This window comes from Cytobacillus dafuensis, from assembly GCF_007995155.1.
GTDB classification, from domain to species: domain Bacteria; phylum Bacillota; class Bacilli; order Bacillales; family Cytobacillaceae; genus Cytobacillus; species Cytobacillus dafuensis.
Genome location: NZ_CP042593.1, coordinates 57,672 through 115,342, shown reverse-complemented (window position 1 = coordinate 115,342; position 57,671 = coordinate 57,672). Strand labels below are relative to the sequence as shown.

44 protein-coding genes, 10 tRNA genes, 6 rRNA genes and 1 other annotated feature (2 of these 61 cut by a window edge) are annotated in these 57,671 nt (G+C 41.3%); of the genes, 1 reads left to right on the top strand and 59 read right to left on the bottom strand.

Translation table 11 applies throughout. From position 1 onward, the window contains the following. The 45 genes from cysE to spoIIE all read right to left on the bottom strand — a co-directional run. Nucleotides 1–97, bottom strand: partial view of a serine O-acetyltransferase gene (gene cysE / locus FSZ17_RS00585; protein WP_057776517.1) — the 5' portion only. It extends 572 nt beyond the left edge of the window; only the first 97 of its 669 coding nucleotides appear in the window; it begins with the start codon at nt 95–97; the stop codon falls past the left edge of the window. Between the two features lie 172 nt (nt 98–269). Next, nucleotides 270–538, bottom strand: a binding site (T-box leader). Between the two features lie 42 nt (nt 539–580). After that, the gene (gene gltX, locus FSZ17_RS00580; RefSeq protein WP_057776516.1) at nt 581–2,038 is read right to left on the bottom strand and encodes a glutamate--tRNA ligase; all 1,458 of its coding nucleotides are present in this window, start codon (nt 2,036–2,038) and stop codon (nt 581–583) included. 74 nt (nt 2,039–2,112) lie between these two features. Continuing rightward, on the bottom strand, nt 2,113–2,595 hold the full coding sequence (ispF, locus tag FSZ17_RS00575; RefSeq protein WP_057776515.1) for a 2-C-methyl-D-erythritol 2,4-cyclodiphosphate synthase: 483 nt from the start codon (nt 2,593–2,595) through the stop codon (nt 2,113–2,115). A gap of 29 nt (nt 2,596–2,624) precedes the next feature. Next, nucleotides 2,625–3,311 carry a 2-C-methyl-D-erythritol 4-phosphate cytidylyltransferase gene (gene ispD / locus FSZ17_RS00570; protein WP_057776514.1) on the bottom strand — a complete coding sequence of 229 codons (687 nt, stop codon included), beginning with the start codon at nt 3,309–3,311 and terminating at the stop codon, nt 2,625–2,627. A 41-nt stretch (nt 3,312–3,352) separates the two neighbouring features. Beyond that, complete coding sequence (locus tag FSZ17_RS00565; protein ID WP_057776513.1) at nt 3,353–4,435, bottom strand: PIN/TRAM domain-containing protein; 1,083 nt, start codon at nt 4,433–4,435, stop codon at nt 3,353–3,355. Nucleotides 4,436–4,641: 206 nt separating this feature from the next. Then, nucleotides 4,642–5,715 carry a DNA integrity scanning diadenylate cyclase DisA gene (gene disA, locus FSZ17_RS00560; protein ID WP_057776512.1) on the bottom strand — a complete coding sequence of 358 codons (1,074 nt, stop codon included), beginning with the start codon at nt 5,713–5,715 and terminating at the stop codon, nt 4,642–4,644. 3 nt (nt 5,716–5,718) lie between these two features. Further along, the gene (gene radA / locus FSZ17_RS00555; protein WP_057776511.1) at nt 5,719–7,098 is read right to left on the bottom strand and encodes a DNA repair protein RadA; all 1,380 of its coding nucleotides are present in this window, start codon (nt 7,096–7,098) and stop codon (nt 5,719–5,721) included. 107 nt (nt 7,099–7,205) lie between these two features. After that, nucleotides 7,206–9,659 (bottom strand): ATP-dependent protease ATP-binding subunit ClpC, encoded by a 2,454-nt coding sequence (gene clpC / locus FSZ17_RS00550; RefSeq protein WP_057776510.1) that lies wholly within the window; start codon nt 9,657–9,659, stop codon nt 7,206–7,208. Between the two features lie 4 nt (nt 9,660–9,663). Beyond that, the gene (locus FSZ17_RS00545; protein WP_057776509.1) at nt 9,664–10,743 is read right to left on the bottom strand and encodes a protein-arginine kinase McsB; all 1,080 of its coding nucleotides are present in this window, start codon (nt 10,741–10,743) and stop codon (nt 9,664–9,666) included. Between the two features lie 2 nt (nt 10,744–10,745). Further along, nucleotides 10,746–11,291, bottom strand: a complete 546-nt coding sequence (locus tag FSZ17_RS00540; RefSeq protein ID WP_057776508.1) for a protein-arginine kinase activator protein McsA — start codon at nt 11,289–11,291, stop codon at nt 10,746–10,748. A 28-nt stretch (nt 11,292–11,319) separates the two neighbouring features. Then, nucleotides 11,320–11,781: a CtsR family transcriptional regulator gene (locus FSZ17_RS00535; protein WP_057776507.1), complete on the bottom strand. Its 462-nt coding sequence runs from the start codon at nt 11,779–11,781 to the stop codon at nt 11,320–11,322. A 387-nt stretch (nt 11,782–12,168) separates the two neighbouring features. Beyond that, a 5S ribosomal RNA gene (gene rrf / locus FSZ17_RS00530) occupies nt 12,169–12,285 on the bottom strand. 65 nt (nt 12,286–12,350) lie between these two features. Continuing rightward, nucleotides 12,351–15,285, bottom strand: a 23S ribosomal RNA gene (locus FSZ17_RS00525). Between the two features lie 215 nt (nt 15,286–15,500). After that, nucleotides 15,501–17,051: ribosomal RNA gene (locus FSZ17_RS00520) — 16S ribosomal RNA — on the bottom strand. A 169-nt stretch (nt 17,052–17,220) separates the two neighbouring features. Beyond that, nucleotides 17,221–17,296 (bottom strand) — tRNA-Ala (locus tag FSZ17_RS00515). A gap of 11 nt (nt 17,297–17,307) precedes the next feature. Next, nucleotides 17,308–17,384 (bottom strand) — tRNA-Pro (locus FSZ17_RS00510). A 71-nt stretch (nt 17,385–17,455) separates the two neighbouring features. Further along, nucleotides 17,456–17,532 (bottom strand) — tRNA-Arg (locus tag FSZ17_RS00505). A 14-nt stretch (nt 17,533–17,546) separates the two neighbouring features. Then, nucleotides 17,547–17,635 (bottom strand) — tRNA-Leu (locus FSZ17_RS00500). 5 nt (nt 17,636–17,640) lie between these two features. Beyond that, nucleotides 17,641–17,715 (bottom strand) — tRNA-Gly (locus FSZ17_RS00495). A gap of 10 nt (nt 17,716–17,725) precedes the next feature. Further along, nucleotides 17,726–17,810, bottom strand: a tRNA-Leu gene (locus FSZ17_RS00490). A 10-nt stretch (nt 17,811–17,820) separates the two neighbouring features. Next, a tRNA-Lys gene (locus FSZ17_RS00485) sits at nt 17,821–17,896 on the bottom strand. 23 nt (nt 17,897–17,919) lie between these two features. Beyond that, nucleotides 17,920–17,992 (bottom strand) — tRNA-Thr (locus tag FSZ17_RS00480). Between the two features lie 10 nt (nt 17,993–18,002). Further along, nucleotides 18,003–18,078 (bottom strand) — tRNA-Val (locus FSZ17_RS00475). Between the two features lie 7 nt (nt 18,079–18,085). Beyond that, nucleotides 18,086–18,202 (bottom strand): 5S ribosomal RNA (gene rrf, locus FSZ17_RS00470). Nucleotides 18,203–18,269: 67 nt separating this feature from the next. After that, a 23S ribosomal RNA gene (locus FSZ17_RS00465) occupies nt 18,270–21,204 on the bottom strand. Between the two features lie 215 nt (nt 21,205–21,419). Next, a 16S ribosomal RNA gene (locus FSZ17_RS00460) occupies nt 21,420–22,970 on the bottom strand. Together the 16S, 23S and 5S rRNA genes with 9 tRNA genes alongside form the textbook arrangement of a ribosomal RNA operon. A 436-nt stretch (nt 22,971–23,406) precedes the next feature. Further along, nucleotides 23,407–24,906, bottom strand: coding sequence for a lysine--tRNA ligase (gene lysS / locus FSZ17_RS00455; RefSeq protein WP_057776810.1), 1,500 nt, complete (start codon nt 24,904–24,906; stop codon nt 23,407–23,409). A 307-nt stretch (nt 24,907–25,213) separates the two neighbouring features. Continuing rightward, nucleotides 25,214–26,215, bottom strand: coding sequence for a tRNA dihydrouridine synthase DusB (gene dusB / locus FSZ17_RS00450; protein ID WP_057776808.1), 1,002 nt, complete (start codon nt 26,213–26,215; stop codon nt 25,214–25,216). A gap of 98 nt (nt 26,216–26,313) precedes the next feature. Then, complete coding sequence (locus tag FSZ17_RS00445; RefSeq protein WP_057776807.1) at nt 26,314–26,529, bottom strand: helix-turn-helix domain-containing protein; 216 nt, start codon at nt 26,527–26,529, stop codon at nt 26,314–26,316. Then, nucleotides 26,481–27,008, bottom strand: a complete 528-nt coding sequence (gene folK, locus FSZ17_RS00440) for a 2-amino-4-hydroxy-6-hydroxymethyldihydropteridine diphosphokinase (protein WP_057776806.1) — start codon at nt 27,006–27,008, stop codon at nt 26,481–26,483. Before folK ends, FSZ17_RS00445 begins: the two co-directional genes overlap by 49 nt. A 2-nt stretch (nt 27,009–27,010) precedes the next feature. Continuing rightward, complete coding sequence (folB, locus tag FSZ17_RS00435; protein ID WP_057776805.1) at nt 27,011–27,370, bottom strand: dihydroneopterin aldolase; 360 nt, start codon at nt 27,368–27,370, stop codon at nt 27,011–27,013. 5 nt (nt 27,371–27,375) lie between these two features. Then, nucleotides 27,376–28,197 carry a dihydropteroate synthase gene (gene folP / locus FSZ17_RS00430; RefSeq protein ID WP_057776804.1) on the bottom strand — a complete coding sequence of 274 codons (822 nt, stop codon included), beginning with the start codon at nt 28,195–28,197 and terminating at the stop codon, nt 27,376–27,378. A gap of 15 nt (nt 28,198–28,212) precedes the next feature. After that, nucleotides 28,213–29,070 (bottom strand): aminodeoxychorismate lyase, encoded by an 858-nt coding sequence (gene pabC / locus FSZ17_RS00425; RefSeq protein WP_057776803.1) that lies wholly within the window; start codon nt 29,068–29,070, stop codon nt 28,213–28,215. Nucleotides 29,071–29,081: 11 nt separating this feature from the next. Continuing rightward, nucleotides 29,082–29,654, bottom strand: a complete 573-nt coding sequence (gene pabA / locus FSZ17_RS00420) for an aminodeoxychorismate/anthranilate synthase component II (protein WP_057776802.1) — start codon at nt 29,652–29,654, stop codon at nt 29,082–29,084. Continuing rightward, the gene (locus FSZ17_RS00415) at nt 29,651–31,084 is read right to left on the bottom strand and encodes an anthranilate synthase component I family protein (RefSeq protein WP_185150655.1); all 1,434 of its coding nucleotides are present in this window, start codon (nt 31,082–31,084) and stop codon (nt 29,651–29,653) included. The genes pabA and FSZ17_RS00415 overlap by 4 nt, the downstream gene beginning before the upstream one ends. 72 nt (nt 31,085–31,156) lie before the next feature. Beyond that, nucleotides 31,157–32,086 (bottom strand): cysteine synthase A, encoded by a 930-nt coding sequence (cysK, locus tag FSZ17_RS00410; RefSeq protein ID WP_057776800.1) that lies wholly within the window; start codon nt 32,084–32,086, stop codon nt 31,157–31,159. Between the two features lie 258 nt (nt 32,087–32,344). Then, nucleotides 32,345–33,241 carry a peptidyl-prolyl cis-trans isomerase gene (locus tag FSZ17_RS00405; protein ID WP_057776799.1) on the bottom strand — a complete coding sequence of 299 codons (897 nt, stop codon included), beginning with the start codon at nt 33,239–33,241 and terminating at the stop codon, nt 32,345–32,347. A gap of 19 nt (nt 33,242–33,260) precedes the next feature. Continuing rightward, a complete protein-coding gene (hslO, locus tag FSZ17_RS00400) occupies nt 33,261–34,142 on the bottom strand; it encodes an Hsp33 family molecular chaperone HslO (RefSeq protein WP_057776798.1) in 882 nt (293 codons plus the stop codon). 42 nt (nt 34,143–34,184) lie between these two features. Then, nucleotides 34,185–34,961: a type III pantothenate kinase gene (locus FSZ17_RS00395; protein ID WP_057776797.1), complete on the bottom strand. Its 777-nt coding sequence runs from the start codon at nt 34,959–34,961 to the stop codon at nt 34,185–34,187. Nucleotides 34,962–35,328: 367 nt separating this feature from the next. Next, complete coding sequence (gene ftsH, locus FSZ17_RS00390; protein WP_057776796.1) at nt 35,329–37,320, bottom strand: ATP-dependent zinc metalloprotease FtsH; 1,992 nt, start codon at nt 37,318–37,320, stop codon at nt 35,329–35,331. A gap of 145 nt (nt 37,321–37,465) precedes the next feature. Beyond that, nucleotides 37,466–38,011 (bottom strand): hypoxanthine phosphoribosyltransferase, encoded by a 546-nt coding sequence (gene hpt / locus FSZ17_RS00385; RefSeq protein WP_057776795.1) that lies wholly within the window; start codon nt 38,009–38,011, stop codon nt 37,466–37,468. Between the two features lie 48 nt (nt 38,012–38,059). Next, on the bottom strand, nt 38,060–39,463 hold the full coding sequence (gene tilS / locus FSZ17_RS00380) for a tRNA lysidine(34) synthetase TilS (protein ID WP_057776794.1): 1,404 nt from the start codon (nt 39,461–39,463) through the stop codon (nt 38,060–38,062). A gap of 71 nt (nt 39,464–39,534) precedes the next feature. After that, entirely contained in the window at nt 39,535–40,524 is a 990-nt protein-coding gene (locus tag FSZ17_RS00375; RefSeq protein WP_057776793.1) for a serine/threonine protein kinase, read from the bottom strand. Further along, a complete protein-coding gene (locus FSZ17_RS00370; RefSeq protein ID WP_057776792.1) occupies nt 40,493–41,230 on the bottom strand; it encodes a vWA domain-containing protein in 738 nt (245 codons plus the stop codon). Before FSZ17_RS00370 ends, FSZ17_RS00375 begins: the two co-directional genes overlap by 32 nt. Before the next feature lie 138 nt (nt 41,231–41,368). After that, nucleotides 41,369–43,849: a stage II sporulation protein E gene (gene spoIIE / locus FSZ17_RS00365; RefSeq protein WP_057776791.1), complete on the bottom strand. Its 2,481-nt coding sequence runs from the start codon at nt 43,847–43,849 to the stop codon at nt 41,369–41,371. Nucleotides 43,850–44,048: 199 nt separating this feature from the next. On the opposite strand from spoIIE, the gene FSZ17_RS00360 reads away from it, so the two are divergent. Beyond that, a tRNA-Met gene (locus FSZ17_RS00360) sits at nt 44,049–44,122 on the top strand. 212 nt (nt 44,123–44,334) lie between these two features. On the opposite strand, the gene FSZ17_RS00355 is transcribed toward FSZ17_RS00360, so the two are convergent. The 14 genes from FSZ17_RS00355 to glmU all read right to left on the bottom strand — a co-directional run. Then, nucleotides 44,335–44,802: a S1 domain-containing RNA-binding protein gene (locus tag FSZ17_RS00355; protein WP_057776790.1), complete on the bottom strand. Its 468-nt coding sequence runs from the start codon at nt 44,800–44,802 to the stop codon at nt 44,335–44,337. An 82-nt stretch (nt 44,803–44,884) separates the two neighbouring features. After that, nucleotides 44,885–45,301 carry a septum formation initiator family protein gene (locus FSZ17_RS00350; RefSeq protein ID WP_057776789.1) on the bottom strand — a complete coding sequence of 139 codons (417 nt, stop codon included), beginning with the start codon at nt 45,299–45,301 and terminating at the stop codon, nt 44,885–44,887. A gap of 14 nt (nt 45,302–45,315) precedes the next feature. Continuing rightward, entirely contained in the window at nt 45,316–45,948 is a 633-nt protein-coding gene (gene yabQ / locus FSZ17_RS00345; RefSeq protein ID WP_057776788.1) for a spore cortex biosynthesis protein YabQ, read from the bottom strand. Continuing rightward, on the bottom strand, nt 45,945–46,247 hold the full coding sequence (gene yabP, locus FSZ17_RS00340) for a sporulation protein YabP (protein WP_057776787.1): 303 nt from the start codon (nt 46,245–46,247) through the stop codon (nt 45,945–45,947). The genes yabQ and yabP overlap by 4 nt, the downstream gene beginning before the upstream one ends. A 95-nt stretch (nt 46,248–46,342) precedes the next feature. After that, entirely contained in the window at nt 46,343–46,609 is a 267-nt protein-coding gene (locus tag FSZ17_RS00335) for an RNA-binding S4 domain-containing protein (RefSeq protein WP_057776786.1), read from the bottom strand. Beyond that, the gene (yabN, locus tag FSZ17_RS00330) at nt 46,596–48,074 is read right to left on the bottom strand and encodes a bifunctional methyltransferase/pyrophosphohydrolase YabN (RefSeq protein WP_057776785.1); all 1,479 of its coding nucleotides are present in this window, start codon (nt 48,072–48,074) and stop codon (nt 46,596–46,598) included. Before yabN ends, FSZ17_RS00335 begins: the two co-directional genes overlap by 14 nt. 8 nt (nt 48,075–48,082) lie before the next feature. Further along, nucleotides 48,083–49,690 (bottom strand): putative polysaccharide biosynthesis protein, encoded by a 1,608-nt coding sequence (locus tag FSZ17_RS00325; RefSeq protein ID WP_057776784.1) that lies wholly within the window; start codon nt 49,688–49,690, stop codon nt 48,083–48,085. Between the two features lie 145 nt (nt 49,691–49,835). Continuing rightward, nucleotides 49,836–50,372: a stage V sporulation protein T gene (gene spoVT / locus FSZ17_RS00320; RefSeq protein ID WP_057776783.1), complete on the bottom strand. Its 537-nt coding sequence runs from the start codon at nt 50,370–50,372 to the stop codon at nt 49,836–49,838. A 429-nt stretch (nt 50,373–50,801) separates the two neighbouring features. Then, the gene (mfd, locus tag FSZ17_RS00315) at nt 50,802–54,335 is read right to left on the bottom strand and encodes a transcription-repair coupling factor (RefSeq protein WP_057776782.1); all 3,534 of its coding nucleotides are present in this window, start codon (nt 54,333–54,335) and stop codon (nt 50,802–50,804) included. 104 nt (nt 54,336–54,439) lie between these two features. Then, nucleotides 54,440–54,670, bottom strand: coding sequence for an anti-sigma-F factor Fin (locus tag FSZ17_RS00310; RefSeq protein ID WP_057776781.1), 231 nt, complete (start codon nt 54,668–54,670; stop codon nt 54,440–54,442). A gap of 120 nt (nt 54,671–54,790) precedes the next feature. Next, entirely contained in the window at nt 54,791–55,351 is a 561-nt protein-coding gene (pth, locus tag FSZ17_RS00305; protein ID WP_057776780.1) for an aminoacyl-tRNA hydrolase, read from the bottom strand. Nucleotides 55,352–55,662: 311 nt separating this feature from the next. Then, nucleotides 55,663–56,298 (bottom strand): 50S ribosomal protein L25/general stress protein Ctc, encoded by a 636-nt coding sequence (locus FSZ17_RS00300; protein WP_057776779.1) that lies wholly within the window; start codon nt 56,296–56,298, stop codon nt 55,663–55,665. Between the two features lie 87 nt (nt 56,299–56,385). Further along, nucleotides 56,386–57,342: a ribose-phosphate diphosphokinase gene (locus tag FSZ17_RS00295; protein WP_057776778.1), complete on the bottom strand. Its 957-nt coding sequence runs from the start codon at nt 57,340–57,342 to the stop codon at nt 56,386–56,388. Between the two features lie 17 nt (nt 57,343–57,359). Further along, on the bottom strand, nt 57,360–57,671 hold the 3' end of the coding sequence (glmU, locus tag FSZ17_RS00290; protein WP_057776777.1) for a bifunctional UDP-N-acetylglucosamine diphosphorylase/glucosamine-1-phosphate N-acetyltransferase GlmU. 1,062 nt of this gene lie beyond the right edge of the window; 312 of the gene's 1,374 nt are visible here — the last part of the coding sequence; its start codon lies beyond the right edge, outside the window; it ends in the stop codon at nt 57,360–57,362.

Here is a 57,671-nt window from a genome sequence, read left to right as displayed (position 1 = left end):
GCAAGCCTGAATAAGTTAATATTACTTCTAAATAACTTCTTGCAGCAGGATCCTGTTCAAACACGACCTCTATATCTTCTTTAAGCCTTTTAAACATTATTCCATCCCCTCCTTTCAAATTGAATATTCAATGGTTCTTTTTACTAAAAAATTTCTACGTTCGATAATGAAGTTATGCTTTTCTTGTAGCAAAATTAGTTTTTTTAAATAGTATTTTCCGGGAAATTATTATTTCCTAACAAAATAAAAAAGCGCCCCTGTCAATAATAGACAGAGACGCTTGGCACGCGGTTCCACTCTGTTTAGACTCAAAGAGAGTCTCAACTTTTACTTGTTAACGGATTAGTTCCGCTCATTTTTACTAGAAAAGGATCAGGCAATTAGCACTATGCGTACAAAATTGTTTCCTTTCTCCATTCGTTCGAAACGAGGCTCAGAGGGGCACTTCAGAACAATGAGAGGCCTAAACCACTTTCAGCCGGTGATGGTTCTCTCTAAAAAGCTTCATGCTCTTACTTTTCCTCTTCTACACTTTCAATTATGGAATTACTTATTACTATATTACATTTTCAGCAATATGTTAACCCAAAATACTCATTAAGCGATTTTTTACTTTTTCCTTTCCAAAAAGCTCAATCGCTTGTGGAAGGTCTGGGCCATGAGTTTGTCCTGTTATCGCTACACGTATTGGCATAAAGAGCTTCTTCCCTTTATGGCCAGTTGCCTTTTGCACAGCTTTCATAGCTGCCTTAATCTCATCCGCTTTAAACTCGTTCAAGCTATCAATTTCATGTAAAAAGGCCGATAGCACTTCTGGAACTTGCTCTTCCTCAATAACAGCTTTCGCCTCTTCATCCATAGTTGTTTTTTCACTAAAGAATATATCTGATAGCTCTACGATTTCAGCACCATAGCTCATTTTTTCTTGATATAGAGCAATGAGGCTTGTTACCCATTGGGCTTCCATTTCAGACATATTTTCGTTAACTCGGCCAGCCTTAACAAGGTGAGGCAGAGAGATCTTCACAAGCTTATCAATATCAAGCTTCTTCAAGTACTGATTATTCATCCAAGTTAGCTTTTGCTTATCAAAAAGAGCTGGCGATTTCGATAAACGATTCGCATCGAAAATGTTTATAAATTCATCCTTCGAGAAAATTTCTTCCTCTCCCGACGGGGACCAGCCTAAAAGGGCAATAAAGTTGAAAAGGGCTTCAGGCAAATAGCCAAGTTCTTCATATTGCTCAATAAATTGAATAATCGACTCATCACGCTTACTTAATTTCTTGCGGCTTTCATTCACAATTAATGTCATATGCCCGAAAATAGGAGCCTTCCAGCCCAATGCATCATAAATCATTAATTGTTTTGGTGTATTAGAGATGTGGTCATCTCCTCTTAATACATGGGAAATTTGCATTAAATAATCATCAATGGTCACGGCAAAATTATAGGTTGGTGTACCATCCTTTTTAACAATCACGTGATCGCCAATCCCATCTGATTCAAAGGAAACATTTCCTTTCACCATATCATCAAATGTAAATACTTTGCCTTTTGGAACCATAAAACGAATGCTCGGCTGTCTTCCTTCAGCTTCAAGCTTTGCTCGTTCTTCCGGTGATAGATGGCGACACTTGCCGGAATAAGCTGGTGTTTCTCCTTTAGCTGTTTGAGCTTCACGTTCAGCCTCTAGCTCTTCTTCCGTACAATAGCATTTGTATGCATGGCCTTTTTCAAGGAGCTCATGATAATATTTTTCATAAATGTCATTTCGTTCTGACTGGCGGTAAGGGCCGAAGCCACCATCCTTATCAACACTTTCGTCCCAATCAATACCAAGCCATGTTAAATACTTTAGCTGGCTTTCCTCTCCGCCTTCAATATTACGCTTTTTATCTGTGTCTTCAATACGGATTATAAATTTCCCGCCTTGACTTCTAGCAAATAAATAGTTGAATAATGCTGTACGTGCATTACCGATATGTAAATGTCCAGTTGGACTAGGGGCGTAGCGTACACGAATATCGTTTGACATGACCTGTTTCCTCCTCGAAATTCTTCTCTATTCATTTTATCACCGTGAATCTTTGCTTTAAAGTGGAACTTCCGTCATTGGTCCTTTTTCTTCAATAAAACAGCCACTTGAGAAGCAATCCCTTCTCCTCTGCCAGTAAAACCAAGTTTCTCTGTTGTGGTCGCTTTTACATTAATGTTTTCTATATTTGTTTCTAAAATGCTGGCGATTCTTTCTCTCATTTGCCCAATATATGGAGCCATTTTTGGTTTTTGAGCAATAATGGTGCAATCAGCATTTACAAGCTCATACCCTTTGTCTTTTACAAGCTGCCAGACATGCTCTAATAACTTTGCAGAATCCGCATCTTTAAATTCCGGGTCTGTATCTGGAAAATGCCTGCCGATATCTCCCTCACCGATCGCACCTAGACATGAGTCCGCAACTGTATGTAATAATACATCCGCATCGGAGTGGCCTAACAAGCCTTTTTCATACGGAATTTCTATCCCGCCAATGATTAACGGACGCCCTTCGGTTAATTGATGCACATCAAAGCCTTGTCCAATTCGAAACATCGTATAATCCCCTTTATAAAAAAATAATATTATTGCTCTACCCTTTTACGAATAATGGCTTCAGCAAAATATAAGTCCTCTGGAGTTGTTAGCTTGATATTGTCATAGCTCCCTTCTACAATGACAACATCCTTCCCAAGACGCTCGACTAAACTAGCATCATCGGTCCCGAGAAAATCATCCTCCTCCGCTTTTCGATAAGCCTCAAAAAGAATAGAAAAACGAAAAGCCTGTGGGGTTTGAACCGCCCACAAGCTGGTACGCTCGACCGTTTCAGCAACAAACTTTCCGGTAGCTTTTTTTACCGTATCTTTTACAGGTACTGCTAATATAGCAGCCCCGCTCGTCTTTGCAGCTTCGATCAGTGAACGAAGAAGATTCTTATCAATAAACGGCCTTGCAGCATCATGAACAAGGACAATACCTTCCTGTCTCACTTGTTTTAATGCATTGTAAATACTATGCTGCCTTTCCTTTCCACCCGGAACGAAAGAAGTCACCTTTGTGATTTGATGTCTATCAAGGAGTGACTTCATCTCATCTTCATCTTGAGGATTGACTGCTAGAATAATCCCTTCACAGTCTTCATCCAATTCGAAAACTCTTAATGTATGAATAATAATAGGCAATTGATTAAGCTCTAATAATATTTTATTCTTTCCCGCGCCCATTCTTTTTCCCTGGCCTGCTGCAGGAATAATGACTCGATAAGCCATTCGAAACAAACCCCTATTCTTAAAAGTGAGTTGAACCCTTATTATAAAGCTTTTTCGAGCAGCTTAGGTTTTGCAAAGATCATTCGTCCAGCGGATGTTTGCAGAACACTTGTTACGAGAACATCGATATACTTTCCAATATAATCGCGGCCATCCTCTACAACAATCATCGTGCCGTCATCCAAATAAGCAATTCCCTGATTTTGTTCCTTACCATCCTTAATAACCTGTACCTTCATTTCTTCCCCAGGAAGAACGACCGGTTTAACAGCATTGGCAAGATCATTAATATTTAAAACAGATACGCCCTGAAATTCACAAACTTTATTTAAGTTAAAATCATTCGTTACGACTACGCCATTGGTGACTTTCGCAAGCTTCACCAGCTTACTATCCACTTCCTGAATCTCTTCAAAGTCACCTTCATAGATTTCTACTTTGATTGAAAGCTCCTTCTGAATCCGGTTCAAAATATCTAATCCTCTTCGTCCTCTGTTTCGCTTTAACACATCTGAAGAATCCGCAATATGCTGTAATTCTTCCAGAACAAACTGAGGAATTACGATCGTTCCTTCAAGAAATCCAGTTTGGCAAATATCCGCAATCCTGCCATCAATAATGACACTTGTGTCCAATAGTTTCAATACATTTTTGGGAGTTGTTTCTGGCTCTTCTTCCGTATTCTTTTTCTTTTTGTTTGCAAATAATGTAAGAAGTTCATCCCGCTTCTTAAAGCCTACTTGAAATCCTAAATAACCAAATAATAGCGTTAGCACAATTGGAGCTACTGTATTTAAAACTGGAACTTCAATCGCATTTAAAGCATAGCCAATTAAAAATGCAATTAATAACCCGAAAACTAAGCCTACGCTACCAAAAATAATATCGGTAATAGGAGCCTTTACGAGAGATTCCTCTACCCATTTAATAAAATTTACAACATGATCAACCGCCCAAAAAGAAATAAGATAAAAAATAATTGCACCTAGAATGGCGGCCATATAAGGATTATTTATTAGAGAAATGCTTTCTAACGATACTAGTGCAAATAAATAAGGAATTAAAAATATCCCAAGCGTTATCCCAATGATCAGGAAGCATGCTTGAACAATACGTTTTAACATTCCCTCACCTCCTTTTAATCATTATTAACAAATTCCACAAATTGAAACATGAAGAACAACATTTTTCTATCATAAAAATTATCTTTAAATATAGAAACCGAAAAATTTTTACTACAATCTAAGGGTAGCACCATTGGTAATCAAGTGTCAAATATAACAAACAAACGAATATTTTATCATAATGACATATATAGTTCAATGGTCACTTACAGCTGCCGATCTGCTAAAAGCTGTTTTTTTATCAGTTTTAGGCCATCCTTTATTTTCCTTGCCCGCACTTCTCCAATTCCTTCTACATCATCCAGTTCCTCGACTGAAGCTACCAAAATAGCCGGCAGCTCCTCGAACCGTGCTATTAAATTTTCAATAATAATCATGGGCAATCTCGGAATTTTGGATAGCATCCGATATCCTCTTGGACATTTATATTCATCTGTATGCACATATCCATTGTATCCTAAAAGCTTTAATATCACGGTATCTTCCAGCATCTTTCCGACAGACATTTCTTGTAATTTTTCAAACATGTCACCTGGGCTTATGTTTTTTGTATGAGCATAATCCTTAATGATTAGCTCCACTTCTTTTTCAATATCTTGTAATAGCTCATTCATTTGCAGACGGATAAGCCTTCCTTCTATACCTAGTTCATTTAAATAGGATAGCAGCTCATTTTTTATTCTTAGGACCATCTCCACACTATGAAACACATTTAAAATATCACAATAGGTGACTAGCTCCTCGAATTCCAAAACACTTAAGTTTGAAATATCTTCCCCTAAGACAACTTTATACTTTTCAAGCGTCTGCAAGGCTACATTCGCTTTTGTCAAAATAACAGCAATATCTTTAAGAACATAACGAAAATGACCTTTATACAAGGTGATTACATTACGCCTTTGGGAAATCGCAACGACAAGCTCTCCCGTTTGCCTGGCGACCCGCTCGGCAGTTCTATGACGCATGCCCGTTTCTGTTGACGGAATACCGGGATCTGGAGCCAATTGAGCATTCGCAATCAAAATTTTATTCCCTTCTTGATTTAACACGATGGCTCCATCCATTTTGGCTAACTCATATAAATAGCTTGGTGAGAAAGGGGCATTAATTTGAAAGCCCCCATCAACGATATGGGTAATTTTATCCTTGCTTCCAAGAACAATCAAACCCCCTGTATTCGCTCGAAGCACATTATCGATTCCTTCTCGAATAGGCGTACCAGGAGCCATAAATTGAAGGATGTCACTCATCGTTTTTTCACCAAGCTTTTTATTTTCCATTCTTCACCCTCCTAATGTCACTTTTAATGCCTCACTAACAGAACCTACTCCAATCAGCTCAATTCCTTTTGGCCCAGTCCAGCCCCCAAGGTTATTTGCCGGTAAAATAACCCTTTCAAAACCTAGTTTTGCTGCTTCCTGAACACGCTGCTCTATTCTTGATACCCTTCTAACCTCTCCAGTTAAACCTACTTCCCCGATAATACAGTCTGTCGGTCTCGTCGGTTTGTCGCGAAAGCTTGAAGCAATGCTGACTGCAATAGCTAAATCAATCGCTGGCTCATCTAACTTTACTCCCCCAGCTACCTTTAAATAAGCATCCTGGTTTTGCAAAAGCATCCCCACTCGCTTTTCAAGCACCGCCATTAAAAGTGGAACACGATTATGATCAATTCCGGTAGCCATTCTTCTCGGATTTCCGAAGCTTGTCGGTGATATTAAGGCTTGAATTTCCACAAGAACCGGGCGAGTCCCTTCCATAGAGGCTACAACTGTTGATCCTGCTGCTCCCTGTGAGCGTTCCTCAAGGAAAATTTCTGAAGGGTTCTCTACTTCTTCTAAACCAAACTCCTTCATTTCAAAAATTCCCATCTCGTTTGTCGATCCAAATCGATTTTTTACCGCACGCAAAATTCGGTATGTATGATGCCGCTCTCCCTCGAAGTATAGAACTGTATCAACCATATGCTCTAATAATCTTGGACCAGCAATGGAACCTTCCTTTGTAACATGCCCGACAATAAAAATAGCAATTCCTTTTGTTTTTCCAATTCTCATTAATTCTGCTGTACATTCTCTTACTTGAGAAACGCTTCCTGGAGCCGAGGTTACCTCTGGGTGAAAAATCGTCTGAATGGAGTCAATAATGACGAAGCTCGGATTGACGCTGTCGATTGTCCGACTTATCTCCTCTAGACTCGTTTCCGAATAAACCAATAAATTCTCAGATGAAACGCCTAGTCGATCAGCACGCAGTTTCGTCTGCCTAAGTGATTCTTCACCAGATATATATAAAACGGAATGATTTTTATTAGCCAATTGGGATGAAACCTGCAATAGCAATGTTGATTTTCCTATCCCTGGGTCACCACCAATCAGTACTAAGGACCCCTTGACCACCCCTCCTCCAAGAACACGGTTTAGTTCATTCATGTCGGTATAGATGCGAGGTTCACTCACTGTCTCAACCGTCGTAATAGGTGTAGCTTTTGAGAGAATAGTCGCTCCTTGTGAATGAGCAAATGCACCCCTTCTTGTTGTTGCTGATTTTTCCACCTCCTCAACCATTTTATTCCACTCACCGCAACCAGGACATTTCCCCATCCACTTTGGAGACTCATACCCACATTCCTGACACATAAATTTTGTTTTCCTTTTGGCCATAACCGGTTCTTCCTCTTCTATTTTTTTATTGGGGTAAAAATTACAAAGAAGGCACACGTTTCTTCACGTGTACCCCCTTGCATCGTACTTGAGCATCCTTGATTTGATTATGATTTCTGCAAAGTCGCTGCCGCTTTCCCTTTTGCTGTTTCGACAACAAACTCTCCATCACGAACATCAACGACAACCTTTTGGCCATTTAAAACGGTTCCTTTTAACAATTCTTCAGATAAACGGTCCTCAATATGCTTTTGAATAGCTCTGCGAATTGGTCTAGCACCGTATTCAGGATCATAGCCTTCAACTGCAATTTTTTCCTTCGCCGCTTCTGTCAACTCAAGGTTAATATCTTGTTCTTTTAATCGTTTTGTTAATTGATCAGACATTAGCGTCACAATTTCCGCAAGATGCTTCTTCTCTAATGCATGGAAAACGATAATTTCATCAATACGGTTAAGGAATTCAGGACGGAATGATTTTTTCAGCTCCTCCATTACCTTTCCTTTCATATCCTTATAATCCTGTTCTCCATCCTGGATGTTAAAACCAACGTATTTATTTCGTTTTAAGGCTTCTGCCCCTACGTTGGATGTCATGATTAAAACAGTGTTGCGAAAATCTACCGTTCTTCCCTTTGAATCCGTTAAGCGTCCATCTTCTAGCACTTGTAAAAGAATGTTAAAGACATCTGGATGCGCTTTTTCGATTTCGTCTAAAAGGACGACAGAATAAGGCTTTCTGCGCACCTTTTCCGTTAGTTGTCCGCCTTCTTCATACCCAACATAGCCTGGAGGTGAGCCTACTAGTCTTGATGTTGAATGCTTCTCCATATACTCGGACATATCAATTCGAATCATGGCATCCTCATCACCGAACATCGCTTCAGCTAATGCACGGGCAAGCTCTGTTTTTCCTACTCCTGTTGGACCAAGGAAGACAAATGATCCGATTGGCCGTTTTGGATCCTTTAATCCCGCGCGAGCACGGCGAACTGCTTTCGAAATCGCCTTAACTGCTTCTTCCTGCCCAATGACTCTTGAGTGCAAGATTTCTTCTAAGTTTAGAAGCTTTTGCGTTTCAGTTTGAGCTAATTTTGAAACTGGAATTCCAGTCCAGCTTGATACAACACTTGCAATATCATCAACGGTTACTTCACTGTTTTCTTTTCCTTGCTTTTCTTTCCATGTTTTCTTTGTCTCTTCCAGCTGTTCACGAAGCCGCTGTTCCGTATCTCTTAAAGAGGCAGCTTTTTCGAACTCTTGGCTTTGTACCGCAGCATCTTTTTCTTTTCGTACATCTTCTAGCTTTAATTCTAATTCCTTCAAATTTGGAGGTGTTGTATATGAACGAAGTCTTACTTTAGATCCTGCCTCATCAATTAAATCAATTGCTTTATCTGGAAGAAAACGATCAGAAATATAACGATCAGACAATTTTACAGCTGCATCAATCGCTTCGTCTGTAATCGTTACACGGTGATGTGCCTCATAGCGATCACGAAGCCCTTGCAATATTTGTACAGACTCTTCGGCTGTTGGCTCATCGACTGTAATCGGTTGAAAACGTCTTTCTAATGCTGCATCTTTTTCAATATATTTTCGATATTCATCAAGAGTCGTAGCCCCAATGCACTGCAGTTCTCCACGGGCAAGGGAAGGTTTTAAAATATTTGAAGCATCAATCGCGCCTTCAGCTCCACCAGCCCCAATTAAAGTATGAAGCTCATCAATGAATAAAATGATGTTTCCTGCTTGCCTAATTTCATCCATTACTTTCTTTAGGCGGTCCTCAAATTCTCCACGATATTTGGTTCCAGCTACAACCGTTCCCATATCAAGAGTCATTACTCTTTTATCACGGAGAGTCTCAGGAACTTCATTATTAATAATTTGCTGGGCTAATCCTTCTGCTATCGCCGTCTTACCAACCCCGGGCTCCCCAATTAATACGGGATTATTCTTTGTTCGGCGACTTAAAACTTCAATAACACGCTGAATTTCCTTACTTCTCCCGATAACAGGGTCAAGACTTCCTTCCCGAGCAATCGCCGTTAAGTCTCTTGCCAATCCATCTAACGTAGGCGTATTCGCATTTGCAGAGGAACCTCCCTGATGACCGCCTGATTCATTGCTTCCTAATAGCTGTAAAACTTGTTGACGAGCTTTATTTAGGCTAACCCCTAAATTATTAAGTACCCTAGCAGCAACACCCTCTCCTTCGCGAATGAGACCGAGAAGAATATGCTCTGTTCCCACATAAGAATGACCTAACTTTCGCGCTTCATCCATCGACAGTTCGATTACTTTTTTGGCTCTAGGGGTGTAATGAATTGTCTGTGATGCATCCTGTCCCTTACCAATTAGGTTTTCTACTTCCTTTTGTATTTTCTCTGAACCTAGACCCAGTGCATATAAAGCCTTTGCTGCAATTCCTTCTCCTTCACGTACAAGGCCAAGCAAAATATGCTCTGTTCCAATATTATTATGACCTAGACGAATAGCCTCTTCCTGGGCTAAAGCTAATACCTTTTGCGCTCTCTCAGTAAATCGACCGAACATCATGTTCTCATCCTCCAATCTCTTCGTTTTCCATTTTTATTCTTTCTCTTATTAATGACGCTCGCCGAATATCCCGTTCATGAGGTCTTAGTGGTCCCCCTGCATACTGTTGTAAAAATCCAGGCTGCGTCAGGATCATTAATTCATTTAAAATATTCTTGGAAATGTTTTTTAGATACTGCATATCAATCCCAAGCCGAACATCTGATAAACATCTAGCTGCTTCTTTCGATTCAATAATTCGGCAGTTTGATAATATCCCATAAGAGCGGAAGACTCTGTCTTCTAATTGTATGTTAGAAGTTTTAGCTAATGCTTCCCGGGCTGATCTTTCCTGAGAAATAAGTTGACTTACAACACTCTTTAGATCCTCTACAATATCCTTTTCTGACTTTCCAAGAGTGATTTGATTTGATACTTGAAAGATGTTTCCTAATGCTTCGCTGCCTTCACCATAAATTCCTCTAACAACTAAGCCAAGTTGATTAATAGCTGGAATGATCCGGTTCATTTGTTGAGTTAAAACAAGGCCTGGTAAATGTACCATTACAGAAGCCCTTAACCCTGTACCAACATTTGTCGGACAGCTTGTTAGGTAGCCAACCTTTTCATCAAAGGCATAGTCAATTTCTACTTCAAGCCAATCATCAATTTCATTTGCGATATTTAAAGCCTCAGACAATTGGAAGCCTGGAAATAAACACTGGATTCTAATATGGTCCTCTTCATTAATCATAATGCTTAATTCTTCATTTTCGGAAAGAACGCAAGCACCATGTGAGGAATTCTCTGCAAGATGCGGACTGATTAAATGCTTTTCCATTAGAACCCTTTTTTGGAGAGGCTGAAGCTCATCCATCAGTAATAACTCTAAATTTCCAAGCGTAGAAAATGATTTTTCCTCTACCTTTTTCTTTATCATATGAATGACTGACTTGGCTTCGTCATTCGTAAATAGTGTAGGAAACTTGTATTGTTTTATATTCCGGGCTAACCGAATTCTTGAACTTAATATTATATCTGAATCAGGGCCCTCAGCACTCATCCAGGAGCTGACAGCTTGATTAATGAAGCGTTCTAGCGACAAGCTTACTCTCCCCCCTCAACCTTCGCATTTAATTTGCTTTCAAGTAAGCGAATTTCGTCTCTAATTTCTGCAGCTCTTTCAAATTCCTCTTTCACGATGGACTCTTTAAGCTTTTGCTTCAATTCCTCAATATTTTTTCTTAAGTGGATACTTCCGCCAATCCTAGCTGGTATTTTTCCATTATGGACTGAATTCCCACTATGCAGTCTTTTTAAAATTGGTTTAAGCTGTTCTTCAAATGCTTGGTAACAATGAGCACAGCCAAATCTTCCTACCTTAATGAATTGTTGGAAGGTCATTGAGCATTGATCACATTGTAAAATTTCTTCCTGCTGGAATGGATCTTGCTCCGTCTTTTGAAAGGTGGGTTCAATATTCAGCAATCCCGCTAACAAATTATTAATTGAAAAACCCGGTGCACCGAGCATGAACATATCGCCTTTTTCTTGGGCACATTTATCACATAAATGATATTCTGCCTTCTCTCCATTCAATATTTTCGTAAAATGAAGCGCTGCCGGCCTTTGATTACATTCTTGGCAAATCATGTTTTCATCCTCTCCAGCTTCCGTTTTTCTATTTATATTTTAAAGTCGTTAACATGGCCTTTAACATTCTTGCACGCAGCTCATCTCTATATGGAAGATCAATATATAGGACCGAACGATCGATAACGCTTAGCATTATTTTCGCTTCCCTTTTTGTAATGATCTCCTCTTCGACAAGTCTTATAATTACATCCTCTGCACTACTCTGAGCTATGCGACTTTGTATTAAAGTTAATAATTGATCAATTAAATGAGCGTGGTCATATGATTGCACTTTCATAATTCTTATATATCCGCCGCCACCACGTTTACTTTCTACAACATACCCTTTTTCTATTGTAAATCTTGTATTAATTACGTAGTTTATCTGGGACGGGACACATTGAAATTTATCTGCAATTTCACTCCTTTTAATTTCAACAATTTCTCGCTCACTCATTTCTAAAACTCTTTTCAAATAATCTTCTATAATATCTGAGATATTTCTCAATATTCCTCCCCCTCAATCTGACTTTGACTATATTTGACTTAAATTATACATAACTACGCTTTCTCGTGCAATGAACAGGTACTAATAATTTTTCCATATTTTTTTATTCCCAAACATGTGAATTAATTTTTACGTTGTCCGAGTTCACAAATAAACAAAAAAGAGTATCCAGTGGATACTCTTTTAATTTACCTAGCGACGTCCTACTCTAGCAAGGGGACAGCCCCTAAATACCATGGCGTAGAATCTTAACTTCCGTGTTCAGCCTCGGCTTTGAATAAGCGGCGGGGGTTACTTTCTAAATTTCTTCTCATTTTTATACAAATTTTCAAATGTTCTTCGAACATAAATAAAAAAGAACAGCCTCATTTAGCTGTTCTTCATTTTGCTTGGCGACGTCCTACTCTCACAAGGGGACAGCCCCTAACTACCATTGGCGCTGAGAAGCTTAACTTCCGTGTTCGGGATGGGAACGGGTGTGACCTTCTCGCTATCGCCACCAAACTGTGAAATTGAGGTTTTGTTCCCTCAAAACTAGATAATGTTGAAGAAGAATTCGAGTAATCAATTTGGTTAAGTCCTCGACCGATTAGTATTTGTCAGCTCCACGTGTCACCACGCTTCCACCTCAAACCTATCAACCTGATCATCTTTCAGGGGTCTTACTAGCTTGACGCTATGGGAAATCTCATCTCGAGGGGGGCTTCATGCTTAGATGCTTTCAGCACTTATCCCTTCCGCACATAGCTACCCAGCGATGCTCTTGGCAGAACAACTGGTACACCAGCGGTGCGTCCATCCCGGTCCTCTCGTACTAAGGACAGCTCCTCTCAAATTTCCTGCGCCCACGACGGATAGGGACCGAACTGTCTCACGACGTTCTGAACCCAGCTCGCGTACCGCTTTAATGGGCGAACAGCCCAACCCTTGGGACCGACTACAGCCCCAGGATGCGATGAGCCGACATCGAGGTGCCAAACCTCCCCGTCGATGTGGACTCTTGGGGGAGATAAGCCTGTTATCCCCGGGGTAGCTTTTATCCGTTGAGCGATGGCCCTTCCATGCGGAACCACCGGATCACTAAGCCCGACTTTCGTCCCTGCTCGACTTGTAGGTCTCGCAGTCAAGCTCCCTTATGCCTTTACACTCTTCGAATGATTTCCAACCATTCTGAGGGAACCTTTGGGCGCCTCCGTTACTTTTTAGGAGGCGACCGCCCCAGTCAAACTGCCCACCTGACACTGTCTCCCACCCCGATCAGGGGTGCGGGTTAGAATTTCAATACAGCCAGGGTAGTATCCCACCGATGCCTCCACCGAAGCTAGCGCTCCGGCTTCCAAGGCTCCTACCTATCCTGTACAAGCTGTACCGAAATTCAATATCAGGCTACAGTAAAGCTCCACGGGGTCTTTCCGTCCTGTCGCGGGTAACCTGCATCTTCACAGGTACTATAATTTCACCGAGTCTCTCGTTGAGACAGTGCCCAGATCGTTACGCCTTTCGTGCGGGTCGGAACTTACCCGACAAGGAATTTCGCTACCTTAGGACCGTTATAGTTACGGCCGCCGTTTACTGGGGCTTCAATTCAGAGCTTCGCTTGCGCTAACCCCTCCTCTTAACCTTCCAGCACCGGGCAGGCGTCAGCCCCTATACTTCGCCTTACGGCTTCGCAGAGACCTGTGTTTTTGCTAAACAGTCGCCTGGGCCTATTCACTGCGGCTCATCCGGGCTATTCACCCAAATGAGCACCCCTTCTCCCGAAGTTACGGGGTGATTTTGCCGAGTTCCTTAACGAGAGTTCTCTCGCTCACCTTAGGATTCTCTCCTCGCCTACCTGTGTCGGTTTGCGGTACGGGCACCTTTTCCCTCGCTAGAGGCTTTTCTTGGCAGTGTGGATTCAGGAACTTCGGTACTTTATTTCCCTCGCCGTCACAGCTCAGCCTTTATGCAAGCGGGATTTGCCTCGCTTGCAGCCTAACTGCTTGGACGCGCTATTCCAGCAGCGCGCTTACCCTATCCTCCTGCGTCCCCCCATTGCTCAAACGGTAAAGAGGTGGTACAGGAATATCAACCTGTTGTCCATCGCCTACGCTTTTCAGCCTCGGCTTAGGTCCCGACTAACCCTGAGCGGACGAGCCTTCCTCAGGAAACCTTAGGCATTCGGTGGATGGGATTCTCACCCATCTTTCGCTACTCATACCGGCATTCTCACTTCTAAGCGCTCCACCAGTCCTTACGGTCTAGCTTCAACGCCCTTAGAACGCTCTCCTACCACTGACATCGTAGATGTCAATCCACAGCTTCGGTGATACGTTTAGCCCCGGTACATTTTCGGCGCAGAGTCACTCGACCAGTGAGCTATTACGCACTCTTTAAATGGTGGCTGCTTCTAAGCCAACATCCTGGTTGTCTAAGCAACTCCACATCCTTTTCCACTTAACGTATACTTTGGGACCTTAGCTGGTGGTCTGGGCTGTTTCCCTCTTGACTACGGATCTTATCACTCGCAGTCTGACTCCCATGGATAAGTCTTTGGCATTCGGAGTTTGTCTGAATTCGGTAACCCGATGAGGGCCCCTAGTCCAAACAGTGCTCTACCTCCAAGACTCTTACTACATGAGGCTAGCCCTAAAGCTATTTCGGAGAGAACCAGCTATCTCCAAGTTCGATTGGAATTTCTCCGCTACCCACACCTCATCCCCGCACTTTTCAACGTGCGTGGGTTCGGTCCTCCATCCAGTGTTACCTGGACTTCAACCTGGACATGGGTAGGTCACCTGGTTTCGGGTCTACGACCACATACTCATTCGCCCTATTCAGACTCGCTTTCGCTGCGGCTCCGTCTCTTCAACTTAACCTCGCATGTAATCGTAACTCGCCGGTTCATTCTACAAAAGGCACGCCATCACCCGTTAATGGGCTCTGACTACTTGTAGGCACACGGTTTCAGGATCTCTTTCACTCCCCTTCCGGGGTGCTTTTCACCTTTCCCTCACGGTACTGGTTCACTATCGGTCACTAGGGAGTATTTAGCCTTGGGAGATGGTCCTCCCTGCTTCCGACGGGATTTCACGTGTCCCGCCGTACTCAGGATCCACTCTGGAGGGAACGAAGTTTCAACTACAGGGCTTTTACCTTCTATGGCCGGCCTTTCCAGACCTGTTCATTTACCTCGTTCCTTTGTAACTCCGTGTAGAGTGTCCTACAACCCCAAGAGGCAAGCCTCTTGGTTTGGGCTAATCCCGTTTCGCTCGCCGCTACTCAGGGAATCGCGTTTGCTTTCTCTTCCTCCGGGTACTTAGATGTTTCAGTTCCCCGGGTCTGCCTTCAATACCCTATGTATTCAGGTAAAGATCCTATCCCATTACGGATAGGGGGTTCCCCCATTCGGAAATCTCCGGATCAAAGCTTACTTACAGCTCCCCGAAGCATATCGGTGTTAGTCCCGTCCTTCATCGGCTCCTAGTGCCTAGGCATTCACCGTGCGCCCTTTCTAACTTAACCTACTTCGGTCAACGATTAACGTTGTCCTCATGGTTTGTACTCTTACTCAATGAATAAATAAGAGAGAAAACTAAAATGGCGATTACTCGGTTATTCTTCTTCATTTCATTATCTAGTTTTCAAAGAACAAAAGTTTTGAGAGATTATTCTCTCAAAACTGAACGAACAAGAAACGTCTTATTTAAGAAGTATGAAATACTTCTATATATCCTTAGAAAGGAGGTGATCCAGCCGCACCTTCCGATACGGCTACCTTGTTACGACTTCACCCCAATCATCTGTCCCACCTTAGGCGGCTGGCTCCTTACGGTTACCCCACCGACTTCGGGTGTTACAAACTCTCGTGGTGTGACGGGCGGTGTGTACAAGGCCCGGGAACGTATTCACCGCGGCATGCTGATCCGCGATTACTAGCGATTCCGGCTTCATGCAGGCGAGTTGCAGCCTGCAATCCGAACTGAGAATGGTTTTATGGGATTCGCTTAACCTCGCGGTCTCGCAGCCCTTTGTACCATCCATTGTAGCACGTGTGTAGCCCAGGTCATAAGGGGCATGATGATTTGACGTCATCCCCACCTTCCTCCGGTTTGTCACCGGCAGTCACCTTAGAGTGCCCAACTGAATGCTGGCAACTAAGATCAAGGGTTGCGCTCGTTGCGGGACTTAACCCAACATCTCACGACACGAGCTGACGACAACCATGCACCACCTGTCACTCTGTCCCCCGAAGGGGAACGCCCTATCTCTAGGGTTGGCAGAGGATGTCAAGACCTGGTAAGGTTCTTCGCGTTGCTTCGAATTAAACCACATGCTCCACCGCTTGTGCGGGCCCCCGTCAATTCCTTTGAGTTTCAGCCTTGCGGCCGTACTCCCCAGGCGGAGTGCTTAATGCGTTAGCTGCAGCACTAAGGGGCGGAAACCCCCTAACACTTAGCACTCATCGTTTACGGCGTGGACTACCAGGGTATCTAATCCTGTTCGCTCCCCACGCTTTCGCGCCTCAGTGTCAGTTACAGACCAGAAAGTCGCCTTCGCCACTGGTGTTCCTCCACATCTCTACGCATTTCACCGCTACACGTGGAATTCCACTTTCCTCTTCTGCACTCAAGTTCCCCAGTTTCCAATGACCCTCCACGGTTGAGCCGTGGGCTTTCACATCAGACTTAAGGAACCACCTGCGCGCGCTTTACGCCCAATAATTCCGGACAACGCTTGCCACCTACGTATTACCGCGGCTGCTGGCACGTAGTTAGCCGTGGCTTTCTGGTTAGGTACCGTCAAGGTACCGCCCTATTCGAACGGTACTTGTTCTTCCCTAACAACAGAGTTTTACGATCCGAAAACCTTCATCACTCACGCGGCGTTGCTCCGTCAGACTTTCGTCCATTGCGGAAGATTCCCTACTGCTGCCTCCCGTAGGAGTCTGGGCCGTGTCTCAGTCCCAGTGTGGCCGATCACCCTCTCAGGTCGGCTACGCATCGTTGCCTTGGTGAGCCGTTACCTCACCAACTAGCTAATGCGCCGCGGGCCCATCTGTAAGTGATAGCCGAAGCCATCTTTCAGCTTTCCTACATGTGTAGAAAAGAATTATCCGGTATTAGCTCCGGTTTCCCGAAGTTATCCCAGTCTTACAGGCAGGTTGCCCACGTGTTACTCACCCGTCCGCCGCTAACTTGCGAGAGCAAGCTCTCACAAGTCCGCTCGACTTGCATGTATTAGGCACGCCGCCAGCGTTCGTCCTGAGCCAGGATCAAACTCTCCAATAAAGAGTAAGATTAGCTCTTAAAAATGTCTTATAAAAAGACTTAGAAAACGTTGACGTTTTTGTTCGTTCAGTTTTCAAAGAACAACTTCAAATGTTTTGTCGTTTTAGACGACTTTTTAATAATACCAGATTCACTAAGTTGAGTCAACAACTTTTTCAAAAACTTTTTATGGTGGAGCCTAGCGGGATCGAACCGCTGACCTCCTGCGTGCAAGGCAGGCGCTCTCCCAGCTGAGCTAAGGCCCCGTATTTTAAAATGGTCGGGAAGACAGGATTCGAACCTGCGACCCCTTGGTCCCAAACCAAGTGCTCTACCAAGCTGAGCTACTTCCCGTATTGTTAAAAGCCAACTATGAAGTACAGCATAAAATTATTTATTCAGGGTCTAATTTCTGAATATTATTATGGCGCGCCCGAAAGGAGTCGAACCCATAACCTTCTGATCCGTAGTCAGACGCTCTATCCAATTGAGCTACGGGCGCATATATAATAATAATGGTGCCGAGGACCGGAATCGAACCGGTACGGTAGTCACCTACCGCAGGATTTTAAGTCCTGTGCGTCTGCCAGTTCCGCCACCCCGGCACTTTTGGAGCGGAAGACGGGATTCGAACCCGCGACCCCCACCTTGGCAAGGTGGTGTTCTACCACTGAACTACTTCCGCATATTATAAATGGTGCGGGTGAAGGGAGTCGAACCCCCACGCCTTGCGGCGCCAGATCCTAAGTCTGGTGCGTCTGCCAATTCCGCCACACCCGCATTATTTAAATGGTGAGCCATGAAGGACTCGAACCTTCGACCCTCTGATTAAAAGTCAGATGCTCTACCGACTGAGCTAATGGCTCGTAATAAAATGATTGCTCAAGAGTGCCGGCCAGAGGACTTGAACCCCCAACCTACTGATTACAAGTCAGTTGCTCTACCAATTGAGCTAGGCCGGCATTATAAATATGGTGGAGGATGACGGGATCGAACCGCCGACCCCCTGCTTGTAAGGCAGGTGCTCTCCCAGCTGAGCTAATCCTCCATAATATGCCTAGCGACGTCCTACTCTCACAAGGGGACAGCCCCTAACTACCATCGGCGCTGAGAAGCTTAACTTCCGTGTTCGGGATGGGAACGGGTGTGACCTTCTCGCTATCGCCACTAGACTGTATGAAATTGAGGTTTTGTTCCCTCAAAACTAGATAATGTTGAAGAAGAATTCGAGTAATCAATTTGGTTAAGTCCTCGACCGATTAGTATTTGTCAGCTCCACGTGTCACCACGCTTCCACCTCAAACCTATCAACCTGATCATCTTTCAGGGGTCTTACTAGCTTGACGCTATGGGAAATCTCATCTCGAGGGGGGCTTCATGCTTAGATGCTTTCAGCACTTATCCCTTCCGCACATAGCTACCCAGCGATGCTCTTGGCAGAACAACTGGTACACCAGCGGTGCGTCCATCCCGGTCCTCTCGTACTAAGGACAGCTCCTCTCAAATTTCCTGCGCCCACGACGGATAGGGACCGAACTGTCTCACGACGTTCTGAACCCAGCTCGCGTACCGCTTTAATGGGCGAACAGCCCAACCCTTGGGACCGACTACAGCCCCAGGATGCGATGAGCCGACATCGAGGTGCCAAACCTCCCCGTCGATGTGGACTCTTGGGGGAGATAAGCCTGTTATCCCCGGGGTAGCTTTTATCCGTTGAGCGATGGCCCTTCCATGCGGAACCACCGGATCACTAAGCCCGACTTTCGTCCCTGCTCGACTTGTAGGTCTCGCAGTCAAGCTCCCTTATGCCTTTACACTCTTCGAATGATTTCCAACCATTCTGAGGGAACCTTTGGGCGCCTCCGTTACTTTTTAGGAGGCGACCGCCCCAGTCAAACTGCCCACCTGACACTGTCTCCCACCCCGATCAGGGGTGCGGGTTAGAATTTCAATACAGCCAGGGTAGTATCCCACCGATGCCTCCACCGAAGCTAGCGCTCCGGCTTCCAAGGCTCCTACCTATCCTGTACAAGCTGTACCGAAATTCAATATCAGGCTACAGTAAAGCTCCACGGGGTCTTTCCGTCCTGTCGCGGGTAACCTGCATCTTCACAGGTACTATAATTTCACCGAGTCTCTCGTTGAGACAGTGCCCAGATCGTTACGCCTTTCGTGCGGGTCGGAACTTACCCGACAAGGAATTTCGCTACCTTAGGACCGTTATAGTTACGGCCGCCGTTTACTGGGGCTTCAATTCAGAGCTTCGCTTGCGCTAACCCCTCCTCTTAACCTTCCAGCACCGGGCAGGCGTCAGCCCCTATACTTCGCCTTACGGCTTCGCAGAGACCTGTGTTTTTGCTAAACAGTCGCCTGGGCCTATTCACTGCGGCTCATCCGGGCTATTCACCCAAATGAGCACCCCTTCTCCCGAAGTTACGGGGTGATTTTGCCGAGTTCCTTAACGAGAGTTCTCTCGCTCACCTTAGGATTCTCTCCTCGCCTACCTGTGTCGGTTTGCGGTACGGGCACCTTTTCCCTCGCTAGAGGCTTTTCTTGGCAGTGTGGATTCAGGAACTTCGGTACTTTATTTCCCTCGCCGTCACAGCTCAGCCTTTATGCAAGCGGGATTTGCCTCGCTTGCAGCCTAACTGCTTGGACGCGCTATTCCAGCAGCGCGCTTACCCTATCCTCCTGCGTCCCCCCATTGCTCAAACGGTAAAGAGGTGGTACAGGAATATCAACCTGTTGTCCATCGCCTACGCTTTTCAGCCTCGGCTTAGGTCCCGACTAACCCTGAGCGGACGAGCCTTCCTCAGGAAACCTTAGGCATTCGGTGGATGGGATTCTCACCCATCTTTCGCTACTCATACCGGCATTCTCACTTCTAAGCGCTCCACCAGTCCTTACGGTCTAGCTTCAACGCCCTTAGAACGCTCTCCTACCACTGACATCGTAGATGTCAATCCACAGCTTCGGTGATACGTTTAGCCCCGGTACATTTTCGGCGCAGAGTCACTCGACCAGTGAGCTATTACGCACTCTTTAAATGGTGGCTGCTTCTAAGCCAACATCCTGGTTGTCTAAGCAACTCCACATCCTTTTCCACTTAACGTATACTTTGGGACCTTAGCTGGTGGTCTGGGCTGTTTCCCTCTTGACTACGGATCTTATCACTCGCAGTCTGACTCCCATGGATAAGTCTTTGGCATTCGGAGTTTGTCTGAATTCGGTAACCCGATGAGGGCCCCTAGTCCAAACAGTGCTCTACCTCCAAGACTCTTACTACATGAGGCTAGCCCTAAAGCTATTTCGGAGAGAACCAGCTATCTCCAAGTTCGATTGGAATTTCTCCGCTACCCACACCTCATCCCCGCACTTTTCAACGTGCGTGGGTTCGGTCCTCCATCCAGTGTTACCTGGACTTCAACCTGGACATGGGTAGGTCACCTGGTTTCGGGTCTACGACCACATACTCATTCGCCCTATTCAGACTCGCTTTCGCTGCGGCTCCGTCTCTTCAACTTAACCTCGCATGTAATCGTAACTCGCCGGTTCATTCTACAAAAGGCACGCCATCACCCGTTAATGGGCTCTGACTACTTGTAGGCACACGGTTTCAGGATCTCTTTCACTCCCCTTCCGGGGTGCTTTTCACCTTTCCCTCACGGTACTGGTTCACTATCGGTCACTAGGGAGTATTTAGCCTTGGGAGATGGTCCTCCCTGCTTCCGACGGGATTTCACGTGTCCCGCCGTACTCAGGATCCACTCTGGAGGGAACGAAGTTTCAACTACAGGGCTTTTACCTTCTATGGCCGGCCTTTCCAGACCTGTTCATTTACCTCGTTCCTTTGTAACTCCGTGTAGAGTGTCCTACAACCCCAAGAGGCAAGCCTCTTGGTTTGGGCTAATCCCGTTTCGCTCGCCGCTACTCAGGGAATCGCGTTTGCTTTCTCTTCCTCCGGGTACTTAGATGTTTCAGTTCCCCGGGTCTGCCTTCAATACCCTATGTATTCAGGTAAAGATCCTATCCCATTACGGATAGGGGGTTCCCCCATTCGGAAATCTCCGGATCAAAGCTTACTTACAGCTCCCCGAAGCATATCGGTGTTAGTCCCGTCCTTCATCGGCTCCTAGTGCCTAGGCATTCACCGTGCGCCCTTTCTAACTTAACCTACTTCGGTCAACGATTAACGTTGTCCTCATGGTTTGTACTCTTACTCAATGAATAAATAAGAGAGAAAACTAAAATGGCGATTACTCGGTTATTCTTCTTCATTTCATTATCTAGTTTTCAAAGAACAAAAGTTTTGAGAGATTATTCTCTCAAAACTGAACGAACAAGAAACGTCTTATTTAAGAAGTATGAAATACTTCTATATATCCTTAGAAAGGAGGTGATCCAGCCGCACCTTCCGATACGGCTACCTTGTTACGACTTCACCCCAATCATCTGTCCCACCTTAGGCGGCTGGCTCCTTACGGTTACCCCACCGACTTCGGGTGTTACAAACTCTCGTGGTGTGACGGGCGGTGTGTACAAGGCCCGGGAACGTATTCACCGCGGCATGCTGATCCGCGATTACTAGCGATTCCGGCTTCATGCAGGCGAGTTGCAGCCTGCAATCCGAACTGAGAATGGTTTTATGGGATTCGCTTAACCTCGCGGTCTCGCAGCCCTTTGTACCATCCATTGTAGCACGTGTGTAGCCCAGGTCATAAGGGGCATGATGATTTGACGTCATCCCCACCTTCCTCCGGTTTGTCACCGGCAGTCACCTTAGAGTGCCCAACTGAATGCTGGCAACTAAGATCAAGGGTTGCGCTCGTTGCGGGACTTAACCCAACATCTCACGACACGAGCTGACGACAACCATGCACCACCTGTCACTCTGTCCCCCGAAGGGGAACGCCCTATCTCTAGGGTTGGCAGAGGATGTCAAGACCTGGTAAGGTTCTTCGCGTTGCTTCGAATTAAACCACATGCTCCACCGCTTGTGCGGGCCCCCGTCAATTCCTTTGAGTTTCAGCCTTGCGGCCGTACTCCCCAGGCGGAGTGCTTAATGCGTTAGCTGCAGCACTAAGGGGCGGAAACCCCCTAACACTTAGCACTCATCGTTTACGGCGTGGACTACCAGGGTATCTAATCCTGTTCGCTCCCCACGCTTTCGCGCCTCAGTGTCAGTTACAGACCAGAAAGTCGCCTTCGCCACTGGTGTTCCTCCACATCTCTACGCATTTCACCGCTACACGTGGAATTCCACTTTCCTCTTCTGCACTCAAGTTCCCCAGTTTCCAATGACCCTCCACGGTTGAGCCGTGGGCTTTCACATCAGACTTAAGGAACCACCTGCGCGCGCTTTACGCCCAATAATTCCGGACAACGCTTGCCACCTACGTATTACCGCGGCTGCTGGCACGTAGTTAGCCGTGGCTTTCTGGTTAGGTACCGTCAAGGTACCGCCCTATTCGAACGGTACTTGTTCTTCCCTAACAACAGAGTTTTACGATCCGAAAACCTTCATCACTCACGCGGCGTTGCTCCGTCAGACTTTCGTCCATTGCGGAAGATTCCCTACTGCTGCCTCCCGTAGGAGTCTGGGCCGTGTCTCAGTCCCAGTGTGGCCGATCACCCTCTCAGGTCGGCTACGCATCGTTGCCTTGGTGAGCCGTTACCTCACCAACTAGCTAATGCGCCGCGGGCCCATCTGTAAGTGATAGCCGAAGCCATCTTTCAGCTTTCCTACATGTGTAGGAAAGAATTATCCGGTATTAGCTCCGGTTTCCCGAAGTTATCCCAGTCTTACAGGCAGGTTGCCCACGTGTTACTCACCCGTCCGCCGCTAACTTGCGAGAGCAAGCTCTCACAAGTCCGCTCGACTTGCATGTATTAGGCACGCCGCCAGCGTTCGTCCTGAGCCAGGATCAAACTCTCCAATAAAGAGTAAGATTAGCTCTTAAAAATGTCTTATAAAAAGACTTTGAATTAACGTTGACGTTTTTGTTCGTTCAGTTTTCAAAGAACAAATTCAAGTGTTTCTGTCGTTTAAGACGACTTTTTAATATTACCAGATTCGTTAAGTTGAGTCAACAACTTTTTTGAACTTTTTTTATTTCAAAGTTGCTATCTTTGCAGCAACAGATACTAATATATCACCATTAACACTTGTATGCAATATGTTTTTTAGATAAAAAACAAAGAAAAAATATTCGAATTATTCCACTCTGCACAACCAGAAAATAGAATCTATTTTAATGACGGAAGTTTATAAGATTTTTTGCTTTTAATAGAATGACTGCTTCATACTTTGACACTATTCCATCATACACTCATATATAAAGGCAAGGTACAATAGTACCTTGCCTTTTAAGGAAATTTAACGATGGCGCATTAATGGGAATAGAAGTACATCCCTAATAGAAGGAGAATTCGTTAATAACATAACTAATCGATCTATTCCTATTCCAAGTCCTCCAGTTGGAGGCATACCATACTCTAACGCTTCAATAAAGTCATCATCCATCATATGTGCCTCATCATTACCTTGTTCACGTTCTTTTAGCTGTGCCTCAAAGCGCTCTCTTTGATCAATAGGATCATTTAATTCTGTAAATGCATTAGCATGCTCACGAGCGACAATAAACAGCTCAAAACGATCTGTAAAACGAGGATCTTCGTCATTTTTCTTCGCAAGAGGAGAGATTTCAACAGGATGCCCAAAAATAAATGTCGGCTGAATCAATTTCTCCTCGACCTTTTGCTCAAAGAATTCATTAACAATATGTCCATAGAGCATATGCTCAGTAATTTCAACACCATGTTCTTTTGCTAAACTTCTAGCTTCCTCGGTCGTCATCTCTTTCCAGAAGTCTACACCAGTATATTCCTTAATCGCATCTACCATATGAAGTCTTTTCCATTCAGGTGTTAGATCTACTTCATGTTCACCATATTGGATCTTCGTTGTTCCATGGACCTCTTGAGCGATATGTGCAATTAAGTTTTCAGTTAAGCTCATGATATCACGATAATCAGCATACGCTTCATATAATTCAATCATTGTGAATTCAGGATTGTGACGAGTAGAAACCCCTTCATTGCGGAATACACGGCCAATTTCATAAACCTTTTCTAATCCACCAACAATTAATCGTTTTAAATGCAGCTCAATAGCAATACGCATATAAAGCTCCATATCAAGGGCATTGTGGTGCGTGATAAATGGACGCGCAGATGCACCTCCTGCAATTGAATGCATCATTGGTGTTTCTACCTCTAGATATCCTAGACTATCTAGATAACGGCGCATAGATTGAATAATACGGCTACGAGTTACAAAAGTATTTTTACTTTCTTCGCTCATAATTAAATCTAAATAACGCTGACGGTACCGCTGTTCAACATCCTTAAGCCCATGAAACTTATCAGGAAGCGGACGTAGTGACTTTGTTAATAGTTCGAATCCCTGAACTTTAATAGAAAGTTCTCCTACTTGTGTTTTGAAAAGTGTACCAGACACGCCAACTAAATCGCCAAGATCCGCACTGTCGAAAATCTCATACTTTTCATCACCTACAGCATCTTTACGAACATATAGTTGAATTTGTCCTGTTAAATCTTGAATATGAGCAAATCCAGCTTTTCCTTTTCCGCGCTTAGTCATAATACGGCCAGCAACTGTTACTGAAACATTTTTCTGTTCTAAGTCTTCTTTTTCAAACTCTCCGTATTGTTCAATTAACTCTTTTGACTGATGGGAACGTTCAAAACGTTTTCCAAACGGATCTAGCCCTTTTTCACGCAGGCTATTCATTTTTTCCCTTCTGACAATAATTTGGTCATTTAATTCTTCATGGCTCTGACTCACTTGTATCATCTCCAATTTGTAGATCTTTTTATGTAAAGTGTAAAACTGCGATATTAAAGATTCCCATACTTATTTTACACAAAGTGGACTGCATAGACATCATTAATGTTTATAAATAGAATAAAAACTGCCAGCATGTCCACTGGCAGTTCTCTTTATATGAAAAGTATTATAGATAAAGAATAAGGCTATGTCAAACTTTATCGCAGATTAACAATCAACATAGGAACATAGGATGGAAGATATTACAAAAGATTATCTACTATCAAAATCTGAAATAGCACACCCTGTGTGTCCGAATCTCCAAAGGATCACTTTATCCAACTTGCATTTGGCTTTGTTCTTTCTCTTCAGCCTCAATTACAAGTGCAGTTAATAAAGTGACAAGATCTTCTCTTGTGTTGCATTCATTAACAGCATTGCGTACCTTCGCGTTTCCGCGAATACCCTTCAAGTACCAAGCTGCATGCTTTCGCATTTCACGAACTGCAATATATTCATTTTTTAGCGCGATTAATCGGTCAAGATGAAGGATACATACATCAATTTTTTCGCGAACACTTGGCTCATCCATTAATTCGCCTGTTTCAAGATACTTCACAGTACGATAAATCATCCACGGATTTCCTAATGCAGCTCGGCCGATCATAACGCCGTCACAGCCAGTTTCTTCAAGCATACGCTTCGCATCTTGAGACGTCATGACATCACCGTTTCCTATTAAAGGAATGTTAATATTTTGCTTAACTTCGCGGATGATGTCCCAATTTGCTTTTCCCTCATACATTTGTACGCGGGTACGTCCATGTAAGGAAACAGCTTTTCCTCCTGCACTCTCAACAGCTTGAGCATTTCGGACAGCATAAATATGGTCCTCATCCCAGCCCATACGCATTTTAACTGTTACAGGCTTGTCAACAGCAGCCGTTACGGCAGAAACCATTTCATAGATTTTATCTGGATCGAGCAACCATTTAGCTCCTGCATCACATTTCGTGATTTTCGGAACAGGGCAGCCCATATTAATATCGATAATATCAGCATTTGAGTTTTTATCAACAAATTGAGCGGCTTCAACTAACGTCTCTTTTTCACCGCCAAAAATTTGCAAGCTTAGCGGCTTTTCTCTTTCATCTATATAAAGCATGTTCATCGTTTTCTCGTTTTTGATCACAATCCCTTTGTCGCTGACCATTTCTGCACATACAAGTCCGGCGCCAAACTCTTTGACAGTGAGACGAAACGCCGAGTTACATACCCCTGCCATTGGAGCAAGAACAACACGGTTTTTTAATTCAATGTCACCAATTTTGAACATGTGGACCCTCCTTTTATTAGCAGATAAATGATTAAACACACACTTTACTTTAGTAGTTAATAAACTTAAACTTTCTTATTAGCCAAAAAATAAATCTATTACTCATTTTCCTCCGGTGGAGTCAGATCTTCAATAGTAATATTTAGCAAGCGTACAATTCGTTCTAAAAAATCTAGAGCTGGCATCCGATTTCCCCTTTCAATTTCTCCAAGGATTGAAACAGATACACCTAACTGCCTTGCAAAGCTTTCCTGTGTATAGCCTTTTAATTTTCGAAAAGCGCGAATACGTCTTCCCCATTTTTCTGCTTCCATATTCGTACTCCCTCTCTATCTGGTATATCCTCTAAAACTGTTTGAAGAGGAGTTTCCATCGTCGGAATTTTGGTGCCAGACTGAATCTCTAATAGAGGAATGATGACAAAAGCCCTTTCATGCATCCGAGGATGAGGAACTATTAACTTCTCTGAATTAATATTTTCTTGATTATACAACAAAATGTCAAGGTCTATTGTCCTAGGTCCCCATCGAATGTCCCTTTTTCTCCCAAGTTTTTTTTCAATTTCTAAGCAAACATCAAGTAATTCAGTCGACGTTAAGTCTGTTCTCACTTGAATCACCATATTTAAAAATTGATCCTGCTCTTCATATCCTACCGGGTCTGTTTCATAGATGGAGGAGGTTTTTACCACTTTTATTTTTGGAGCAGCCTCAATACTTGTAATGGCTGCTTTAATATTTTCAAACCGGTTGCCAATATTAGAACCTAAAGCAATATAAGCGTCATTATTCATATTTACCTACCCCTTGTAATTTCAACGGCTACTGATTCATAATGGCCAGGAATTGGGGGATCAGGCTTAATCATCCTCACTGTCACTTGGGAAATAGCATGAAATCGGTCTAACATTTCCCCGGCAATCTTTTCAGCCACAGCTTCTATGAGTTTCAAAGGTTTCCCTTCAACAACATCTTTACAAACTTGATATAGCTCACCATAATTAATTGAATCCTCGAGATGATCTGACTCTCCAGCCTTTTTCAAATCTGTCTCCACAGTCAAATCTACTATAAATCGTTGACCAAGCCGGGTTTCCTCTGGAAAAACACCGTGATAGCCATAAAACGCCATTTTATTTATTATAATTCGATCCATAAATGTTATATCCCTTTCCCCATAAGTGCATCCATCATTGTAGCCATCCGCTTCATTTCCTTCACATCATGAATCCGAATGATTTGACACCCTTTTTGGATTCCGTAACAAACGGTCGCACCTGTCCCTTCCATCCGCTCATGGACAGGCAAATCTAGAACACTTCCGATCATTGATTTCCGAGATGTCCCTAATAAAACTGGATAGCCAATCGAAACAAGCTTGTCCAAATGTCTCATCATTTCAAGATTCAAGTCTAAATCCTTCGCAAAACCAATGCCTGGATCTAGAATAATATTTTCATCTTTCACACCAGCGTTTTTCACTAGCGTGATACTCTCATATAAATCGTTTACGGCATCTCGATAGAAAACAGTATAATCTTGATTCTTTCGATTATGCATTAAAATAATAGGAACCTGTAGCTCTGCAGCAACTGATGCCATATCTGGATCAGCTTTCGCGCCCCAAATGTCGTTAATAATATGGGCGCCAGCCTTAATGGCTTGTCTAGCTACTTCCGCTTTATAAGTATCTATCGATATAGGAGCATTTACTTCTTTAGAGATGGCCGCTATGACAGGGATCACCCTTTCTAACTCCTCCTCTAATGGAACAGCATCGAAGCCTGGCCGGGTGGATTCTCCGCCAATATCAATGATATCAGCCCCATCTTTAACCATTTGCAACGCCCGCTCAACGGCTCTATCGATATGATTAAACCTTCCTCCATCAGAAAAAGAATCAGGGGTTGCATTTAAAATCCCCATAATCAACGTCTTACTTTCATAATCCAATGAATAAGGCCCACATTTGATCACATTCATTACAACATAACTCCTTTACAGCTCTTTTCTGCTCCATAAAACCTTTGAAAATTGATCATAAAGCTGTTGTAGCTCTATTATTTTTTTCCCCATAATGCCAGGCATCTTTTTCCCATTAAACAAAGCAATTGGGACAATCTCTTGAATCGAGTTCGTGACAAAGATCTCTTCTGCCTTCATGACTTGATCGAGGGTGAAAAATCCCTCTTTAATCGTCATTCCATATTTGCCAGCAAGCTTTAATACAAATTGTCTTGTAATACCATTTAGGATTCCAGTTTCAACTGTAGGAGTAAACAGGATTTTGTCCTTAATCCAAAATAGATTGGATACAACTCCTTCTGCTAAAAAATCTTCATCTGTAAGAAAGATGCCTTCACATTCATGTGAATCTCCCATTTCTCTCTTCGCTAAAATATTATTTAAATAATGGTGAGATTTTAACCTCTCTAGCCCCTCTGGTGTATTGCGCTTTAGCTTCAGAATAATCGCTTCTTTTTCCAAAAAGGGATTTCTTTGCGGAAGTGGCTTTGTAAACATTATCAAGTTCGGTTGTGTATAAGGTTCTGTTTGCAATCCGATTTCACCCATACCAGCTGATACATTCAACCGAATATAGGCGTCTGTTAATTGATTCTCTTTCAATAAAAGATGGATTGAAGCAAGGATTTCTTCCCTTGAATACAGAGCCTTTATATTTAAAACCTCCAAGCTGTTATTCAGTCGCTCCAAATGGTCATCTAATAAAAACGGATGACCATTATAGGTTCTGAATGTTTCAAACAAGCCCATACCGTATAGGAATCCATGATCAAATGGAGAAATAGACGCCTCTTCCTTCCGAACGAGTTCGCCATTCATATATAAAAACACATTTCTCCCTCCTATCCGCGATAAAAGTGAAGAAAGTTTCTCAGCAATTCCTTGCCTGCTTTCGTCATGATCGATTCTGGATGAAATTGCACTCCCTCTATAGGAAGCTCTTTATGACGAATAGCCATTATTTCTCCCTCATCCGTCCAGGCGGACACTTCCAGGCATGGTGGAAGAGTTTCCTTTTTGACAATTAAGGAATGATATCTCGTTGCTGGAAATGGGTTAGGCATGCCTTGAAAAATCGTTTTTCCATCATGATAAATGTCGGATGTTTTTCCGTGCATTAGACGCTCGGCTTGGACGACATCCCCGCCAAACACTTGCGCAATTGATTGATGTCCGAGACAAACACCGAAAATAGGAATGTGACCAGCAAAGGTCTCTATCGCTTCAAGACTAATTCCTGCCTCATTTGGAGTACAAGGACCGGGCGAAACCATTAAAAACTTCGGCTGCTTATGACGAATCTCTTCAATCGATGCTTCATCATTTCTTTTGACGATTAATTCCTCGCCAATCTCTCCGAGGTATTGCACGAGATTATAGGTAAATGAATCATAGTTATCAATCATAAAAATCATGTCTCGTTACCTTCTTCCTGTTCAGCCATCTCTTTTGCTTTCCAAAGGACAATCGCCTTCTTTAATGATTCCTTATACTCATTTTTTGGATTTGAATCAATGACAACTCCTGCACCTGCTTGTACATGAGCTTTTCCTTCTTTTACAATCATCGTCCGAATAATAATATTTAGCTCTAGATCACCGCTGTAATTGATCCATCCTAACGAGCCGGTATAAGGACCTCTCGTTACTGGTTCCAGCTCTTCGATGATTTCCATCGTTCGAACCTTTGGTGCTCCTGTAATCGTTCCTCCCGGGAATACAGCATCAATTAAATCGGAACCATCCTTCCCATAGGCTAATTCTCCACGTACATTCGACACGATATGCATGACATGGGAATATTTTTCAATCACCATAAATTCATTCACTTCAACAGATCCAAATTTACAGACACGCCCAAGATCATTTCTTTCTAAATCAACAAGCATCACATGCTCGGCTCGTTCTTTCTCATTTTCAATTAATTCGTTTGCAAGCTCGAAGTCCTCAGCTTCATCCCTTCCGCGCGACCGCGTTCCTGCTATTGGACGTGTGCTGACCTCCTCACCTTTTTTCTTTATCAAAAGCTCTGGTGATCCACTTACAAGCTGATATTCTGGCGTGTGGAAATAGCCCATATATGGAGATGGGTTCAATCTCCGGAGCTGTTCATATACATCAATGGCCTCCACACCGATCGGCTGACTTTGGCGAACAGACAGATTAACTTGAAACACATCTCCCTGTGAAATGTAATGCTGAACCTTTTCAACAGCTTGAATAAATTCCTCTTCATTCATGGAAACTTCAAGCTGATCATTTTTATGAAAAGCTTTTTTAGACGGAACATTTGAAGTTTCCGCCACCCAACGACTTATCCATTCCTCGGCTCTTATTTCTAAAGCCTGCTTATCTTCATTTTCTCCATATAAAAACATGATCCATAAAGTTTCATCTTTATGATCAAATACAAACCATTCTTTAAAAGCTAAAAAATGAATATCAGGAATGAGCAGATCATCCATGGCGACAGAAGGCAAGCGCTCAATATAACGGCCATAATCATAGCTAATCAAGCCAATAGCACCGCCCTGAAAATCTGGAAGTTCGTCCACTTTCTCCACTTGGAATTGACGCAGCCATTCCATCAATAAATGAAGGGGATTTCCTTCAAAAATCTGTCTTCCTTCCGGCTCAATAATTTCGAGCTTTGAATTTTTACCGATTAGAACAGTTTCTGGGTCAAAAGCGGCTATACTATAACGCCCACCCCTCCCGCTTTCTAATAGGACATGATGCTGCTTGTCCGCTGTTAAATGACGGTATTGTATAAAAAATTGGTTTAACGAAATCGTGCACTTTTTTGCATATATATTAAATTTCTTCAAAGGAATGTCACCCCTCATCAATTCTCTTTTTTTATCATACATGAAGCATGAAAAAAGCAACAGCTAATTTCAGCTATTGCTTTTGCTTCATTATTCTGTTTCGAATTGATATAAAGGAGTGCTCAAATAGCGCTCTCCATTACTAGGAATGATGGCAAGAACCTTCTTTCCTTTCCCAAGCTCCTTCGCTACCTTTAAGGCTGCAAAAATGGCTGCTCCAGAAGATATTCCGCCAAGAATCCCTTCTTCTCTTGCTGCAAGGCGAGCATATTCAAATGCCTCGTCATTCGTTACCTTTATGATCTCATCATATATTTCTTCATTGAGAACTTTTGGCACAAAGCCAGCACCAATCCCTTGGATTTTATGAGGTCCTGGCTTCCCACCTGAAAGAACTGGAGAATCGTTTGGTTCAACCGCATAGATTTTTACACTCTCATATTTTTCACGAAGGACAGAACCAGCACCTGTGATAGTCCCGCCAGTTCCGACACCTGAAATAAATGCATCAAGCTGATCACCCATTTGCTCGACAATCTCTTTACCCGTTGTTCGGCGATGAATGTCTGGATTCGATGGATTTTCAAATTGCTGCGGCATGAAGTAACCGTGCTCTTTTGCCAGCTCTTCAGCTTTGCGAATGGCACCGTTCATCCCTTCTGTTCCAGGTGTTAATACTAGCTCTGCTCCATATGCGCGAAGAAGATTTCGTCTTTCCATACTCATTGTTTCCGGCATCACTAAAACGGCTTTATAGCCTTTGGAAGCTGCAATCATCGCAAGGCCAATTCCAGTATTACCGCTTGTCGGTTCAATAATCGTCGATCCCTGTTCTAAGGCTCCACTTTCCTCCGCTGCTTCAATCATTGCAAGGGCAATTCGATCTTTTACACTGCTTCCAGGATTCATATATTCTAATTTTACATACACATCTGCACTATTTTCATCAACCATTCGATTAAGCTTAACAATCGGCGTCTGTCCAACTAACTCTGCAATAGAATTTGCTATACGAGGCATATTCTCCACTCCTTATTTCCGAGTATTTATATTGGTTTAATTAAAATTTAATACGAATACTCAAAAATGTCAAATGATTTCATTTAGAAATGTATTATTTTTACAAAAAATCATCCTTTTGCCTATATTTCTTTAACCTATACTATTCTATCCATCTTAATCTGGTGAAATGCAAAAACACGGAACTTGTCCGTGTTTTTAGCAAAGCATGAATTTTCGAGTTAGAAAAATATCTATTCCGAAGGCGCTTCCACTTTTCTATTGCGCTTCTGTATCTCCGTAAAACCACTCTATGTCCAGTTCATTCCAGAATGGTCTTGCTGAAACTGGTGTATCCATTTGTTCTAATGCCATTTGTCTGCGAATTTGGTCTTTTACTTCTTTATAGGAGTATTCTTTTCCTTTGACATGCTCATGCATCATAACGATCACATAATGATCTTCCACTTTGATAGGTTTACTCCATTTACCCGGTTTTATGCTTTTTATTTGGTTAATAAATTTCTTCGTATAGCGCCCGCTATTTTCATTCACATATCCTGCATCTCCGCCCAAATTAGCTGTAAATTCATCAATCGAGCGTTCCATTGCCAATACGGAAAAACTGGAACCATTCTCTAATTCCTTTATGGTTTGCTCTGCTTCTTCCTTTGTTTCGACGATGATCTGGGATATATGATAAGAATCAGGCAAAATATATTGCTCTTTATTTTGTTCGTAGTAATCCTTTATTTCTTTTTCTGATATTTCCACATCTTTAGTCAGAAGCTCTTCAAGCATTAAGGTATTTTTGATTTGCTCCCTCCATTTGTCCTCATCGACTGCTTGGTAGCCTCCAGATGAGCCGTACATGGATTTGATCATTGTTAATTCACGTTCAACATCTTTATCCGATATTTTAACCTTATATTTTTCCCCGGCTGCTTCAATCACTTTTTGGTCAATTAATTCTTTTAATATTTCCTTGCCATATCTTGATTCCATCTCATTTAGCCATTCCTGTCGGGTGATCTTTTCCTTGCCTACTGTTGCCACTGTTTCATTATTTCCTGTATTCCCTTTAGCAAGAAAAAAAACAACCGTTATGCAATTTAACAAAATAAGTAGGGCTATGACTAACCAAAGCTTCTCCCTCTTTAGCCTCTCCTTCTTCAATGAATACTCTCCCCTTAGCCTATTGCTTTGCTTCTTGTTTAAATTCTTCTAATTCTTCTTTCGAATAATGATAAACCTCATTACAGAAGTGGCATTGTGCTTCAGCTTTGTCTTCTGTATTGATGATTTCCTGTATTTCTTCAGCACCTAAGCTTATAATAGCAGCTCCAAATCTTTCTTTTGAGCATGTACATACAAAGGCAACAGGCTGTTTTTCCAAAATTTTCACATTTTCTTTTCCTAAAATCTTTTCTAACAATTCTTCTGGGGTTAAGCCTTGCTGAATAAGCTTGGATACAGGAGGTATTGACTTTAACCTATTTTCAATATCAGAAATAGTCTCTTCTTCCGTCCCAGGCATTAATTGTATAATAAAGCCTCCTGCAGCAAGAATCGTGTTATCAGGATTTACAAGTACGCCTACCCCAACGGATGAAGGGGTTTGCTCTGAAGTAACAAAATAATACGTAAAATCTTCCCCTAATTCCCCTGAAACAATTGGGACTTGGCCAGTAAAATGTTCCTTCATACCAATGTCTTTCACAACAGTTAACAAACCTGTTGTACCGACCGCACGCCGGACATCAAGCTTGCCATGTTCATTTAAATCAAAATGCGTTTGTGGATTCGTTACATATCCTCTTACTTCACCCTTTGAATTGCTATCTACTAAGATAACACCGATTGGGCCGCCGCCCTCGATTTTTATCGTTAGCTTCTCTTCACCTTTTAACATTGCACCCATCATAACACCTGCTGACATCGCTCTCCCTAGCGCAGCAGATGCAGTTGGCCATGTTTGATGACGCACTTGCGCCTCTCCAATCGTTTCTGTCGTACGAACTGCATATGCACGAACCTGGCCATTATAGGCAAGCGCTTTGACTAAATAATCACCCATTTTTTTACTCCCTTTCAAACGTTCATTCATAGTTGTTTTTCATTATTTTGATGACTCAATATTACGCTTATAAATTAGCTGCAGACCTTTCAAGGTTAGAAACGGATCAACAATATCAATAATGGTTGATTCCTTTGCAATTAAACCTGCTAGACCGCCAGTCGCAATGACTGTAGGATTTTCAGTTGCCTGTTCCTTCATTCTTTTTACGATTCCCTCAACTTGTCCTACATAACCAAATAAGATTCCAGCCTGCATAGCAGACACTGTATTCTTTCCGATAATGCCATCTGGACGAGCAATTTCAATTCTTGGCAGCTTAGCAGCTCGGGAATAAAGAGCCTCTGTTGAAATACCAATTCCAGGAGCAATTGCACCACCCATATATTGTTTCTTTTCGTTTATATAGCAGTAGGTCGTTGCAGTTCCAAAGTCTACAATAATAAGCGGGCTGTCATAATCATGAATAGCTGCTACCGCATTCACAATCCGATCCGCGCCCACTTCTCTCGGATTTTCATACTTAATATTTAATCCTGTTTTTATTCCTGGTCCAACAATCAGAGGTTTTATTTGGAAATATTTATCACACATCCGCTCAAGCGCTGTCATAATAGGCGGTACGACAGAAGAAATAATAATTCCTTCGATGTCAGAAAAAGTTAGCTTAACATGATCAAAAAGAGACTTTATCACCATTCCGTATTCATCTTCTGTTTTATTTCGATTTGTCTCAATTCTCCAATGGTATTTCAGTTCATCACCATCGTATACCCCTAATACCATATTTGTATTACCAATATCAAAAACAAATATCAATTATCTCACCACTTTATTATTTATATATAAAAACGAGGGGTTTTTCACTGAAAACATCATAACATAACTTGAATGTGATCGTGTAATTGGAAATGATTTTATAGAGCTAGACATTTCTCTAACTCAAAAAATTTATTCATAAAGTAAACTCGCCGATTGGCGAGCCTTGGAAAGGCGAAGACAGAGGCGTAGTTGCACTTATCGCGCTCACATATGCCACGTCCTGTGGCATTCGCCCGACTAGGACATCCTGTCCGTCGTACTTAATCCTTAAAATTGGCAACTGCGTCGGATCATCTTCTGCGCTGGCAATTTATACTTTCTTAACGTATAAAAAAAAGCGCTCATCACGAGCGCTTTTAATCATCTATTCTTTTCGATCTTCACCGATTGCAGGCGGATTTTCCTCTTCTGCCGGTGTTGTGTTTTCCCTTGCTTCTGGTATTTCCATGGAGACATCATTATCTTCTTTATTGATGTTAATATTTACTTTAACCTCATCAGAAGATGATTCGTCTGCCTTTACAGAACGATCAGGTAAAGTTCCATGATCCATCAAATGTTTGATTTGTTCTGCATCAAGGGTTTCAACCTCAAGAAGTGTATTAGCAATAAGATCAAGTTTCTCACGATTTTCTGTAAGAACCTTTCTCGCCTTTTCATAGCTATCTTTAATAATGCGTTGAATTTCAAGGTCAATTTCATAGGCAATGGCATCAGAATAATTCTGATCATTGTTAAAATCTCTTCCTAAGAAGACTTGACCTCCCTGTGATTGGCCGAATTGTAATGGACCAAGCTTATCGCTCATTCCAAATTCAGTAACCATTCTACGAGCAATTCCTGTTGCACGCTGGAAGTCATTGTGAGCTCCTGTACTTACTTCACCGAAAACAACTTCCTCTGCAACACGGCCGCCAAGCAATCCGACAATTTTATCAAGAAGCTCTGGCTTTGTCATGAAGAAACGATCTTCTTTCGGAAGCATTACTGCATAACCGCCAGCCTGACCACGAGGTACAATCGTTACTTTGTGAACCATTTCTGCATCCTCAAGAACGACACCAATAACCGTATGACCTGCTTCGTGGAAGGCAACAATATTTCTTTCCTTTTTCGAAATGACTTTGCTTTTCTTTGCAGGACCGGCAATTACACGGTCAGTCGCCTCATCAATATCGGACATATCAACTTTTTTCTTATCTTGACGAGCTGCCACAAGAGCTGCCTCATTCAATAAGTTTTCTAAGTCAGCACCTGAGAATCCTGGTGTACGCTGTGCAATAGCTTTTAAATTAACACCCTCATCTAAAGGTTTATTTCGTGCATGTACTTTAAGAACAGCTTCTCTACCTTTTACATCAGGACGATCTACTGTAATTTGTCTGTCAAAACGTCCTGGACGCAATAAGGCTGGGTCTAAAATGTCTGGACGGTTTGTAGCAGCAATGATAATAATTCCTTCATTTGCACCGAATCCATCCATTTCAACTAATAATTGGTTCAGTGTCTGTTCACGTTCATCATGTCCGCCACCTAACCCTGCGCCACGCTGACGTCCAACTGCATCAATTTCGTCGATAAAAATAATACATGGAGCATTCTTCTTAGCTGTTTCGAATAAATCACGAACACGTGAAGCCCCAACACCGACAAACATTTCAACAAAGTCAGAACCACTAATAGAGAAGAATGGAACGCCTGCTTCACCTGCAACCGCACGTGCAAGCAAAGTTTTACCTGTTCCTGGAGGTCCTACAAGTAGAACACCCTTCGGAATTCTCGCTCCCAATTCAGAGAACTTTCTAGGATCCTTCAAAAATTCAACCACTTCAACTAGTTCTTGCTTTTCTTCATCTGCACCCGCAACATCTTTAAAGCGGACTTTCTTTTTATTCTCATCGTAAAGCTTTGCTTTACTTTTACCGAAGTTCATCACACGGCTTCCACCGCCCTGTGCTTGGTTCAGCAAGAAGAAGAATAAAATGAAAATGATGATGAACGGAATAATTGAAGTAAAAAATGTAACCCAACCGCTTGTTTCCTTCGCTGGCAGAAAATCTACTTTTGATTTTTGAGCTAGGTCATCAATGCGATCAATAATATTATCGCTATTCACTACATAAGTAATGAAATACTGGTTCTTTTCATAGCCTTCAAGCTGTCCGCGTACTTCAAACACGCCTCTCTCTGGCTGCATTGTAATGGACTTAATATCTCCGTTTTCCAAATGAGTAACAAATTCATCATAAGAAATTTGTTTAGTCGGCTCATTGTTGCCGTTAAAAAAACTGACAACACCAATAATGACTAAAAATATTAATAAATAAAAGATGGTGTTTCGGAAGATCCGATTCATCCCTTACCTCCTCCCACGGTAAACAAACTATAATGTATAGTATCATAGAAAATTGTGTCAATACAAGGAATTACACTTTTCATTACAAGGTGTATTCCTTTTAGGTAAAGTCTATTAATAAGGTGATCCATTTAAATATTTTTTGTTAATTGTTATTACTATATACCTCTGGTTTAAGCACTCCGATATATGGAAGGTTTCGATATTTTTCTGCATAATCAAGTCCATAGCCAACAACAAACTCGTCAGGAACAAGAAACCCAACATAATCCGCTTTCAAATTGGTTTTACGACCCGAAGGCTTATCAAGTAAAGTAACAATTTTAATTGATTTTGCCTTACGATAATGGAATAAATCAACTAAATAGCTTAACGTCAATCCGCTGTCGATAATATCCTCAATGATTAAAATATCTCTACCTTCAACAGAAGTATCAAGATCTTTAACAATTTTGACCTCCCCTGATGAAACAGTAGAATTTCCATAGCTAGAAACATCCATGAAATCCATTTCAAGATACGTATCCATACGCTTTAACAAATCTGCCATAAATGGCATAGCCCCTTTTAATACCCCAATAGCTAGAGGAAAACGATCCTTATACTCCTCTGTAAGCTCTGCACCAAGGGCTCTTACCTTTTCTTGAATTTCTTCTTCTGAAATTAACACCTTTTCAATATCGTTTTTCATGTTTGTAATGCCCCCTAGAAGATCAATGCTTAGTAGATAAGGGAAGATCTAGCTTTTTTCGTCCCTTATCGTTTTGTACGTTAAAAGAATATAACTTGAATGAACATGTTGCTTTATTGAATAATGAGACTCTTTTAACCCCGGCACCCATAGAATTTGGCCATTGAAATCTGTTATGATTGGCCAAGTTTTTCTCTCTAATAAAGGAATTTTCTTATCTATAAAAATATCCTTAACTTTCCTTGTACCCTTCATACCCTTTATCGTCATGCGATCCCCTTCTTCTCTTGTTCGAATCACAAGCGGTAAGGTTACGTCATCACGATTTAAAAGAAGGGTATTAGATCGAGAGATGCCTTCAGAGCTATTCGTATATTCAAAAGAAATACTATTCCCATTTGGCAATTCCCATTTCCCAGGTCCCACCATATCATAACGATAAGTTTGTATAGAAGGAAGACGGAATGAAAAATGGCATCTTTCGTAAGAGCGTACTATATTCAATCCGTTTGGGAAATGAAGTATTCCTGATGGGTGTGGACTGTTCATTAATAAAAAAACTTTTTCAATATGTAATGCAGATAAAGATGAAGGTTTTATTTTATAAAGATAGTTTAATATTAGTTGAATACCTCTTCTTTGTAAAGGTATTGGCATTGCTTGAAATTCCTTAATATTTATTATTATTTCCTGAGAATCTTTCTTCTCCATTACTTTATTCATTTTTTGGACAGTTAATTCCTGCAAAAAGGCTTCATCACTTTGAATTTCTTCACTAAAACGCTGGAAATGTTCATGTACATGAGAATTTTCCTTCTTCAAAAATGGGATGATTTCCTTTCGAAATCGATTACGGCTATAAATCCCCTTTTCATTGCTTGGGTCTCTTCGCGGATCAAGTCCATGGTCCGCACAATAATTTTCAATTTCCTCTCTGCTCAAGCATAAAAAAGGACGAAGGATATCCCCCCTGCCAAACGGTCTTACAAAGGCTATTCCCGCTCTAGCATCTCCTGAGCTACCTCTAGTTAACCGCATGAGAATGGTTTCAACCTGGTCATCCCCATGATGACCTAAGGCAAGATAATCTGCACCGTACTTGTCCATAATTTTACCAAAAAAATTGTATCTACATTCTCTTGCAACAATTTGTGAGCTTTTCCCTGATTCTTGAATATATTCAGGGACATTGATTCGCTCCATCTCAAAGGGAATCTCCCTTTCTTCGCAAAATTCCCGGACAAACTGGGCTTCTGCCAAGGATTCCTCTCCTCTAAACATATGATCAACATGTGCTGCAATAAGATGAAGTTGATCAGTTTGTCTTTTCCGCCATAAATAATGAAGAAGAGCCAATGAATCTGGCCCACCAGATACCCCGATCACAATCTTTTTGTTATTTAATTCAATGCCTTTTCGCTGCAGAAAAGCTCTGACCTTTGCATCTAGCATATACTTCTTCCTTCTCTTATTTTCTTAAAGCATAACATTTTCCTTATTCCGAATTCAAAAGGTAAGGTCATTCAAACTAATTGACCATATATATAGAAAATATAGAGAAGAGAGATAATGAGAAAAATGAAAAATGTCTCCAGAAATCCGCCTCTTCTTTTCTTTTTCAAATGTGTTTGCCTGCTCACCACTATTTTGTTCGTACGAGCTTGTTTTTGATTACTAATAGGTGCTCTATTTGTTGCTTTAGGCTGGGGTCCAGCTTGATTAAGCTGCAGGATCGAGTTTCTCATTTCTTCTGCTGAATGGTATTTCCCCTGTAGTGCATTTAATATGACTCCTTCATATTTTTGAAGCTCCTTTTTTTGCCGCACCATGAATATTAGCTGTTTCAGATCACCAGATGTTTTGTTAAATCGTTTTGGATAGGCAATATTAATAAGAATCATCGCAACGGCAAATAAATCATAACTAGGGTCCGCCTTCCGCGTGCCGAGCCCCCAATATCCTCGATCAAAAAACTCTGTAAATTCTTTAATGGCTCTCCCCTGAATCGTTGTGCCGCCAACATCAATACAACGAATTCTAGGTGGAGGACCTGTGACAATTAAATTATCTGGTTTAAGATCGCCGAACACCCATCCATTTTGATGAAGCCTATGTAAATTGTTCAGAAGCTGCAGGATGACAGCCTCTATCCAGGATGGTCCCTTTTGCTGAATGAAGGATAGCAAATCAGGGCCTTGAATATACTCCATGACATAGAAGGAAATTTGCCCCTGCTTGTAAACCCAATCATCAACATCAAGCAAAGAAGGCCCTAGGCAATCACCTTGGACCTTTGCAAAGGATTTTAGAACATTTACCTCTGATGTAATGGACATTCCATTATCACTCATTTTTAACGCAACCTGCTGATTGCGGCATTGCGCTAAATACACGATCCCATTGGCACCGTATCCTAACTCCTTTACAATCGTATAGCGGTTGTGATGCCATTTCCCTTCAATTACTGTACCATGATTGATTTTAAACTGATTCTTCAAAGAATGATTCATCATCACGGGAAAGCAGACTCCTTAATGAACGTTTTTTCTTAAAATATGTTAATGCTTCACGAATCGCAGGACCAGTAGGGGTTATGCCGCCTGTCGTTAGCTTACTGAAAATACTTGTTAAAGATCCAAGGTTCGGAGACCAATCTAGAAGCTTTTCAACCTCCTTCTTTTTCCCTGGAAATACAAAAACAGAAAAGCGGTTTTCACCAGTCCGAGCATTTAAGCTTAAAGATAAATCAAACAATGCTTCCTTTACCATTGGCAGCTTATGTTTCATACTTGCACTTGTATCTACTAACACTAGCACTTCAAGCTGAGCTGTTTCTCCGAGCTCATCCACTACCTCCATTACCTCTCCTCTTTGATCAGGAGGGAGATCCTCAACTGTTTTCTCACCACCCAGAATATGCTGCAGCTCTCTGTTCACTACACCTTGCAGTGTTTGTGTCATCGCTTTTCTTGTGACCATTTGGACGGTATGTGAAAGCTGCTTTGCATAGACAACCTGACTAACGCCACCGCCTGACATGGCGATGCCTTCTATCTCAGTCATACCCTTTTCATCAATTTCATCTCTTTCCATTACACCGATCACATTGACCGTTATTCCTTGCTCCTTTGCTAAGGCTGCCATTGCAATCGGATCCTCACCTTTGTTAGAGCAACCATCCGTTATGAGTAAAATTTGCTTTAATGTACCTGTTTTCATAAAACTCCCCTCCACTTTTTTAGATACCTTCACAGGAACAATCTAAGAATGTTCCGAAGTCGCTTCTGCTTTTCGTTATCATTTTCGACTTGAAGGAGGGGAAATATACATGAATTTAATTGATTTAGGTTAAATTAACTAATTAGCCTTTTTTCTAAAATTTTGGACGGGTATGCTTGTCCACTTCGGCGTGTTATGTTTTATCCTTGCGACAACCACTGTCATATCGTCTTCTATATATCCAGATCTTGATCGGATGACCTCTTCCATAATTAAATCAGCTACATCCTGCGGGTCATCTGTTTTTAACTCACTAATTTTCCGTTTCATCCATAAATCAAAATTTTCTACATGCTTTGCCCCTTCAAAAATACCATCGCTCATCATAATTAGTACATCTCCAGCTTTTAGCTGCTCACTTACAACATCCACCTCAAATTCCTGCAGAATGCCCATTGGCAAATTGCTTGCCTCTACTTTAAAAACTTTATTTCCCCTTCTAATAAAGCTAGGTGAAGATCCTATTTTCAAAAATTCAGCTCCTGCATTTTGCAGGTCAATCATAGCTAAATCCAAAGTAGAGAATATTTCGTCCGTGGTACGTAACGATAATATAGAGTTCACTGACTTTATAGCAACTTTTTCCTCAATTCCTGATTGTAAAATCTTTTGTAAAAGCTGCAGCGTTTCCTTGCTTTCAATATGTGCCCTTTCCCCATTGCCCATCCCATCACTAATCGCAATGGCAAACTTTCCGCATCCTAACTCCATTGTGGAGTAACTGTCTCCAGATAGAAAGCCGCCCCCCTTTGCTGCATGAGCAACTCCCGTTTCAACTGTAAATGCCTTGGCTGAACGGAAAGTAACATGACAGAAACCATTTGGATAGGTTGAACATTCCTCACTTTTCACGACAATCGTTTCGCCTAAAATATCTGAAAGCATAGGAGCAATCAGCTTCTCGCACTCCCCATGTCCCCTGCAATAAGGAATTGTCATATCAATATCGACATTTCTTTGTTCAAGGCTATAGATTTCCACCTGTTCTATATGGATGCCAAAGTCCTGCAAGGCTTCTAAAATCTGTTCTTCCTGCTTATGATGATTTTCCCGTTCTCTTTGAATTTCTTTGGCAAAATCACCCATTACCTCAGAAACGCCCCTTAATTGGTCTGCAACTAATTTTCTGCTCTCCTGTACTTGTTTTTTTAGCTTTTGATTTGCATGAAAAAATGTGAGCTCTTGCTGGATCGTTTCTCTTACTTTTTTTGAACGAGTGCAATGCTTTTCCCAATCCCTAGACAGGCGTGGAGAAGTTTCGCCAAAATGATCTAATTCATTCATAATCTCTTTCATATAGTCATATGTTGTATCAAAGTTCCTTGTCCAGCAATGATCCTTTTTAAAGCAATTTTGGCATGTTTTCCCGGTAACATTGCTTAAAAAGTAATCAAGCTCTCTTCCTTCTTCTCCCTTTTGCCCTTCAGATGGATCATCATAAGATGAAAAGCTTTTAGAAAGTGCCTGAAAGACATTGGAAAACTGAGCCACTCTTTGAGCTGTGACATCCCGCATCTTTCGCATATACTGCTGCTGTTCTGCTGCATATTCTGGCGTCCCTGGAATATGCTTTGCAATCTTCGTTAATAGTGCTTGAGGAGTAAGAATAAACAAGAAAATAGCAGCAGCTGTTTCCAGTACTGTTTTTAATAGATGGCTATTTTCTTCTCCATACATGCCAATTAATAGAGTAGCAATCAATAAACCAGCTGCAACACCGATCTTCCTTCCTTCTTTTAAAAGCCCGCCAAGCAGGCCGGCAAATGCAAGCAGACTCATATGATAGAAGCTAGATACATTGGCAAGGCTGAATATTAAGCCTGTTACAACACCTACCGTCGATCCGACAGTAGCCCCAGCAACAAAGGCAAAAAGCAAAACTAAATATCTGCTCATGACATGTTCAATGGAGAGATCATAGAGTGACCAGCCAATCGTACCTGTCATAACGGAAGCTAGCATAATGATTAAACAAACAATTTCCTCGGTTTTCAAGGATTGCCTGCGCTTGCTAATAGATAACAACGGAATACTTTGAATAAAAATAAGTGTGAGGATAAACCCTAAGCTGGCTTCTACACCAGCCATCATTCCATCATAAATAGTCAGTGTTTTTGTTAAAATAAAATCCTCTAATAATTTTCCACCGAGCAAGGTAAAAAAAACAAAGAATGGCAATGCACGCAATTCATTATGTAGCCACTTCTTGGCAACACGAAAAACAAATAAGAATATGAAGGTAATCCCGAAGGTCGACACGGCGTTAGAAATGGAGATGGTAGCTGCACCAGCGATGAGCCCTATTAAAGCAAGAGGCGCTTTATCTCTTCTGATAAAATAAACAGCAGCAAAAAACGGGAGACTAAAAGGCATAAGCTTGGACAATATTAAAGCTCTGCCAAGTAAAAATCCGATCAACAATAGAAGGTAGCCTTTTTTAAGAAAGAAGGTTTCCACTCGTAACTGAAATTTAATGAATCCTTTTGATAATTCCAATTTAGGTTTGTTAAAATGAACTTCTCCGAGCGGTTCGACTAAATTCCTTTCTGCCTTTTCCACTTAACATCACTCCCCATCCTTCATTATTCTGATTATTATAAAATTAATACCGCTAGAAGTTTGTCAAAATGGCGGACAGGCTTCCATTATTCGTTCGACGCATTTCTCCGTAATGTTCAAAAAGAAAACAAATTCTCATATATTTCATTGACTTTCAGAAAAATCCTTTGTATTATTGTCTTTGTGATTAATTTAACATGGCGGTGTAGCTCAGCTGGCTAGAGCGTACGGTTCATACCCGTAAGGTCGGGGGTTCGATCCCCTCCGCCGCTATACAGAAAAGCGGAGAGCGCCTCGATTAGGGGCGACAAGCATAAGACAAAAAAAGCGGAAGCATTAGTTACGACTAATACTTCCGCTTTTTTTGCTGTTTTTACAAAGAGATAATACAAAAAGACAAGCCAATAATTGACTTGTCTTTACAAATGGGAATCATTAACGTTCAACCCAGCTATATATAAATCATATATCAACTAAGCAGCAAGTTAACCTCGTCTAGCTCCTCTTCCTCCACGCTTTGATTCAGTATTGCGTTTTAAAGATGACAGACGATCTTCACTATCCTTTAAAAAACGAGCCATCTTTGACTCAAAATTTTCTCTAGAGGGGCGATTATCGTTTGGTCTGCCTTGACGTGGACGCCCGGAATGTGCATTTCCTCTTGACTCTCTTCTGTCGCCTCTTTCTGGTCTTTCAGGTCTTTCTGGTCTTTCAGGACGATCTTTTGCCTTTTTAATGGATAAACCGATCTTTCCATCCTTTTCGACATTAATGACCTTTACTTCAACTTGATCACCAACTTTAAGATGATCGTTAATATCTTTTACATAATTGTCTGCGACTTCACTAATGTGCACTAGACCGGTAGAGCCTTCCGGTAACTCCACAAACGCTCCGAAATTTGTAATTCCTGTTACCTTTCCTTGTAACTTGCTGCCCACTTCGATTGACATAAAAAGAAACTTCCTCCTTGAAAGATATAAAAATACTTACTATATATTATACAGAACTTAAGAAAAGAGTTCAATACAAGGTCTAATCAGATGATTTTTCCTTTTTTTCCTTTTTTTCTTCCTTTTCCTTTTTCTCAGGCAATTTAAAGATCGTTTCATTTTCTTCAGAAAGGAAATAATCCTTCCTAGCAAGCTTAGCTATATATTCATCATCATTCAGTTTTACAATTTCCTCTTCAAGGTCAACTTCCTTTTTCTTTAATACTGCCAATTCGTTTTTAAGCTTCTTTTTCTCCTCGTTCTTTTCCTCAAGAGCAGCGGATTGCGAAACGAGTGTAGAGATCATGAGAAATGAAATAAAAGCAGCGCCTATAAAAAAGACAGCTAATCTTCTATATAAAAGCTTTCTTTTCCTACCTTTATTAATCTCAACTTCTTCTTGCTGCACCGCATAGCTTGTTTGAATTTTGGCTACTTTCTTTTTCTGGATGGCACCCATTTCGCATCCCCTCCTCACTTTTTATGTTTTTTCAATCTCGATATCCAATTCATACAATAATTCTTCATTACTCTTAAAATTCCTGCCACTCTATTATATATCTTCTCGACTGATTTTTTAAGATTTTTCGGCAAAAGTTTCCACAAAAGTAGAAAAATCCATTTGAATGGCAGAAAAATCACCTTTAATAGGAACAATATTAGCTTGTAGATGATGTTTAGCAGCGCTAAAAGGCCCTTACCTAAAAAGAGAAGAATCGAAATGACAGCAAAAATTAGACCTCTTACCGGTCTATAAATTACGTAATGGAATAATTTAAGTAAAAAGCGATAAATAGAGATTATCATCGAGATGACAATCTCCAGCAGACGAACATATAATCTTCTAAATAAACTTTGATAGGCTGCAAATCCGCATAATAAGGCGACAAATATATAAAACCTTAATTCTCCACGATTAACAATAAATAGTATATAGAAAATAGCTAACCCTTGTACAATCCAAAAAAGGATATCATTAATAAAAACAAGCCAACTTTTTCGCTTTGTGCGCTTTAAAAAACGGTTGTACGTATCTAAGGAAGCACCAAAGACAATTCCCATGCCGATCATGGCCAGCATGGTCATAAATTGTATATTTAGTGTCATCGGAATAATTTGCTAAAGAAGCCTTTAGCTTTTTCTCCATGCTGATCATCAATATAAACGAGATCAAATATTTTTCCTTTAATAGAGACGACTCCCTTATCAACATCCAAGTTCTTCATCTGCAAATTTTGACCTTTAATCGCAAGAAAGCCCATAACGGTATCTAATAGAAACTCTTCATTATCAAAACTCTCAACTTGTTTAACGCCTGTAATGTCTAAAAGCCTTCTCCCACGCATAATTACATCATGCTCTTGGACATTCGATTTCGTTGGATTTTGCTCATAATATTGACTCATCCTACATCTCCTCACAATCACAAAAGTACAAGCTTTTTGTACATGTGTATGAAAGGAGAGGGTGAAATAGAACTTTCAGAAATCAGGCATAGCAATTAAGCTTCTGCTTCAGCCTTTTCTTCTTTAACAACCGTATACATTTCAGCTGCTTCTTCTTTCCTTGTTGTCTCTTGTAATCGATCAATTTTTACCGTTACTAGCTTCTGTCCGAAGCGAATGACTAACTCATCTCCGACTTTAACCGTTGTGCTTGCTTTCGCCTGCAGACCATTTACTAAAATTCGCCCTTGATCCGAAACCTCTTTTGCAAGCGTCCGTCTTTTTATTAATCGCGATACTTTCAAAAATTTATCTAATCTCATCATTCATTCTCCTCTCCATTTTCTTTGCTTCCTCCCAAAATTCGTCTAATTGCTCCAATTGGAAGTCAGAAAAATCTTTCCCGCTCTCTTTAACCTTTTTTTCAACAAAAGAGAAACGGCGCTTGAACTTTTGATTTGTAAGAAATAACGCTTCCTCAGGATCAATCTTATAAAAACGGGCAATGTTCACAAATGCAAATAGGATATCACCAAACTCATGAATCTTATTGCCGCTTTCCTTCTCTACTTCAATTTCAAATTCACGGATTTCTTCTTTAACCTTCGCCCAAGCAGGCCCGACTTCCTTCCAATCAAAGCCAACTTTTGCCGCTTTCTTTTGAATTTCAACTGCAGCCATTAAGTTGGGAAGGGACCTTCCAATTCCATCAAGGAGGGACTGCTCTTCTATGGAGCCCTTCTCTTCATTCTTAATATCCTGCCAATTTTTTAATACATCCTCTTCTGTTTCTGCTGTTTTATCACCAAATACATGTGGGTGGCGGCGTACCATCTTTTCAGAAATCCCTTCTATGACATCTTCAATAGAAAAGAAACCGTCATCTTCCCCAATTTGCGCATGAAGCAGTACCTGCAGAAGAACATCACCAAGCTCTTCAATCATATGGTCAATATCCTCTTCATTAATCGCTTCAATTAATTCATAGGCTTCTTCAATTAAATATTTCTTTAACGATTCATGTGTTTGCTTTTTATCCCATGGACACCCATTCGGCCCACGCAGCTCAGCTATGATTTCACGGAGCTTGTTAAATTTTTTGAATAAAATGGTTTCATCCGTCACAGGGGGGACATAGACCGAGGTTAGATTATTAATCTCCATATCACGATCAAGTTCATATAGCGGAACCTTTCGAATTTGCTCCTCTTTGCTCCCTGCAGCAGTCACAATATACACCATATAATCATATGGAAGGATTTCCATTAGGATAAGCTTCACTTCTGAAGCAACAAACTGATCATACACCTGTCCAATAATGGTATGATGCTTAACTTCCATTTCATCCTTTTTCAAACTCGTTCCGTCAAGAAGCTGAAAGCCCTCAATCGGATCAATTTTTAACGCTTGGAATAAAGCATCGAGGAAGCTTTGTCCTCCGCCAATCTCAATGGTTACTCCACTCTCTTCCGCTCGCTCTAGCAATAGCTGAACAGTGCGTTCAGCAACGAGCGGATGGCCAGGGACTGCATAGGTAACATCTTCTTTGACAGCGACCTCTAATATATAACTGCATATCTCTTCATAGACATCGTGAAATTGCTCATGCTTTTCGTAAATACTGTCAAATGAAGTGAATGCTAATCCTTCCTTTTCTAACTCCATCACAACAGGGTGTTCCTTTGTTCGTAAAAACAGGGGAGAGGCACTTTTTAAAGATCGATATACTCCAAGCGGAAGCTGGTCAATGTCTCCTGCTCCCAACCCTAATATTGTAATTTTTGACATTTCCGTTTTCATCTCCTAGTCTTTTTAGGCAGCAAAATCATAAGCTTGTTTCCAAAAGGCAGCATGGAAAGCTCCTCCTCTTTGAAGGTATTTCCTTTTAACACGATCCATAGATAACTAATACCTCCAACTAAAACGGCACTAAGCGCCTGAAAACCTGCGAATAAACGATCGTGGCCAAAATGATGTATGAATCCTGTCAAATATAAATAAACCTGCAGGACAATGAACATGACAAAAGCAGCAAAACTAATCACAATCAAAAATCGCCCATTCAAAATGGGAGTATTCAAATGACTGCGAAGCTTGAAAAACAATATAACCATAATCAAGCTTAAAGTAATACAAGATGCCATTGCAGCTCCCATTGTATGATACTGCGGAACGAGGAACATATTCATGACATATTTCACCCCGAAGCCACAAAGAATGACAAAGGCGGGAAATAGGGTTATTCCTAAACCTTGTAAAATGGCCGTTATGGTCATAATCATCGTGCTTAATAAAATAATGATGCTCAAAACACCCAATACATCAGAACCATTGCTATTTTCAAAAAGCATAATGTTCGTAGGGGTAATAATATTCCACAAACCAACTGTCGCAGCAACCCCTACAAACAATCCTATTTTGAGTGCAAGGCGGATTTTTTCATGCATCATGTCAAGGCTTGCCTTCAGCTTCTCACTCGTTATGATTGGAACTAATGATAAAGACATAGATGTCGCAACAACCATCCCTACTTGAATTAATGGCTGCCCTCTGTCATAAATTCCTTTCAGCTCTTTCGCATCTAGATCCTTCATACCGGAGGAAATAAGCAAGGAATACAGATTGAATGAATCAGCCATCTGCATGAAAACAAGGAGCATGCTGCTTACACAAACAGCTAGGCCCTGTAGCAAAAGGATACTAGCGATCTTTCTGCTTTTTTTAAAATCAATTTTTACGATTGATGAATGAATTTTCCCTTTTCTGAACCAAAAAAAGGTAACTAGAATAAGAATCGAGACAATTCCCCCTGTAACAGAGCCAAAAGCAGCTCCTCCAGCAACGATATATAGACTATATCCTTGATCCATAAGCAAAAAAGCCGCCAAAAATATCGTTAACACTCTTATTAGCTGCTCGCCTACCTGTGAAACAGCCGTAGGAACCATGTATCCTTTTCCTTGGTAATACCCCCTAAGCAACGAGACAATTGGAAAGATCAAAAAGGTGATAGAGATTACCTTCAGCAAAATAGCAAGCTGTGGATCATTCATCTGTGCTGCTAATATGTCAGCACCCCAATAAAGAGCTGCAAAGCCAAGAAAGCCTATCATAAATAAAATAAAAGCAGCTGTAATAAATAAATGCTGTATACCAGACTTTTCTTTCTTATTTGCCTCTTCTGCATATAGCTTAGATATGATAACAGGAAATCCATATGTAGATAATGTCAATGCAACTCCGTAAAAAGGATACACCTGCTGATAAATATAAAGACCAACATCCCCTACAATATTTTGAAACGGTACTCGATAAACCGCACTTAGTATTTTTGTTATAAGGGCAGCAATTGTTAAAATGAAAGCTCCTTTAAATAAATCTTTTGCATGATTCTCGGGCCTCATCGCCCATCTCCTTCCAAACTTGAGCTCGAAAGTATTATAGCATGGTGACAATGAATTTATCGAAAAAGCTAATTTTATTTAGGAAAAGCGCAAATAACAAGTGGGCTCCCAAAGCTTATGGGAGCCCACTCATGAAAGTTTTACCTTATGATTCCATTTGCCTTGCCAAGAAGCCTGCAGCTGTTTCAACAGCCTTCTGTTCAACTTCTCCTAATGAATCCTCTTTTGCATAAATAATGACTGCACCAATCGGGTCCCCATTTGCAATAATTGGACCAACTGTGTATGAAGAAACGGACTCTGTATTCCCATCAACGAGGGAAATATCTCCCGGCTGATTCATGAGAACAGAACTGCGGTCCTCCATTGTTTTTTCAATTAATTCACTAATGCTTTTGTTTAAATAATCCTTTTTAGAACCACCTGCAACAGCAATGTATGTATCCCTGTCACAAATTAAGACTGGATTTCCTAAGCTGTCATACAATGCTTCAGCATATTCTCTTGCAAAATCGCTTAATTCACTAATTGGTGAGTACTTCTTCAAAATGACTTCTCCATCACGATCCACAAAAATCTCCAGTGGATCTCCTTCACGAATACGCAATGTTCTGCGGATTTCCTTAGGAATCACCACTCGCCCTAAATCATCGATTCGACGAACAATACCAGTTGCCTTCATCCAATGTTGCCTCACTTTCATCTGATGATTTTTTTACCTTAAAAGTTTTTCTCATTGGCTATGATCCATATTTGGGAGAAAATGAATACACCGCCATGTTTGAACTTAGTATCTTTCATCTGGAAAGTTCTATACACGCTCAAATATTTTTTCTTGCGTATATAATGAGTACCAAAATTGGATAATTATTCTATCGAGTCTTTTTTCTGACTTATCCTAAAGCATGAATGAATAAAGTGAAACTTCCGTCAGTGGGGGTTTTTCTTCATCCCCCACTGATGGTTAGTTGAACCAATCGGGCATTTACGGTCAGTTGATCCCCCACTTACTCTTCTTTGCATACGCGAATCCTTGAAGTGGGGGTCTTACTGCCCGTTAATCTGCGATAAACTTAAAAATTATGCCTTTTCGACATGCTTTATAATCCTCTTATATTGCTTGCCCTTGCTGCTCTTTCCTTGATTGATTAAAGCCTCGGACCACTTCAAAAGCTATATTTAACCATTCATTGGATTTCATACCTTTAATATAGAGGACAGCCTTTAGTTTTTTCCCTTCCATTCCAAGACCAACCGTCCTGCCAAATTTACTAGTGATTTGGAAGATTTTTTGGCCATCAATTTGTTCGCTAGCCTTTTCGGATAACATAATCAATACTTCATTTTTTGTCTGTTTAATGATTTCTATTCCCGAAAGCTCGCCATGGACCTTCATTTCTGCCACTTGGAACAAATAGGATACCTCAACAGGATATTCTCCAAAACGATCGATCATTTCTTCATTCAGCTCTTCAATATCCTCTAATGATGAAGCTCCCCTAAAGCGTTTGTACATTTCAATTTTTTGATGTCCATCTGAAATATAGGAATCAGGAATATAGGCATCCAGCTCAAGATCGATTTCTAATCTCTGCTTCTCTCGTGTCTCCATATTGCCTTTTCTATCCTCAATGGCTTCTTTAAGCATTTGAGAGTATAAATCAAAGCCTACTGAGTCAATAAAGCCATGCTGTTCAGCACCTAGCAAGTTTCCAGCGCCTCGAATAGACAAATCTCGCATGGCAATTTTAAATCCAGAACCGAGCTCTGTAAATTCCTTTATCGCTTGAAGACGCTTTTCCGCCACTTCTGTCAGTACTTTATCTTTTCTATATGTGAAATAAGCATACGCTACCCGATTCGAGCGCCCAACCCTTCCCCTTAATTGATAAAGCTGGGAAAGACCCATTTTATCAGCATCATGGACAATGAGTGTATTCACATTTGGAATGTCAACACCTGTCTCAATGATCGTCGTACTAACAAGAACATCAAATTCGCCCGCAAGGAAGCTTAGCATAACGGACTCCAATTCATTTTCAGACATTTGTCCGTGAGCATATGTCACTCTGGCGTCAGGAACTAGTATGGAGATTTCCTCTGCTTTTCGCTCAATATCCTCTACTCTGTTATAAAGGAAATATACTTGGCCATCACGCGCAAGCTCCCTTTCGATGGCTTCCCTTACGATGCCGCCATTATACTCCATGACATACGTTTGAATAGGAAAACGATTTTCAGGAGGTGTTTCAATGACAGATAAATCACGAACACCAAGCATGGACATATGAAGAGTTCTTGGGATTGGTGTGGCTGTTAACGTCAGCACATCGACGTTCGTTTTCAGCTGTTTAATTTTTTCTTTATGCGTAACCCCGAATCGCTGCTCCTCATCTACAATCAGAAGCCCTAAATCTCTGTAGGAAATATCTTTGGATAAAATCCGATGAGTGCCGACCACAACATCAATTGTGCCCGCCTTTAAACCTTTTATCGTTTCAGTCTGTTGTTTCCTTGATCTAAATCGACTCATAAGGCCGAGCTCAATCGGATAATCTTGAAACCGCTCTCTCATTGTTTCATAATGTTGCTGTGCTAAGATTGTTGTTGGAACAAGAAATGCTACCTGCTTGCCATCTGCTACTGCTTTAAATGCAGCTCGAATAGCGACTTCTGTTTTTCCATATCCAACATCTCCACATAGCAGACGATCCATCGGACGCTCTCGTTCCATATCTTTTTTAATCTCATGGATTGAACGCAGCTGATCATCTGTTTCTTGATAGGCAAAAGCCGCTTCAAATTCGCGCTGCATCTCTCCGTCTGGACTATAAGCATGTCCTTTCGAAGCTTCTCGCTCTGCATAAAGCTTAATTAAATCATCCGCAATATCCTGTACAGAGGATTCTACCTTCTTTTTAACTCTTTTCCAGTCATTGCCGCCTAATTTATATATTTTCGGTTCCTTTGCTTCAGACCCTACATATTTTTGGACAAGATCAATCTGCTCGACAGGTACATAGAGTTTATCACTGCCCTGATATCGAATATGCAGGTAATCCTTATGAACCCCGTTAATCACAAGCGTTTCTATTCCTAAATATTTCCCAATCCCATGATTAACATGGACAACATAATCGCCAACCTTAAGTTCAGAATAACTTTTGATCCGCTCCGCGTTGGAAAGCTTCTGCCGGCGTGGCTGCTTTTTCGTTTTTTTATTAAAAAGCTCTTCTTCTGTGATAACAGCAAGCCTTTGGCTTGGAAGCTCAAACCCCGTTTGTAAACTACCTTCTATAATTTGAACTTTTTTAAGAAGGAGGTCCTGATCCTCTGCTATAAACGTTGCTTCAATTTCATAATCTTCTAAAACTCTTGTAAGCTTCTTAACCCTTTCTTGATCAGAGCCAAGAAAAATAACGGTATAGCTTCCTTTTTTCCAGCGTTCAAGCTCAGCTTTAAGAACATTTATTTGACCGTGGAAATTCTGCATTTGCTTACAGGAAACATTTATAAGATTTTGTGGATTTGTATTTGGAACATGCCTTAGAAACAATGACATATAAATGAGCGGCTGTTTCTTTTTTTGTAAAAAACCACGTAAATTATGTGATATTTTCACATCATGAATGATTTGCCCCTCACTTAATAGACTTGTGTACCATTCAGCCTCTTCCTTTTCTAATGAATCATTCATTTCTTGGACACGGCTGACTTCATCAACAAAAATGAGTCCATTTTCCGGGAGATAGTCTACTAAACTATTTTCTTCCTCATATGCTAAGGAAAGATATTTAAATAGTTGATCTGGTTTACTGCCCATTTTTAATTGCTCAAGCTCGTATCCAATATTTTGAGCAAGCAATGTTTTTGCTTTATCATCTTTTATTTTTTTCAGGCTAGTCCCTAGGCCCGTTTCGATTTTTTCAATCATTTTTTTAAAATGCATCGGCTGTAAAGGATATTCCGTTGCCGGACCAATCGTCACTTCCAATAGCTTCTCCTTAGACCGCTGATCTTCCAGTGAAAAAGAACGGATCGAATCTACTTCCGTATCAAATAATTCAATTCGGATTGGATCTGTTTCCGTTAATGGGTAAATATCAATAATCCCCCCTCTTACACTGAATTCCCCAGGAGATGAAACCATACCAACCCGTGAGTAGCCCATTTGAACGAACATCAATAACTGTTCTTCCAGAAGTTCATCGCCGACTTTTAATGTTAGTTGGCTTTCTTTCCATAGTGCTGCTGGTGGAAGAATTTTTCTCAAGCCTGCCGCTGGTGCAATCATGATCCCATTACTGCTTTTGCTCCAATAATTTAATACTTCAATTCGCTGTGCCTTTAATTCTGGACTTGCAATACTAATTTCGGCAGCAATTAATTCATTCGCTGGATATAAAAACACTTCTGATTCCCCAACTAAATGAACAATATCATCATACAGCTTCTGTGCTTGCAGAAGATTGTGTGTAACGATCAAGATGGGCTTTCTTGTCTGTTCATAAACAGAGGCTAAGAAAAATGTTCTTACGGAGCCCGATAAACCTGATATAAGCTGTTCCTTTAATCCTTCTCGAATACCAGACAAAACGGACTGGAGATCATCTTGCTGACTTATTATCTGTTTAAGCCCTTTCATGGCTACCCTCCTCTTAGAAAAGCGCAAGCGCCTAAGCTAGACATTTCTCAAACTCGATTAATCTTTTAAATAGAAAAATGCTTTGGATGACAGTCCAAAGCCTGTTATTGAATCAAAAATTCATTCTGATGAAAATCAGGATTTCGTTGAAGCATTTCATGACAATCTTCACATATTGCCTTAACTTGAAGGTTGCCAGTCTGATCGTATGTGATCATTTCTTGGCGTTCTTCATGATTTAGCAAATGAAATCCCAATTGCTCTGTATTGATTGCAGTATCATCAATTGTACCAATCTTTACACCACAATGACGGCAATGATAATGAATGGCCATTCCCGTTCCTCCTAATAAAAACATTAATACCTATAGTATGAACGCTTTAAAAGGAACTTATTCATGAGAAATAAAAGAGAATGATATATTATCTTATGATAAAGATAGTGAAATATGATTTTACTGATTATATTCATTCATGATTTGCAAAAATGGTTTAGACAACCAAGCTTCACATGCCGCTGCACATCTTTGTATAACCTCGCCCATTTGCTCTTGCTCTTCTTGCGTAAATCGTCCTAATACATAGTCTGGAACCTTCATTCCAGCTGGTGGTCTATCTATGCCTACTCTTATTCTGTTAAACTCTTGTGTACCAAGGTGAGCGATTGTGGACTTAATGCCATTATGACCACCAGCACTCCCTTTTTGCCGCAGACGGATTTTTCCAACTGGCAGATCTAAATCATCGTAAATCACAACGAGCTCATCATCTTCAATTTGAAAATAATCCATTAAAGCAATAATGGATTCTCCTGATAAATTCATATATGTAAGTGGTTTTAATAAATATACTTTTTCCCCCTGTACATGACCAACTCCATATACTCCTTGGAACTTCGCTTGATCAAGAGGGATGTTAAATTTGTTTGAAAGGGAGTCAATCACTTCAAAACCGATATTATGTCTTGTTTTTTCATACTGTTTACCAGGATTCCCCAAACCCACTATCAATTTCATACTATCACCCCCGATTCGATTTGAAATGCGGAAGCGCCTTGCTCACCCCCGACAAGCACAAGACGAGCCTCTCGGAAAGGTGTTCTTTACCTTTCTGGGAGGATTGGCTTGTGACCTCGAGGTCGACAAAAACGCGACGTCCTGTCGCATTACCGACACTAGTACATCCTGTACGTCGGGGGTAGGCGCTGGAGCTAGACATTTCTCAAATTAAAAAAAGTCATACTTCATTCCATCTAAAAAAGAAGGGGCTGACTAATCATTTCGAGCCAGACCCTTACTTTTGCAAGGCATAATTTTAATCAGCCTCTTTATTCTTCGCTTGCTTTCGTTTCTCTTCCCTCTTCATTCTCAGGTGTACCTTCGTTCTGTTTTTCACCACTATGAATTTCTACTTCCTGTTTTGGAGGAAGGATGGAAGCAATGACTTCATCCTCAGTATGATTGATTTCATAGCTTTGGTTCGATTTTACATCTGCTATCGTCATTGTCTCATTAACTTGCATATTCGTTACATCGACCTCTACAGTTTGTGGAATGTTATCAGGTGTAGCGGTCATGGATACTTCGTGTAAAGACTGCTGCATTACACCGCCATCCTTTACGCCTGCTGCATCCCCAATTAGGACGACACGAACATTCGCTGTAATTTCCTTTGACATATCTACCGCAAGAAGGTCAACATGAATGATCTCATTTTTGATCGGATCTGCCTGATAATCACTTAATACAACATTATGTTTTTGACCATCTAAATCCAATGAAATAACGCCATTTCTACCTACCTTGCGAACAATTTTCGTAAAATCTGCCTCACTGAAATAAATCGGCTTGCTTTCTACTTTTGCCCCATAGACGACGGCAGGAATATTCCCTTCCTGTCGTAAACGGGTTAATACAGATCCACGGAATTCTTTTCTTTCCTTTGCTTGTAGGACTGAAGTCATTAAAAAGATCCCCTTCCTCGTTTTATTAAAAAGGCTCTCTTTAAAAAATGCCCTAAAACGAGGAAGTCTAAACCCTTTAGTTAATCATCAATCAAAAAGTGTACTTACTGATTGCTCCTCATGAACACGAATAATCGCTTCACCGATTAAAGGCGCAACTGAAAGGTGTACAATTTTTTCTATTTTCTTCTCTTCTGGAAGAGCAATTGAATTTGTTACAACTAACTCTTTAATAGAGGAGTTTTGAATTCTATCAATGGCAGGCCCTGATAATACCGGGTGTGTACAGCATGCATACACTTCAGATGCCCCATGTTCAACAAGAGCATTTGCTGCTAATGTAATCGTTCCAGCCGTATCGATGATGTCATCTATTAAGATCGCAATTTTTCCTTCAATGTTACCAACAATATTCATAACTTCTGCCACATTCGGCTTTGGACGGCGCTTATCTATAATCGCAATTGGAGCCTTCAAACGTTCAGCCATTTTTCTTGCTCTTGTTACACCGCCATGGTCTGGTGATACGATAACAAGATCTCCGTCCATTGCTTTGCTTTTAAAGTAATCTGCAAGGATCGGCACGCCCATTAAATGGTCAATTGGAATATCGAAGAAGCCTTGAATTTGAGGAGCATGCAAGTCAAGAGTAATGACACGCGTTGCACCTGCAGTTTCTAGTAAGTTCGCCGCTAGCTTAGCTGTAATTGGCTCACGTGATCTTGCCTTACGATCCTGACGTGCATAGCCATAATACGGCATAACAATATTAATTGTTTTCGCAGAAGCACGCTTTAGAGCATCAATCATGATAAGAAGCTCCATTAAATGCTCATTCACTGGAGAGCTAGTTGATTGAATAACGTATACATCGCATCCACGGATACTTTCTTCAATATTGATTGTAATTTCTCCATCACTAAAGCGTTGAACAGAACACTTCCCAAGCTCCACGCCAATAACGCTTGCAATTTCTGAAGCTAATTCACGGTTAGAGTTTAGGCTAAAAACTTTTAAATTTGGATCTAAATATTGGTTAGACATTTTGGGCCTCCATCGATTTATTTCTTTCTGTTTAGTTTTTCTACGTAATTTTCCTTGTTCACTTGACGTGCTCTTGCAATCGAAAGTGCTTCCCCTGGAACATCCTCTGTAATAGTTGAGCCAGCCGCAATATATGCATTTTTCCCAACCTTTACTGGAGCAACAAGGTTGGAATTACAGCCAACAAAAACTCCATCCTCAATTTTTGTTAAGAATTTATTTTTACCATCATAATTTACCGTTATTGTTCCGCAGCCAATATTTACATCGCGGCCGACTTCGGCATCTCCGATATAACTAAGATGAGAGGCTTTGCTTCCTTCACCGAA

Excerpts from the sequence above, each read along its gene's own strand:
- gltX (WP_057776516.1), bottom strand. The coding sequence starts at position 2,038 with ATGTCAAACGATATTCGTGTACGCTACGCCCCTAGTCCAACTGGACAT.
- ispF (WP_057776515.1), bottom strand. The coding sequence starts at position 2,595 with ATGTTTCGAATTGGACAAGGCTTTGATGTGCATCAATTAACCGAAGGG.
- ispD (WP_057776514.1), bottom strand. The coding sequence starts at position 3,311 with ATGGCTTATCGAGTCATTATTCCTGCAGCAGGCCAGGGAAAAAGAATG.
- FSZ17_RS00565 (WP_057776513.1), bottom strand. The coding sequence starts at position 4,435 with ATGTTAAAACGTATTGTTCAAGCATGCTTCCTGATCATTGGGATAACG.
- disA (WP_057776512.1), bottom strand. The coding sequence starts at position 5,715 with ATGGAAAATAAAAAGCTTGGTGAAAAAACGATGAGTGACATCCTTCAA.
- radA (WP_057776511.1), bottom strand. The coding sequence starts at position 7,098 with ATGGCCAAAAGGAAAACAAAATTTATGTGTCAGGAATGTGGGTATGAG.
- clpC (WP_057776510.1), bottom strand. The coding sequence starts at position 9,659 with ATGATGTTCGGTCGATTTACTGAGAGAGCGCAAAAGGTATTAGCTTTA.
- FSZ17_RS00540 (WP_057776508.1), bottom strand. The coding sequence starts at position 11,291 with ATGATTTGCCAAGAATGTAATCAAAGGCCGGCAGCGCTTCATTTTACG.
- lysS (WP_057776810.1), bottom strand. The coding sequence starts at position 24,906 with ATGATACAAGTGAGTCAGAGCCATGAAGAATTAAATGACCAAATTATT.
- dusB (WP_057776808.1), bottom strand. The coding sequence starts at position 26,215 with ATGTTCAAAATTGGTGACATTGAATTAAAAAACCGTGTTGTTCTTGCT.
- FSZ17_RS00445 (WP_057776807.1), bottom strand. The coding sequence starts at position 26,529 with ATGGAAGCAGAAAAATGGGGAAGACGTATTCGCGCTTTTCGAAAATTA.
- folK (WP_057776806.1), bottom strand. The coding sequence starts at position 27,008 with ATGAATAATGACGCTTATATTGCTTTAGGTTCTAATATTGGCAACCGG.
- folB (WP_057776805.1), bottom strand. The coding sequence starts at position 27,370 with ATGGATCGAATTATAATAAATAAAATGGCGTTTTATGGCTATCACGGT.
- folP (WP_057776804.1), bottom strand. The coding sequence starts at position 28,197 with ATGAATGTGATCAAATGTGGGCCTTATTCATTGGATTATGAAAGTAAG.
- pabA (WP_057776802.1), bottom strand. The coding sequence starts at position 29,654 with ATGATTTTTATGATTGATAACTATGATTCATTTACCTATAATCTCGTG.
- FSZ17_RS00415 (WP_185150655.1), bottom strand. The coding sequence starts at position 31,084 with ATGAGGGGTGACATTCCTTTGAAGAAATTTAATATATATGCAAAAAAG.
- cysK (WP_057776800.1), bottom strand. The coding sequence starts at position 32,086 with ATGCCTCGTATAGCAAATTCTATTGCAGAGTTAGTTGGACAGACGCCG.
- hslO (WP_057776798.1), bottom strand. The coding sequence starts at position 34,142 with ATGGGTGATTATTTAGTCAAAGCGCTTGCCTATAATGGCCAGGTTCGT.
- ftsH (WP_057776796.1), bottom strand. The coding sequence starts at position 37,320 with ATGAATCGGATCTTCCGAAACACCATCTTTTATTTATTAATATTTTTA.
- hpt (WP_057776795.1), bottom strand. The coding sequence starts at position 38,011 with ATGAAAAACGATATTGAAAAGGTGTTAATTTCAGAAGAAGAAATTCAA.
- tilS (WP_057776794.1), bottom strand. The coding sequence starts at position 39,463 with ATGCTAGATGCAAAGGTCAGAGCTTTTCTGCAGCGAAAAGGCATTGAA.
- FSZ17_RS00375 (WP_057776793.1), bottom strand. The coding sequence starts at position 40,524 with ATGATGAATCATTCTTTGAAGAATCAGTTTAAAATCAATCATGGTACA.
- FSZ17_RS00370 (WP_057776792.1), bottom strand. The coding sequence starts at position 41,230 with ATGAAAACAGGTACATTAAAGCAAATTTTACTCATAACGGATGGTTGC.
- FSZ17_RS00355 (WP_057776790.1), bottom strand. The coding sequence starts at position 44,802 with ATGTCAATCGAAGTGGGCAGCAAGTTACAAGGAAAGGTAACAGGAATT.
- FSZ17_RS00350 (WP_057776789.1), bottom strand. The coding sequence starts at position 45,301 with ATGGGTGCCATCCAGAAAAAGAAAGTAGCCAAAATTCAAACAAGCTAT.
- yabQ (WP_057776788.1), bottom strand. The coding sequence starts at position 45,948 with ATGACACTAAATATACAATTTATGACCATGCTGGCCATGATCGGCATG.
- yabP (WP_057776787.1), bottom strand. The coding sequence starts at position 46,247 with ATGAGTCAATATTATGAGCAAAATCCAACGAAATCGAATGTCCAAGAG.
- FSZ17_RS00335 (WP_057776786.1), bottom strand. The coding sequence starts at position 46,609 with ATGAGATTAGATAAATTTTTGAAAGTATCGCGATTAATAAAAAGACGG.
- yabN (WP_057776785.1), bottom strand. The coding sequence starts at position 48,074 with ATGTCAAAAATTACAATATTAGGGTTGGGAGCAGGAGACATTGACCAG.
- FSZ17_RS00325 (WP_057776784.1), bottom strand. The coding sequence starts at position 49,690 with ATGAGGCCCGAGAATCATGCAAAAGATTTATTTAAAGGAGCTTTCATT.
- spoVT (WP_057776783.1), bottom strand. The coding sequence starts at position 50,372 with ATGAAGGCAACTGGTATTGTTCGTCGAATCGATGATTTAGGGCGAGTG.
- mfd (WP_057776782.1), bottom strand. The coding sequence starts at position 54,335 with ATGAAAGGGCTTAAACAGATAATAAGTCAGCAAGATGATCTCCAGTCC.
- FSZ17_RS00310 (WP_057776781.1), bottom strand. The coding sequence starts at position 54,670 with ATGGCCATTCATTATCATTGCCGTCATTGTGGTGTAAAGATTGGTACA.
- pth (WP_057776780.1), bottom strand. The coding sequence starts at position 55,351 with ATGAAATTGATAGTGGGTTTGGGGAATCCTGGTAAACAGTATGAAAAA.
- FSZ17_RS00300 (WP_057776779.1), bottom strand. The coding sequence starts at position 56,298 with ATGACTTCAGTCCTACAAGCAAAGGAAAGAAAAGAATTCCGTGGATCT.
- FSZ17_RS00295 (WP_057776778.1), bottom strand. The coding sequence starts at position 57,342 with ATGTCTAACCAATATTTAGATCCAAATTTAAAAGTTTTTAGCCTAAAC.